We start from the raw sequence: 57,395 nt of genomic DNA, 5'->3' as shown, positions 1-57,395 counted from the left end.
CGCCCTTGCCGTCGGCGAATTTCTCGAGCGATTGCGCCAGTTCGGGGTGATCCCTGGCATAATCCGCTAAAGGGATCCCGGCGACTGCCGCCTCCCAAGCCTGGCATACGGCCCTGACGCCGGCGCCGGGTCCGCCCGGATGGCTGACGATGCCGCCGCCGCAGAGATAGAGCAGATCGGTCGTATGCCCGGTCCGTGCATAGGTCTCGGGCACCTGTCCGCCCCATTGACCCGACGCCACGACCGGCAGCGGACAATCTTCCTTGGAAAAGAGCGGCGTGCTCACGGCCTCGAAGGACTTCACGAAGCTCTCGTCAGGTTCCCAGTATTTGACGCGGATGCCGTTGATCTGGAACTGGTCGACCCCGAGGAGGCGCCAGAATTGCTGCCAGACAGAGAACTCCATTCCCAAGCCGCCATGACGCGTGAGAATGTCCCAGCCGTTGCGATGGGCGTGGAGAACGAGGCCGGAGCGCTTGCGCAGGAAAGCGACGCCGCCCATTCCGACGGAATTGATGTTGACGACCGCCGCATTGCCGCCGGCCGCGACCACCAGATCGTGGTTTCGCATCATCTCATCCGGATCGGTGTGGGATATGCCGAAGGCATACATCACCTTCTTGCCGGTCTTCTGCTCGTGGTCGAGGATTCTCGGCATGATGGCTGCAATCCGCGCGCTCAGCGGCGAATAGGCCGGGCTCATCAGCTTCTCGTCGTCCTTGATGAAATCCACCCCGGAGGAAAGCAGGTCGCCGACGAGCATCGCCGTTTCCTCGGGCCGCAAACCCAGCGCCGGCTTGACGATCGTCCCGATGATCGGACGGCCTTCGACACCGGTCAGGCGCCGGCTGCCGGCAACACCGAACTGCGGCCCCGGATGCGCCGCCGCGAACTCCGGCGGGAGCTTCATATCCACGATGCGGATGCCGGTCATTCCCTTGATGGAATAGACGCCGCCGATCGCAATGGTCATCAAGGCGGAAAGATCCGTTCCTACCGCATCGAGCGGGAAGGCAATCTCCGCATCGGCCCGGTTGAAGCGCGTGGCACCTCCCGCCTCGTCCGGCCATGAGGCTCGATCGGCGGGTTCGAGGTGGCGGATAGCCACTACGCGCGCGGCCGCCCGCGCCTTCAGCTCTTCGCTTTCGCCCGGCACCGGCACGAACGTTCCGGTCGACTGGTCGCTTGCGATCTTTCTCGCCAGGACTTCGACATCGCCCGGGGTCTCGATGCGGTAGGTGATGCGTATCACGGCAGCGCTCTTTGCATTCGATTCAGTAGCTTCTCTCGCGCAACTGGTATAATGAGTATCTGAGTTAGGCAAGAGAAATCTCGCCTGCCGGAAGAAACCTGCCTATAGAGAATGATCCGCAAGCTGCTGGAGTTCACATGGTCATGCAATCCGAGCCCATCATCCGCAGGAAACTTTCCGACGAGGTGTTTGCGCGGCTGAAGGCGTTGATCGAAACCGGCGAGCTGCAACCGGGAGATGAGATGCCCTCCGAGCGGATGCTGATGGAGCGCTTCCAGGTGGGACGCCCGGCCATTCGCGAGGCGATGCAGGCGCTTGCCAATATGGGGCTGATCGAGATTTCGCATGGCGAGCGGGCCAAGGTGCTGCAGCCGACGGCGCGGTCGCTGCTTCGGCAGGTGGATGCCGCGGCCAAGATCATGCTCGCGGCCTCCTCGGATTCGCTGGAACACCTGAAGAGCGCGCGCATCTTCTTCGAACGCGGCATGGCGCGGGAGGCGGCAAGCAGGGCCGAAGCCGGCGATATCGCGGCGCTGGAGGAAACCTTGAAGCGGCAGCAGGCGGCACTCGAGGATCCCGATGCCTTCATTGCCGCGGACATGGCGTTCCACACCCGCATTGCCCAGATTTCCGGCAATCCGATATATACCGCCGTCAGCGAGGCGATGCTCGGCTGGCTCAAAGAGTATCATACGGAAATGCTGATCTGGACCGGCCGGGAGAACGTGACCCTCACGGAACACGAGGAAATCATCGATTGTATCCGCCGCGGCAATCCGGACGAAGCCGAGCAGGCGATGATCAGACACCTCGAGCGCTCACGCACGCTCTATGCCCCGAAGGGCAGGTAGACAGAAAGCTTCTCGCCCGGCTGCAGAACCGCTGATCAGGCGGTTCGCGTGCGACCGAAAGCGCGCAACAGCAAATTCACCGAAACCGCGATCTTGTCGATATCCGGAACGTCCCGGGAATAGCGCCCGGTGTAGAGCTTGATGATCATCTTGTCCCGCTCGAATCCACGCAGGTCGTAGTGAAGATGAAGGTAGTAACGCTGCTTGTCGCCGGTGCGGGTGATGTCCCCGCGCCGCTGCGTTACCTGCTTCAGATCCGCTTCGAGCGGCGCGAAGCCTTCGATGTGCAACCTGACCTTGGTCGATTTGAACCGCGTTTCCGTCGAAACCGCCACCACCGCCTTGTCCAGCGAGAGGCTCACGAGGCGGCCCCCGACGCCATCCACATCCACCGGCTCGTCGAGCTTGAACGCCTGCAGCAGGCGCCGCGGCTTCTCGAAGCAGATAAGCGAGGCGATGATCAGCACCACGATGTTGATGCCCGACCAAAGCGCAGCAATGGCCGAGAACGAACCCTCTACCCGCGCCGTCTCCGGAACGATGTTGATCAGGAGGCCCAGCGCGGTAACCACGATGAAGCCGGCGATCCAGGTGAAAGTATAGGCGTCGAAGACGTTCTCCTCGTTGCTGCTGCCCTTCGGGGTCACCTTGAATGGCTTGCCGAAGGGCCTGACCAGACTCGAAAGGACGGTCGGCAGCATGCGGAAGGTCGAGAAGGTACCGACGGCGGTGGAAACCACCGGAAGGTAGCGCGTCGGCGTGAGCCAGAACATCAGCAGGAAATAGGCCGCGAGCAGGGGCACCTGGTTCGAGACATAATCGGCGACATCCGTGAAATAGAGCGGCAGGGCGCCGAACCACAGATAGATTATGGGAATGAGAAGCACGATGAAGCGGACCAGATATTGCACCAGCCACGACATGGGCAGGAACATGACGCGCTGAAAGAGCGAGAGACCCGGCCCGCGCAAGGGGCCGTTGTGCAGGTAGAGCGTCTGGATACCGCCTTGGCACCAGCGCTCGCGCTGGACGAAATAGCCGGTGAGATTCTCGGCCGCCAGACCCATCGAAAGGCGCTCGTTGAGATAGCGCGTCTTGAAACCCCTGTTGAGCATCGACAACGTCGTCAGCAGATCCTCCGTGATCGACTCGGTCGGAAATCCGCCGATGGCGTCTACGGCCTTGCGCCTTGCGATCGAACAGGAGCCGCAGCAGAAGCTGACGTCCCAGCCGTCCCGGCTGGGGGCGATCTCGTCGAAAAACAAGCGTTGCTCATCGGGCCATAGGTTCTCCAGTCCGAGATTGGACTGGATCGGATCGACGTTGAAGAAGTGCTGCGGTGTCTGCACGATGCCGATGGTATCGTCCATGAAGAAAGGCAAGGTGCGCCGGAGGAAACTGCGATAGGGCACGAAATCGGCATCGAAGACGGCGATGAAATCGCCTGAGCTGACGCGCAATCCGTTGTTCATGTTGCCGGCCTTGGCATGCGCGTTGTCGCTGCGCGTGACATGGATCGCCCCGCGCCCCTCGCAGAACGTCCTGAGCCAGTCGCGCCGGCCGTCATCGAGCACATAAACCTTCAGCTTGTCCTTGGGATGATCGAGCGCAAGCGCCCCGACGATCGTCCGTTCCAGTACGTCGAGCGGCTCATTATAGGTTGGTATGAAGACGTCGACCGTGGGAAGTTCCCGTTCATCCCGCTCAAAAAACTGCCGCTCCAGCCGATCCCCCTCGGCACTGCGGTCGACGTAGCGGCTCATCAGGATGAGGAAGAGCACCACCTCCGCAAAGGCGAGGAACTCGACGATGAAGACGAACCAGACCCAATAGAAATTGGCACCGTCGTTCGGATAGGGCAGAACGGTCTCGGTGAACCGCCAGATCAGGTAACGCAGCGCGAAGGCAGCGACGACCGCGCAGGTGACCGCGCGCGACCAGCTCCTGTGGCGCGGCCAGTTCAAAGGCCCGAGGAGAAAAAAGGCGATGACGAGTAAGGTCGGCGCCAACGCTAGAAGAGACTGAACCACAAGCTTTGAACCCACTGGGCCAGGTGAAGGCTGCGCTTGGAGAAACGGACCTGGGCCGTTCGCCCGACCTGACAGAAATTCGCGAAATCGGTGTTGAGTGCCGACGGAGCGAGCGTGACGCGGATGCGGGCATTTCGCTCCTCTGTCTCCGGCTCGTTGGCGGCCAGCGTGTCCTTTTCCGCGACCGCGGACGATCCCTTGACTGCCTGCACGCGGCCTTGGAAGACATCTCCGCGCCCGAAGAGCCGGACCTCCGCCTCGCGGCCGGGATAGATCTCGTCATAATCGACTTCAGGAACCAGAATGTCGACGAACAGCTCGCGGCAGTCGAGGATGCGCATCATCTCGTTGTTCAGAACGACATTGGAACCGCTGACCACGTTGCGGCTCCACACGACGCCATCGAAGGGCGACGGGATCGTCGCGGCTTCGAGACTGAGAACCCGCCTCTCCTCCTCGGCTATCTGCTGGTCCGTCTGTTTTGCCCGTGCCTCGTTCTCCGCGATCCGCGTATTGAGATCGTGGATGCGGACGATCACCTCGTCCTGGCGCTGCCTGGAATAAGGCACGTCGTTCTGGCCGTCGCCGACGATGAATATGCCCTGACGCACGGCTTTGAGGCGTTGCTGCAGCAATTCCACGGTCAAATTGCTGATCTCGAGTTCGCCGCCGGCGGCCGCACCGGCGGCTTCCGCCGCCTCCACCATCTTGCGGGTGAATATCCCCTTGGCCTCGAGGTCCTGCCGCCGGACGAGGTCGACCCTCGCCACGACGTCCTGCGCGCGCGACACTTCGACCCTCTTCTGCAGGATCTGAACCTCGCGCTCCAGACTGGCGATGGTCGCGTTCCTGAAGATGTCGAGCCGCCCGGCAAGATCATCCCGCAATCGCGCGAGTTCATCCCGCTCCCGCCGCAGCGCCGCGACGCGCTCGACGGCGGTTCGATGATCGGTGCGCAGCGACGCCAGGATCGCTCTGTTGACACGCTGGTTACGGATCGTCGCGAGCGTTTCACCCTCTGCCACCGGCGTTCCGATCCGAGGCGCCGGTTTCTCGATCTCGCCGTCGATCGGCGCATTTATCACGGCAAGGCGTGCGTTTACCGTCCCATCCAGGCTGCTGTAGCCAGTCAACCCGGGCAGCAGGACGGCAATTGCAAGCGCCAGGAGGAGGATGCCGACGGTAATACGTGTGAGCCGATGATTGAGGATCATGTCAAATTACTCACTGGGGTCAGCCGGTTCGGCTGATACGCTGCTGCAACTCTTCTCGCGACGCCGCGCCCGAACTCAAGTCCGCCTCGCCGCATCCCGTCACGATTGAATGGTATTCTTTGCTGAGCAACCCTCAAATTTGCATGTTTCCGTGGTGAACTGCGCAAAACTTCGGCGAGTGACGGAGAGTGCCCGCATTACTCTAAGGTTTAAGGATAGCGCGCCGACGTTTTTTTGCGATAGGTCGGAACGCCGCTGGGCTTCCCCTAACAAGGGACGGGTCGCCCGGATCGCCTTCTTTCACGAACGACGGAGACAGAAATGGGACAAGCCGTACGAATCCCCACGAACGAGCGTCAAAGATTGCTTGCAGTCCGTTCGCTCAATTCAATCGGCAGCGCTCCCACGCCCGAACTCGCAACCCTGGCCGAGCTTGCCAAGGGCATCTTCGACGTTTCCTACGCCGCCATAAACATCATCGACGAAGACTGGCAGCGGATCGCCGGTCAGGCGGGCTTGAGGATCGGCGAATGCTCGCGCGAGATGTCCATATGCACGCGGGTCGTCTTCGCGGACGAACTCCTCATTATCCCGGATCTGGCGGAAGACCGTGAACTGAAAACGAGACCGTATGTGGTCGGAAGCCCGCACTTCCGGTTTTACGCCGGCGCGCCCGTCTATCTCGAGAACCTGCCCGTCGGCAGCTTCTGCATCCTCGATGGCCGGCCCAGGGATCTTTCCGACGAGCAGGCGCAGAACCTGCGCCGATTTGCGGCGGTCGCCAGTGCGCTTTTGAGCCTGCAGAAGGCGAATCTCGTCACGGGCCTCGCCCATAACCAATTACAGAATGCGGCCATCACCGATCCGTTGACGGGCCTGTTCAACCGCTCGGCCCTCTCGTCGATCGTCGACGGGGCTCTCCACCACGCGATTGCGGCGGGTCAGACCTTCGGGGCTCTTTATCTCGACATGGATGGATTCAAGGCGATCAACGACGAGCTTGGCCATCACGCCGGCGACGAGGTTCTGTACGAGGCCGCCAACCGGATTCGCTCGGTCATCAGAGCAGGCGACGTCGCGATCCGCATGGGCGGCGACGAATTCGCCGTTTTCATTCCAAATCCGCCCAATGCGCCGGCGCTCGCAGCGGTTTCGCAGCGGCTGGTCGCAGCCTTTCGCGAACCCTTCCAGGTAGACGGCAAGGCGGTCCTCGCACGCATCAGCATCGGCGGCGCCCTCGCCCCGTCCAACGGGCAGCAACGAGCGGAGCTGCTGAACAGCTGCGACAGGGCTCTCTACGCGGCAAAGCGTGACGGTCGCGACCGTTTCGTCGTCCTCGACGCCTGACGGAAAGGCAACGACAATGAGAGCTGCATGGTACGAGAAGAATGGCGCCGCCCGCGATGTCCTGGAGGTTGGCAGCCTTCCCGAGCCTATCCCCGGCCCCGGAGAGGTCCGCGTCCGCATACATGCGTCCGGCGTCAATCCGTCCGATGTGAAGGCCAGGGCGGGACGGCCCCTCATTGCCGGGAGAATGATCCCGCACAGTGATGGCGCGGGCATTATCGACGCCGTGGGAACGGGCGTCGCAGGCGAGCGCATCGGCGAGCGGGTATGGAGCTGGAATGCCGCCTGGCGGCGTTCGAACGGTACGGCTGCCGAATATGTGGTCCTTCCGCAGGATCAGGCGGTTCACCTGCCCGATAACGTATCTTTCGAGGAGGGCGCCTGCCTCGGCATTCCAGCGCTGACGGCACTTCGCGCGGTGACCACGGACGGAGCCGTATTTGGAAAAACCGTCCTGGTCACCGGAGGTGCGGGCGCAGTCGGCGCTTACGCCATTCAGTTCGCCAGGCTTTATGGCGCGGCGCGCATCGTCACGACCGTCAGTTCGTCGGAAAAGGCCGAAATCTGCACGCTGCTGGGAGCCGACCACACGATCAACTACAGAACGGAAGATGTCGTCGACCGGATAGGGGACATCACCAACGGGCGCGGCGTCGACCGAGTCATAGAGGTGGACGCCGCCACGAATGTCGAGATGCTGCCAGGCATCATAGCGCGGGACGGGCTTTGCGTAATATACGGCTCCAGCAAGCCGGAAATCTCATTCGAGTTCTTTCCGATGATCCTCGCCGGCGCTGCGGCGCGGTTCTTCATCGTCTATGAGATGTCGCCGGAAGTGCGCGAGCAGACCGTCGGCGCGCTGCAAGGGCAGCTGGCATCCGGGCTTCTCAGACATCATATCGCCGAAACATTCGCGCTGGACGACATCGCCGCAGCCCACGAGGCGGTCGAGAGCGGGAAACCGGTCGGCAACGTCATCGTTTCTCTCGCTCGGTAGGCCGCGGCAAGCCCGATGAAAACCGCGGCACCGGAGGCCGGGTGGTGCGTCCGTATCGGGGCCGACGTTCGAACCGTTCGGCTCACACGTACAATCGTGGAAGTGTTCTAAAAGCCTCTCGCCTGCAATTCCTAAAATGTGGCGCATTGAGTCGCGGCCCGGCAATCGAGCACGGGCGCGACATTGGCTTCGTCGGTGGCGATGCAAGCCTGACGCTGCAAGCCGCTGAAGTCCTTCGGATTTTCTTTTCAGGAAGCGAGCGCCGACTCGGCGCGGAAAAAATCCACTTCGATCGCGCAGAACGAAGTTGACAGAGGACAAATCTATGTCCAACATATATATACGCTGTCTTCTATTAGAAGACAATAGGCTGTTTGGAATTTTTTCAAAATGTCGGTTCGACCCTTATCATCGGTGCTCAAGACCCTCGCAGCGTTCGAGTGCATCGCCGCTGCACCGGAGCCGCTGCGCCTCGTCGACATCGCGCGCCAACTTGGCGAAGCGCGGGGTGCGGCCCATCAGCGCCTCGTTACCCTCGTGGAAGCCGGATGGATCGAGCAGACGCCCGACGGCCGGTATCGCTTGACGCTTCGCATCGTCGGGCATGCGGCAATGGCGCTCGAACAATCCAACCTCGGCGCGCGCTTTGCCGGCGTTCTGGAAGAGATGGTCACCCAGAGCGGTGAGACCGCCTCGCTCGCCGTTCTCGACGGAAAATCCGCGGTCATCGTTCGGCGGGTGGAGTCGCGAGGCGTTCTTCGCGCGGACCTTCGGATCGGAACGCAGCTCCGTCTCGATCGCACCGCATTCGGCCGGGTGCTCGTATCGTTCTCCCGTCCGGAAATAGTCGACCGTCTACGGGCGCAGGGCGTCGAACTGCCGGATGACCAGATCGTCGCCGAGGTTCGCCAGTGCGGCTACGCCATTTCGGAGGTCGAAGGGCCACGGACCGTATCGGCCGTCGCCGCCCCGATCATCGATGCGCAGAACGAATGCATCGGCGCGCTCGCGCTTTCCGGCCCGTTCACAGGTTTCGACACTGACAAGTGCGCCCGGATCGTCGTCGCAGCCGCGGCGGCAAGCGCCGCGCGCCTGCGAGGAGAACAATGAAATGAGCGCCCTGAAGAAACCTGCGCCGGGGTCGGAGGCTCACCGCATCGCGCGGCTGATGCGTTCGCCGGCCGACATCATGAAGCCAGAAAGGCTCGCCGCCATCCAGCCGTCGCGCATCAGCGCATCGCGCGCGCTGATGAGCCGCGCCGTCGGTCAACGCTGGCAGATCCTGTGCAAGCGCTTCGACATCGACGCCAAGGGCAACGGCGTCGCCGAATACCGCATCGACATCGGCGGCTGGCGCTTCAGCTTTCCCGTCTATTCATTCGAGCCCTCGCCGCACGGCCGTACGGGCCGCATCATCGGCCGGGCCTGGGATATGATGGGCGCTCTGGTCGAAGGCGACATGAGCGAGCGGGATTTCGAAACGACCCGAACCGAGCTTCCGAAGCTCTATGAGGGCCGCGCCACGCCAGGAACGCTGATCTGGTGCCGCTCCAACCGCAGCGGCCGGTTCTTCGAAGGCGCGAAGGCTGCGCTCCAGGCCGGCCGCCAGCCCAACGTCGCCGAGCTCGCTCAGACCTGCTATCTGATGCGCAATACCGGCCTCGACGGCAACGGTACCTTCGGGACCAAGTCCTTCCTCGCCTATGGGGGCGATCACCCGCTCCGCTGGTCGCTCGCCGCCCAGATGCTCTGCGCCTATATGATGCGCGTCTTTGCCCAGGATCTCCTTGCCCATCTCGTCCGGCTTGAAGCCCCTGCAGCCCCGCAGATGGCGATCGAGCTCCGCCGCTTCCTCGGGGTCGGCAACGGCTCGGCGCTTGGCCTGATGCTCTTCGTCAACAACCACCCGCGCCTGATCGAGCGCTGGCTCTTCATCCGCGAGGAGGCAATCGCGCGCGCCAAGGCGCTCACGCCGGACGAAGCAGGCTCGGAGATCGCCAAGCTGCTGAGCCTTGTCGATAAAGCGATCACCTTCCGGTCCGAGGACCGCGTGCAGTACGAGAACGTCACGCGCTCCGAGGTCGTGGCGCGGGAACTCGGCGTGATCCGCGACGCCGTTGCGAATTTGCTTGCCCGCTGGCAGAGCGGCAGCCGCTTCGAAAGCGAGCCCTTTGCCGAGCTTGCTGCATCCCTCGAGTGCCGCGTCCATGCGGAAGCCATGGAAACCCTCCATTCCCTCCTCATAGAGCTCGTTGGCGAAGAGGCCGACCAGCTCGTGGAAGGTCTGGTCATCGATGAAGAGCTGACGGGCCGGCCGGAAATGCCGGTCGCCCGGCTGCGCGAGATCCTGAGAAATGACTACGCCTGGACTTTCGGACTCGATCTCGATATCGAGCCCGGAAAGCGATACGTCTGGTACAAATCGGTTTCCGCCGAGGAGCCGCGCCGCGGCCCCGCTGCGGAAGTCGGCGAGAATGTCGTCAATCTCGGCCTCGACCTGCCACGGCTCGTGGTTGCCCTCGACCGCGACCTCGCCGGCGCCGATCCGACCCTCAGCACGGCCCGCTTCCTGCTTGCGCATCCCGAACACCGGGCGATCGCCACGCGCGTGCAGGCGCTTGCCGGCACCGGCCTCCACTCGCCGCATGCCGACATCATGAGCGGGGCCTTCACCCCCGCCCATATCACCCGCCTTCTCAATGTCGGCATCCACGGCATCGACAAGACCCGCGATTTTCTCGACCGCAACCTGCGCGGCGTTCTGTTCCACGGCGCGCCCGTTCCGGAGGACATTGCTGCCGGCAGCGCCGACGACCTGTGGTTCTACCCTTCGGAGCCGTGCCTATGAGTTCCTGCCAGTCCAACCTTCCTTCGACCCTCACCGTAAGCCTTCGCGAACTGCGAATGGTCTTCGAGCGGCTGATACAGGTCACGCGGCTCGATGCGGGTCTCGTACCCTCGCTAAGGGATTGCGCCCTTTATTCCGCAGCGCTCGGCCTCGGCGGCTTCGCCCGGCTGGCTCACAACCTCGAGGCGGTGCGATCGGCAAATCCGCATGCGCTGAGCCTAACAGCGGACGCCGAGCGCCTCATTGTCGACTGCGGCGGGCAGCACACATGGATCGCCGCCGATGCGGTGCTCGATCTCGCAGCGGAGCGTCTGCGCACGCAGGGCTCGGGGGCGGTCGAGGTCCGTAACGCCACCGAGATCGGCGAACTGAGGATCGTCGAGGCTCTTGCGCAGCGTTTTGGACTGCAGGCCGAGGTCGCGATCGACGAGACCGCCGGCTCTGCCGAGATCGTCGTCTCGCCCGCCCCGAAGGCAATGGATGCCACGGTTCTCGAAAGAATCAGGCGCGACGGGCTGACCGTCGATGCGGCTCTCTGGTGGCAGCTGTTCCACCGGTCCGCCGAAGCGCTCGCGCCCGATTCCTACCTGTCGCGCCGCCACGCCGGGCCGATCATCGTCGAGGCCGATGGCAAGGTCATCGGGCGGCAGGACGAGGACGAGACGGACCTGTCCCTGCTCATCGCCGGCGCCGCGGACCACGGCACGACGGCAATCAATAACTGAGATGGAACGACCATGATCATCGATGCACTTCAATGCGGTCATTTCAACCGCGAGTCCTTCGAGGCGCTGAGGCAGGGCGGCTACAGCGCGGTGACGCCGACGCTCGGTTTCTGGGAAGGGACGATGGAGTCTCTCGACTCGCTTGCCCGCTGGCGAGACCTGGAGCGTGACAACGCCGACCTCATCCTTATCGCCAGAACGGCCGCCGATATCGAGCGCGCCGAAAGGGAGGGAAAGCTGGCGGTGGTGCTCGGCTACCAGAATTCCAACCTCTTCGAGGACCGCATCGCATTCGTCGAGTTTTTCGCCGAACTCGGCGTGCGCGTCGTGCAACTGACCTACAATAACCAGAACGAGCTCGGCGGCTCCTGCTACGAGGAAAACGACAGCGGGCTTGCCCGCTTCGGCCGCGATGTCGTGCGGGAAATGAACCGCGTCGGCATGCTGGTCGATCTTTCCCATGTCGGCGACCGGACCACCCTCGACACGATCGAGTGGTCGGAGAAGCCCGTGGCGATCACCCATGCCAATGCCGCTTCGCTCTTCGCGCATAAGCGCAATAAGTCCGACAAGGTGATCAAAGCCCTTTCCGAGCGCGGCGGCGTCATCGGCTGCGTCGCCTATCGCAACATCACGCCCGACGCTGCCTGCGCCACCGTCGACGGCTGGTGCGAGATGGTTGCCCGCACCGTCGACATCGCCGGCATCGACCATGTCGGCATCGGCACCGACATTTCGCATAACCACACCCCACGCGACTACGACTGGATGCGCAAGGGCCGCTGGACCCGCTCGGTCCAGTACGGTGCCGGCTCGCCTCAGCGGCCCGGGGCCGTGGCGAAACCGGAATGGCTGCTCAAGCCGCAGAACCTGCAGGACGTCGCCCCGGCCCTGCTGCGCGCCGGTTTCAATCAGGAGGAGGCGAACAAGATCCTCCGCGGCAACTGGCTCCGCCTCTACGCGGAGGTCTTCCGCCCGGACTGACCGGATCCAAAAACCGATTCAAAGAACAAGAAGAGCCGCCGCTTTGGGCGAGCGGCCACGGGAATAGCAGACAGACGACCATTCGACATCAAGGAGAACCACGAATGGAAATGTTCAAGAAAGCATCAGCCACGCCGCTGTCGCGACGTACCGTTCTCGGCGCCGGTCTTTTCGGGGCCGCAATGCTGGCCTCCCCCTACCTCCGGCGCGCCAGCGCGGAGGAAAACGTCCTCTACGTAAACACCTGGGGCGGCGACTGGGAGGCATCGGTCAAAAAGTTCCTGTTCGAACCCTTCACGGCGGATACGGGAATAGAGATCCGGACCGTCTCGCCGATATCCTTCGCCAAGCTCGCTGCGCAGAAGACCACGGGCGTCTACGAATTCGACGTGACCACGCTCGGCGTCGCCGATGTCGCGCGCGCCAATGGCGCTGGCCTCCTCGAGGCGCTGGAAGGTCACGTCGACACCTCCAAGCTTTGGGAGGGCGCCATCTACCAAAACGGGCTGTCGACGCATGGCTTTGCCACGCAGATGGTCTACAATGCCGCGAAATTCCCGGAAGGGTTGAAGAGCTGGTCCGACTTCTTCAATGCCGAGAAGTTTCCGGGCAACCGCAGTCTGCAGCGTCACGCCGCCCGCGTCCTGGCGATCGCGCTGCTAGCCGACGGCGTTCCGGCCGACCAGCTCTTTCCCTATGACCTCGACCGCGCTTTCGCCTCGCTCGATCGGATCAAGGACCACGTCCGCGTCTGGTGGACCGCCGGGCCACAGGCGCGGCAGATACTGACCGACGGCGAGGTGGACATGGCAGGCCTCTGGGACAGCGACGCCTTCGGCGCCAAGGAGGCATCGAAGGATCCGATCGAGATCGTCTGGGACCAGGCCGTCGTCGACAAGGCCTGCTGGATCGTCGCCAAGGACAGCCCGCGCGCCGAAAACGGCTTCAAGCTGATCAGCCATATCGGCCAGAACGCGGAGGGGCTCGCGAAGTTCTGCATCGCCGACCAGAACGGCCCGATGAACCCGAAATCCTTCGATTTCATTCCCACCGAGGTCGCGGCCAGAATGCCGACCCATCCGGAGCATCTGGCCCGGGCCGTCATGCTGGACGGGGCGAAGCTGCTGCCCCAACTCGACGAGCTGTCCACCCGCTTCGAAAGCTGGGTCGGCATCTAAGCTGCGCTTCCGGTCCCGGTAAGTGCGGCCGGAAAATGCAATGCATCGGATAGGGTGCCGGCGATGCCTGCGCCGGTACCCGCCGTCCGCGACGGAGACCCTATCCGAGGGTAAAGGAGCAATGTCATGAAACTCCGGACGTCCCCGATCCTCGTGGAAGGGCCCATGCCGCTGATGGCTCCGGCGGTGATCTTCCTTGCGCTCTTCTTTCTCGTTCCGCTTGGCTATGTGGTCTGGATGAGCGTGTCGCAGCCCGTGATCGGATTGCAGAATTTCGGCCGGCTGCTGAATTCCAGTCTGTTCGCCTCGGTCCTCTACAACACGTTCAAGACGGCGCTCCTGGTAACGCTGCTGAGCCTTCTCTTCGCCTATCCGCTCGCCTATGCCGCGGCGAACGGCTCGAAGCGCTTTGCGACTTTCCTGTTGACGGTCGTCGCCCTCTCGTTCTGGACCAGCTATCTGGTGCGCACCTATGCCTGGATGGTCATCCTCGGCAATCAGGGGCCGGTGACGGCGCTCCTCTCATGGTTCGGTTGGGACCCCGCGCCGAAGATCCTGTTCACCACCTTCAGCGCAACGCTCGCCATGACCCACGCCCTTATTCCCTTCATGACCATGTCGCTCTTCGCCGTGATGAAACGGATCGACCCGCTCTATGTCCGCGCTGCGGAAAACCTCGGCGCGCACCCGCTTCGCGCCTTCGTCTCCGTCTATCTGCCGCTGAGCGCGCCCGGCATCGTCAACGGCTGCACCCTCGTCTTCATCACCTGCCTCGGCTTCTACGTCATGCCCGTCCTGCTCGGGAGCCCACGCGACCAGATGATCGCCGGCATCATCGGAGACCAGATCGAGCAGACCCTCGACTTCGGCCTCGGCTCGGCGATTTCGATCGTGCTGTTGGCGCTGACGCTCGCGGTCTATGCGCTCTACAACCGCTTCTTCGGTCTCGACCGCCTTTGGGCAGGAGGTGACCGATGAGCCTCTGGGTCCGTTCTCTGGCAATTCTGATCGCCGCCTTCGTCGCGGCGCCGATGTTCATCGTCATTCCGATGTCCTTCAGCTCGGCGGCATCGCTCGCCTTCCCGCCGCCCGGCTATACGCTTCAGAACTACGTCAACTTCTTCTCCGACCCGAACTGGACGCAGCCGCTGACCAACAGCCTGCTGATCGGCCTCGGCACGGTCTGCGTGACGATGCTCGTCGCCGTTCCGGCCTCTTTCGCCCTGGTGCGGCACGTGTTCATGGGGCGCACGGTCTTCAACCTTCTGATCATGCTGCCGATGATCGTGCCCACCATCGTCATGGCGCTCGGCTACTACATCTATTTCGGGCAGCTCCGGCTGGTTCAGAGCTATCTCGGCGTGATCCTCGCCCATAGCTGCATCGCCCTGCCGATGTCGACGCTGATCCTGACGGCGGCGCTCAAGGGCTTCGACCGCTCGGTGGAACGCGCCGCGATGAATCTGGGGGCTTCGCCGCTCACGACCTTCCGGCTTATCACCTTTCCGATCCTGCGGCCGGCCTTCACCGTCGCCGGGCTCTTCGCCTTCATCGCATCCTTCGATGAGGCCGTCATCGCCCTCTTCATCTCCGGCCGCGACAAGGCGACCTTGCCGCGCCAGATGTTCAACGCCGTCCGCCAGGAAGCGGATCCGACAATTTCGGCCGCCTCGTCCTTCCTGTTCCTGCTCGTTCTCGCCGGCGTCTGCATCTGGCTTGCGCCGCAACTCGTGCGCCGCCGCACCCGCGTGCTGGACCAGACCGACGGCAACGGCGCCGCCGAGCCGGCCGCCGCAGCATCCTGATTTTGGAGCAAAGCCATGAATGCCCGTTCCCTCACCCTTCGCAACGTTACAAAGTCCTATGACGGCAGGCATATGGCTGCCGACGACGTTTCGCTCGACATCAAGGCCGGCGAGTTCGTCTCCTTCCTCGGCCCGTCCGGCTCCGGCAAGACGACGACGCTGATGATGATTGCCGGTTTCCAGCGTCCGACCAGCGGCGAGATCCGGCTCGGCGAGCGCGCAATCGACAACCTGCCGCCGCACAGGCGCAATATCGGCATGGTGTTCCAGAACTATGCGCTCTTCCCGCACATGACGGTCGCCGACAATGTGGGCTTCCCCCTGCGCATGCGCGGCGTCGCCAAGCAAGACAAGGAGCGCCGTTCCCGCGAGGCACTGGCCAAGGTCGGGCTTCAGGGTTTCGAAACGCGCGTGCCCTCCGAGCTTTCCGGCGGCCAACAACAGCGCGTGGCGCTTGCCCGCGCTCTTGTCTTCGAACCCGACATCATTCTGCTCGACGAGCCGCTCGGCGCGCTCGACAAGGCACTGCGCGAACATATGCAGGGGGAATTGAAGCGCATCCACAAGGACCTCGGCGTCACCATGGTCTACGTCACCCACGACCAGTCGGAGGCCATGACCATGTCAGACCGGATCGCCGTCTTCAATCAGGGCCGGATCGAACAGGTCGGCACGCCGAACGAGATTTACCGCGCGCCGAAGACCCGCTTCGTCGCATCCTTCATCGGTGACAGCAACCTCATCGAGGGCTCGTCGCTCGGCGACGGAAGATTCGACACGCCGGTCGGCATTGTCGAGGCGCGGAGCAGGCAAGCGGAGCGCAACCGGCGGGCCGATCTGCTGCTCAGACCTGAAATGATCCGGATCGCCGAAACCTCACAGGGCGGACGCCAGCCGCTGAAGATCGACAGCACGATCAACTACGGCGACAACCTGCTCGTCATCGGGAAGCTCGGCACGCAGCCAATCCGCATGCGGGTCCCCGGCGCCGATGCGCGCAGGATCGAGGGCATTTCCGAATGCCACGTGACCTGGCGCGCCGAGGATGTCCACGTCATCGCCTGATCCGAACTCCGGTTGCCGATGGAGCCGCACATGAACGACCGTCCGAATTCCCTCCACGCTCTCGACAAGCAGAGCCTCGTCCACCCCTACACGAACCTGGCCGTGCATCAGGAAACCGGGCCGCACGTGATCACCGGCGGCGACGGCATCTATGTCGTCGACGACGAAGGAAGACGCTACATCGAGGGATTGGCGGGTCTGTTCTGCGCCGGTCTAGGCTTCAGCGAGCAGCGCCTCGTGGAGGCCGCGACGCGACAGCTCAAGACGATGCCCTTCTATCACTCCTTCGCGCACAAATCGACGGAGCCGGGCATCAGGCTGGCGGAGAAGCTCCTGGCGATCGCGCCGGTACCGATGTCGAAGGTGTTCTTCGCCGGCTCCGGGTCGGAAGCGAACGACACGGCGATCAAGCTCATCTGGTACTACAACAACGCTCTCGGGCGTCCCGGGAAGAAAAAGATCATCTCGCGCCGCAAGGCCTATCACGGCGTCACCGTCGCAACCGCGAGCCTCACCGGTCTGCCGTTCAATCACCGCGATTTCGACCTGCCGATCGCCAACATCCTCCATACCGATTGCCCGCACTACTGGCGCTTCGCCGAGATCGGGGAGACGGAGGAAGACTTCGCCACGCGCATGGCCGACAACCTCGAAGCGATGATCCTCGAAGAGGGTCCGGAAACGATCGCCGCCTTCTTCGCCGAGCCCGTCATGGTCTCGGGCGGCGTCATCACCCCGCCGAAAGGCTATTTCGAAAAGGTCCAGGCGGTCCTCCGCAAATACGATATCCTGCTCGTCGCCGACGAGGTGATCTGCGGCTTTGGCCGCACGGGCAACATGTTCGGCTCGGAAACCTACGGGCTCAAGCCGGACATGATCAGCTGCGCCAAGCAGCTGTCGGCGGCCTATATGCCGATCTCCGCCCTGATGATCAACGAGACGATCGCGGACGCACTGGTGGACCAGAGCCGGAAGATCGGCACCTTCTCGCACGGTTTCACCTATGGCGGCCATCCGGTTGCAGCCGCCGTGGCGCTGGAAGCGCTGACGATTTACGAGGAGATCGACATCGTCGGCCATGTGCGCTCCGTCGCCCCCGCCTTCCAGGAACGTGTGCGTAAGCTCGGCGAGCACCCGCTGATCGGAGAAGCGCGCGGCGTCGGTCTCGTTGCCGGTCTCGAATTCGTCAAGGACAAAGCGACCAAGGAGAATTTTGCGCCCGCCCTGCAGGTGGCAAACCAGGCCGGCAAGTTCGCGACCGCCCGCGGCGTCCTGACACGCGGCCTCGGCGACATGGTGAGCCTCTGCCCGGCGATGATCATCGATGACGAGCAGATCGACGACCTGATGACGCGCATGGGGCTGGCGCTTGACGATACGCTGGCCTGGGCACGCGCCGAGGGACATGTCGCCTGAGGGAAGATCATGAATCCGGAAACCACTGCAGTCCCCTATGAGCGCCTCGGCATGCTGATCGATGGCCGCTGGATCTACGAGACGGAGCGGAGCACCGACGTGGTGGATCCCGCCACGGGCCAGACGATTGCTCAGCTGCCTTTGGCGACCGATGGCGAGATTGCCGAAGCCGTCGCCTCCTCGCAGCGCGCATTCGAGAGCTGGAAGGATCGCTCCCCGCTCGAGCGGGGCCAGATCCTGCGCCGCTTCGCAGACCTCGCCCGCAAGCATGCCGACGAGATCGCCCGCAACATGACGCGCGACCAGGGCAAGCCACTCGGCGAGGCGATCGGCGAAGTCCGTTTCGCCGCCGACCATGCCGATTGGCACGCAGAGGAAGCGCGCCGCATCTACGGACGGGTCATTCCCGCGCGCGATCCGCGCGTACAGCAGATGGTCCTTCGCGAACCGGTGGGGGTCTGTATCGCCTTCACCCCTTGGAATTTCCCCTTCAGCCAGGCGCTGCGCAAGGTGGTGGCGGCGCTTGCAAGCGGCTGCACCGTGATCCTCAAGGGACCTGGAGAATCCCCCTCCTCCACGGTCGCGATCGGCCGGCTGATGCAGGAGGCCGGACTGCCGGACGGCTGTCTCAACATTCTCTGGGGCGACCCGGCCCACCTGTCGGAGACGCTGCTGGCGGCGCCGGAAGTCAGAAAGATCTCCTTCACGGGTTCGGTCGAGGTCGGGAAGCATCTCGCGAGCCTTGCGGGCAGGTACATGAAGCGGTCCACGATGGAGCTCGGGGGTCATGCACCGGTGATCGTCTTCGACGACGCCGACATCGATGCGGCAGCCGACGCGCTTGCCGGCCAGAAGGTGCGTAACGCCGGCCAGGTCTGCATCTCTCCGACACGGTTTTACGTGCAGGCGAAAGGGCACGACCGTTTCCTGGCACGCTTTGCCGAGAAGATCGCTTCGACAAGGGTCGGCAACGGTTTCGAGGAGAGCGTACAGATGGGACCGCTCTGCCACGCCCGACGCGTCGCTGCCATGGAAGGTTTCGTTCAGGACGCGCGCGAGCAGGGTGCCGAGATCGTCACCGGCGGCGAGCGCGTTGGGAATGCGGGATTTTTCTACGCGCCAACCGTGGTCGCCGGCGGCACCGACGAACTGCGCCTGATGAAGGAGGAGCCCTTCGGACCGATCGCCGTCGTTACGCCCTTCGGCGAGTTCGACGAGGTGATCCGTCGCGCCAACAGCCTGCCCTTCGGTCTTGCGTCCTATGTGTTCACCGGCTCGAGCAGCCGCGCACGGCATGCAGCACGCGCCCTTGCAGCCGGAATGGTGAGCATCAACCATTTCGGCCTGGCGCTGCCGGAGACCCCCTTCGGAGGAATCAACGACAGCGGCTACGGCAGCGAGGGAGGCTTGGAGACTTTCGACGGCTATCTGAATGCGAAGTTCGTCACCCGTTTCGACCAAGTCCCGCAGTGAACCTATCCGACAGACGAAACGAGCGAGAAGAGCATGTTTGAAGTCATCGATACCGGCGCCGATCCGTCGGATGTTCCGGTCAGCGAAGCGGTTCGCGCCGGCGATCTTTTCTGGTCGGTGCACATCTCGGAGGACCCGGTCACCGGCGAGCCGGTCTTTGGCGACATCGAAACGCAGGCGCGCCGCACGCTGCAGAATCTGGAAATCGCGATCAAGGCCGCCGGCGGCTCCGTCGCAAATGTCGTGCAGATGCAGGTGTTCCTCACTGAAAGAGCCGACGCTCCCGGCATGAACAGGGTCTATACCGAGTTCTTCAGGGAGCCCTATCCGGTGCGCGCGACCGTGGTCGTCAAGGAGCTCATCACCCCGGGCCTGCGCATCGAGGTCCTTGCCCATGCGGTGCTCGAGGGTGCTTGATCGCAGCGCACGGCCCGAATTCAGCAAGGCGTGAGAAACACGAATGTTCGAGAAAGTCGAAACCGGAATTGCCGCATCCCGCGCTCCCTTGAGCGGTACCGTGAAGGCGGGCCGGATCGTGAGATCGGCTCACATAGCAAAGAACCCGGCGACCGGCGAACTCGTCACCGGGGACATCGAGTACCAGGCGCGACAGGTATTCTCCAACCTCCGGCAGGCGCTTGAAGCCGCCGGAAGCACGCTTGCCGCTGTCGTGCAGATACAGGTCTATCTGGTCGACCGGGCCGATGCCCCGAGCATGAACAAGATATACCGCGAATTCTTCGCGCCTCCCTTTCCCGTGCGGGCGACAGTCGTCACGGAGCTCCTTTCACCCGGCATCCGCCTGGAAATCCTCGCCACTGCGGTCTGCTCCCCGGATTGAGCAGTTCAAGCGACAGCCCAAGCCCGCTGCACGCGTTGCTGCTGCAACGGAGTCCTTCGCCGCATTTGAGATTCTTGCGACTCGCGGCCTGACCGGGCGGGCGGGCCATTCTCAACAAATTTCCGAGAATTCAAGCAGCGCGACTTGACCGGCAGGCGCATGTGGTGCTTACTGGTAATACCAGTTGGGACCATTTCCATGAACCCTGTGCTATCCGAAGGCGCCGACGAACTTGCGGGAACGGAAAAGGTGCTCTCCTTCTTCCGGGAGCAGCTGTTGTCCGGTGCGCTCAAGGTGGGCGACAGGCTGTTGGGCGAGAGGGAGCTTTGCCTCGCTCTCGGCGTATCGCGGCCGGTGCTGAGGGAGGCTTTGCGGTCGCTCGCCAATCTGGGCTTCCTCGATATCCGCCATGGCAAGGGCGCCTTCGTGCGCAAGGCCGACGTGGGCGTCTTCGGCGATTTCCTGACGTTCTGCCTCGCCCAGCAGCCCGATATGCTCGACGACATCATGCAGGCTCGTGTCGCGATCGAATGCCAGGCTATCCGTCTTGCCTGCATCCGCGCGACGGATAGCGACCTCTCACGCATCGGCGGCCTGCTGACACGGCTGATGGACACGCTTCACGACGCCGAAGACGGGGGCGCTGCGGACTTCGCCTTTCACATGGCGATCGTCGAGGCCAGCCGCAGTCCCGCGCTTGTCACGGTTTACCGCTCGATATCCGACCTTCTGAAGCGCAGCCATGTCCAGCGGCGCGCCGAGACGAGCGACGCGCCCGGCATCACCGACTATCTCGTGGAAGCCCATCGGGAGGTCTTTCTGTCCATTCTCGCGCGCGATCCGGACAAGGCCGACAGGATGCTGCGCGAACATTTCGCCATCGGCGACGAGCTTCGGCGCAAAAGCTACATAGCTGCCTTCACCAGGAAGGGCGCGCCGCAAGAAGAGGAAAAAGAAGCAGACAGCTAGTTTTATCCAGGGAGGAGGAGAGCATGCTGAATTTTCTGAAACATGGCCGGATGGCCGGCGCCGTGCTGGGAGCCGCATTGTTTGCCGGAGCCGCTTCCGCAACCGAATTGCGCTATGCGCATGTCGGCGCAGAAGGGGACATCCAGACGGTCTATGCGGCACAGGCGGCGGAGGGCATCGCGGCCGCGACCGGCGGCGAAATCACCGTCACCGTCTATCCCGCCAGCCAGCTCGGCGGGGTTGCGGAAATGGTGGATGGCGTGCGCATGGGCTCGATCTCCATGGGCCATCATGATTTCGCTTCCCTCGCACGACTGGTGCCTGAGGTCGCCGTCTTCAACGCGCCTTTCATCTACCGCGACGGCGCCCATGCGCTCGCTGCGACGGACCCGCAGTCGTCGCCCGCCCTCCAGGCGATCAACGAAAAGCTCATCGCACAGGGCGTGCGGATCATCGGGCGCATCTATCGCGGCGACCGCCACATCTCCTCCAACTTCCCGGTAAAGACGCCGGCGGACCTTGCCGGCAAGCCTTTCCGAGCGGTCCCACTCGAGCTATGGGTTTCCATGGTCAAGGGCTTCGGCGCCATTCCCACCCCGGTCGAGGTTGCCGAACTCCCGACCGCGCTGATGACGGGCGTGGTCGTCGGCCAGGAAAATCCGCTGACCATGATCGCCTCCAACAATCTCAACGAGGTGCAATCGCATCTGTCGATGACGGGTCACATGCGCGCCGTGCTCGCCGTCTTCATCAATGAGGAAGTCTGGCAGGGATTGAGCGAAGAGCAGCGGACGGCTCTGACGAAAGTCCTCGACGAGGAGGCTCAGAAATCGCTGAAGATGGCGACCGAATCCGAGGCTGATCTGGTGAAGGAGCTCAAGGGCCGCGGCATGACCGTCATCACCGAGGCCGAAGGGCTGGACGTCGCGGCATTCCGGGACAAGGTCAGCGCCCAGATCCGGCAGGACTTCCCGAACTTCGCACCGCTCATCGAGCAGATCGAAGCGGTGAAATAGACCGAGCAGCTGCAGGGGCAAGCCAATGTCCCTTGTCCCTGCAGCGCCTGTATTTTTTCAGCCAGAATGGGAGGGGAGAAGATGCGTCTGCCCGAACGTGTCCTGACGATTGTCGTGGTTGCCGTGATGGCGGGGCTGGTCATCGTTCCGACGGCCCAGGTCGTCATGCGCAGCGTCTTCGGCCTGCCTTTCATCGGTGCGGAGGAACTGACCCGCTTCCTGCTCATCTGCCTGGTGTTCCTCGCCTATCCACTCGTGGTCGGGCACGGCGAGAATATCGTCATGGGCGAGTTCAAGGCGGCAATGTCGAGGAAGGCGCGCGCGATCGTGAATGTCGCGATCTCGGCCTGTGCGATCGGCGTAACGGGGTTCATCGGCTGGGTCACGGCCATGAACATCACCCGGAACCTGACCAACGCCACGCCGACCCTCGGCATCCCTTTCTGGATATTTCTGGGCGCCACGCTCTTCGGTTTCGCGGGTGCGGCGCTCGTCCATCTTCTGCATCTGCGCAAGCCGCCGCAGGCGGATAAGAACATCGCAGTCTGAAAGGTTGGTTCATGGGTTTTCTGGTCGTTGCGGCCTTCCTCGGTCTGTTCATGCTTGGCTTCCCGGTGGTCTACGCCATCCTGCTGCCGTCAATTCTCTACGTACTTGTCGAGGGCTTGCCGTTCGGGCTGCTTGCCCAGCGGATCACCTACGCGCTGGATTCGTTTCCGCTGGTGGCCGTGCCTCTCTTCATCTTCGTCGGCAACCTCATGAACCTCTCCGGCATTACCGATCGCATCTTCCGCTTCGCCTATACGCTCGTCGGGCGGATGCCGGGTGGCCTGGCGCAGGTCAACGTCTTCGGAAGCCTGATCTTTTCCGGAATGTCCGGGGCGGCGCTGGCCGACATCGGAGGCCTGGGGCGCATCGAGATCGACGCCATGAAGAAGCGCGGCTTCGATCCATCCTTCGCCGGCGCGGTAACTGCCGCTTCCGCGACGCTCGGGCCGATTTTCCCGCCTTCCATCCCGCTCATCGTCTACGGCTCGGTCACGAGCGTCTCGATCGTCCAGCTCCTCGTAGCCGGCATCATGCCCGCCGTGCTGTGTACCGCCCTGCTGATGCTCACGGTGCTGATCGTCGCCATCCGACATGGCCATGCGCGCGCGGAGCGCTGGCCGACGGCAGGCGAGCTGGTCGGCACGCTGGTGCCGGCGCTACCGGCCATTCTTGCTCCGGCGCTCATGGTCGGCGGCATGACGGCCGGCGCCTTCACACCGACCGAGGCGGCCGCGATAACGGCCGTCTATGTCATCTTCATCAGCGGCGTCCTGTACCGTGAACTGACGCTGGCGCATCTGTGGCATTCGGCGGTTCTGACGGCCCGCAGCTCCAGCGCGATCCTCATCATCGTCGCCTCGGCCGCGCTTTTCGGCTGGATTCTGGCGGTCGAGCAGGTGCCTCAGACCTTTGCGGCGACGCTGCTCGGCTGGTCGAAGGACCCGCTGATGCTGCTGATCATCGCAAACCTGATCTTCTTCGTCGCCGGCATGTTCCTCGACTCGACGACCGCAACGCTGCTTCTCGTTCCCATCATCGCCCCGCCACTCGTGATGGCCGGTGTCGACCCCGTTCAACTCGGCATCGTGACGATCTTCAACCTGATGCTCGGACTGCTGACGCCGCCGATGGGTTTGTCGCTGTTCCTCGTGTCGGACATCGCCAAGGTGTCCATCCGGCAGCTCCTGCGAGCGCTTGTGCCCTTTTACATTCCGCTGGTTTCCACGCTTGTCATCCTCACTTTAGCGAAGGACTTCACGCTGTGGCTGCCCCGCCTGATCGCCCAGTAATCTTTTCTCCAGGAGACACCAATATGCGTATCGTCATCGGTTCCGACCATGCTGGCTTTCACCTCAAGGCCACGATCATCGACCACGTCACCTCGCTCGGCCACGAGGTGCATGACGCAGGCTCGTACGATGCGAACCCGGTAGACTTCCCCGACATCGCAAAGACGGTCACTTCCTCGATCATCGCGGGCAAGGCGGATCGCGGGCTAATGGTCTGCGGCACCGGCGTCGGCGCCTCGATCGCGGCCAACAAGGTGAAGGGCATCCGCGCCGCGGTCTGCCATGACGTGCATTCCGCCCATCAGTCGGTGGAGCATGACGACGTCAACGTCATGTGCATCGGCGCCCAGATCGTCGGCGCATGGTTGGCAAGGGATCTCGTTGCAGCCTACCTCGCCGCCGAATTCTCCACCGACGAGGATTTCCGGCGCCGGGTGCGCAAGCTCGCCGAAATGGACGAGCAGCGCTGAGCATCCGCCGGCCGGCTCCGCGCCGTTCGGCGAGACTCGCGCATCTATTCTTCCTTGCTGACCTCGCCATCCACGAGGTGGATGCGACGATCCATGCGGGCAGCCATGCCCAGGTCGTGCGTCACCGCGACGACCGTCTTGCCGCGCTCGCGGACAAGTCCGTCGAGAATTGCGAATACCTGCTCCGAACTCCTGCTGTCGAGGCTTCCGGTCGGCTCGTCGGCCAGGATCAGCGGCGGATTGTTGGCCAGCGCCCGTGCGACCGCCACGCGCTGGCGCTGGCCGCCCGAGAGCTGATCCGGCCGCTTGTCGAGATGATCGGCGAGGCCGAGCGAGGACAGCAATTCGGTCGCCCGGGCCCGCATCGCGTCGCGGCCGAGGCGGGCAAGCTTGCGCATCGGGATTTCGACGTTCTCACGCGCGGTAAATTCCGGCAGGAGGAAATGGAACTGGAAGACGAACCCCATTGTGGCGAGGCGGGTCTCCGCCCGCTCCTTCTCGCTCATGGGCTCCGTATCGCGTCCGCGGACGCGGAGCATGCCTTGCGTCGGCTGGTCGAGCAGCCCCAGCAGATAGAGCAGCGACGACTTTCCCGATCCCGAAGGGCCGGTAACGGCCACGAACTCGCCCTCGTCGATGATGAGGTCGATGTCCTTCACCAGCGTTACCGGAACCGTCTCATGCAATATACGCGTGAGGCCGCGAGCCTCGATCAGCGGGCTCATGTCGCACCCCTTATGATGTCCACCGGATTGACGCGTGCTGCCCGGCGGGCAGGCAGGTAACCGGCGACCGCTGCCGAGGACAGGGCGAAGGCTGTCGCTACGGCATAGTGAAGAATGCTCCACGCGATCGGCAGCCTGGTCATTTCCTGGCCGGTCGCGGCAATTTCGAACCGTACCCGGGAAAGGGCGTAGGTGATCGCAAAACCGAGCGCCCAGCCGAGAAGGGAACCCGCTATGCCGATCGCCAGCCCCTCGATCACGAACAGACGGCGCATGTCGGCTTGCGAAAAGCCCAGCGACTTCATGATGGCGATGTCGCGCGCCTTCTCGTGCGTGATGGTGGAAACGATGTTGAAGATGCCGAAACCCGCTACCAGCATGATCGCGGCGACGACCGTGTACATGATGACGTTGCGCACGACGAGCGCTTCGAGAATGGACTCGTTCGCCTCCTGCCACGCGACCGCCTTGTAGCCGAGTTCGGCCTCCACGCGACGCGCCACGGTGGGCGCGGCGTTCGGGTCGCCGAGCTTGATGCGGATCTCGTTGATTGCATTCGGCCTGTTGGACAGGATCTGGGCGTTCTTCAGCAGCACATAGGCTTCGCCTTCGTCACGCGCCGTGGTGCCGGTATGAAACAGGCCGGCGATCTTGAAGTTGCGGGCAAGGCCTTCCGAAGACACGGCGGTAATCGTATCGCCGAGCCCGGCACCCAGCCTCGAGGCCATGGTATCGCCTATCACGACGTTGTTGCCGCCGGCCGCAAGCGCGCCGAAGCTGCCGGACTCGAAATCCTCTACGATGGGCGAGACCTTCACCTCCTTCTCCGGCTCGATCCCGATCACCACGGCGCCGACTTCGCGGCCCGAGTAGCGGATCACGCCCTGAACGTTCAGGACCGCGGCAAGCCTGCCGGGCATCCATTCTTCCAGCCAGGAGACCGCCTTCGTCGGATTGATGATGCCGCGCCGGTCGTCCCGCGGCCTCAGCCCGGATATGGCGACGGCTTCGAAGAGGTCTTCCGCCGGCTGCCGCCGCGCCGAGCGCTGCTCATCGGTCACATCGACATGCGGCATCGTGTCGACGAGCTGGCGAACGAAATCGTCCTGCCCGCCCTGCATCAGCGCCGCCATGGCGATCGAGAAGCCGACGCCGACGGCGACACCGATGACCGCGACGAGGGTCTGGCGGCCGCGGCCGGCGACGTGCGTCAAGGCGATATCGAGGATCAGGCGCATGGCGTTCAATTCGTCGTTGTTTCAACCACATCCACCCGGGTCCCGTCGGTTAGATCGGGGGGCAAGGGCGAGATTATGCGTGCGGTTTCCTCCAGGCCGGAAAGGACCTCTACACCGTTCGCGCCGCGGATGCCGGTCTTGATCTTGCGCAGTTTCGCCGTCCCGCCTTCAACCACCGCGACTCTAGTCCCGCTGACCGCTGCCGCGGGAATGACCAGGGCGTTGCGCGACACGCGGACCACGATGTTCACGTCTGTGGACATGCCGATTCTGAGCGGCGTGTCCTCCGGCAGCCGAAGGCGAACGCGGTAAGTTTTCGTAACGGGATCGCCCTTCGGCGTGATGCTGTCGACAACCGCCTCGAGCGCGCGCTCTGGAAACGCATCCGACCGAAGGTAGGCATTCTGGCCCACTTCGACCCGCGGAATGTCCTCTTCGTTCACCTCCGCCTCCACGATCAGCGGTCGCGGCTCTCCGACCCAGAAGAGCACGGTCCCCGGCTCGGCCACCTCGCCGATCTCTCCATCCTGCCGAAGCACCCGCCCGTCGCTGGGCGCGCGCAGCACATAGGCCGCAAGGCGCGCCTCCTGCCCCGCGATCAATGCCTCCAATTGAGCGACGTCGGTGCGGGCCCTGTCCACAGTCTGCTCGCTTATCGTATTTCTTTCGGCCAAGGCGAGCTTGCGGCGGTATTCTTCCTGGGCAAGCGACAGGCGCGCCTGCAGCTCGCTCAGAATCGCCCGCGCCTCCGTATCGTCCAGGCGCGCGAGCGCGGCACCCTTTTCCACTCGTTCGCCCTCGCAATTGCACTGCTCGACGATCCGCTCGCGCACTGTCGAAGTGACCTTTGCCCAAACGCGCGGCTCCACGACGCCGCTGGCATAGACGATCTCCGCCGCATCACCGCGCTTCGGCGTCACGACCGAAACGGGCACCGCCCGGGTCGCATACCAGAAGGCAACGGCACCGACTGCGGCGGCTATCGCAATACCCGCCGCGTAGCGCCTCATCTGCCGCATAAGCCGCACGAACCACTCCTGAAACTCACCCGTATAGACTGTCAGGATAGCATTAGACCGACCGTCGGTCTATAATCGCACACAGGACTTCGCGCATCCTGGTAACACGTGTAGAACGTAGTTCTCCGGTTCAGGACAAGTCTATGCCACGAATCAAGAAATCGCCTGACGTCAGAACGAATGAGATCATCGGCTGCGCTGAACGCCTGTTCTTCGAGCAGGGATACGAAAACACGACCGTTAACGACGTGATCCGGGAAGCGAATGTTTCCAAGGGGGCGTTCTATCACTACTTCGTTTCGAAGGAGGCACTGCTGGAGGCGGTCGCCGCGCGCATGGCCCGCCAAAGCCTGAAGGAACTGCAAACGGTATTCGAGGATCCCTCCCTCGACGCGGTCGGCCAGCTGAATGCCCTTTTCGCGGGTTCGCGCCGCCTGAAAGTGGACATGGCGCCGCAATTGAAGAATACATTCAACGCACTTTTCAAGCCGGAGAACGTCGTCCTCTATCATCGCATCGACGTCGCGGTCAGCGCTGTGACACTCCCCTTTCTTACCGAAATTCTGAGGCGCGGTCACAAGGAGGGGAGCCTCGACGCACCCGATCCTGAAGCCCTCGCGCCGATGCTGTTGTATTTGCGGCTTGGCGTCGCCAAAACGATGCATCAGGCGCTGCAGCAGACCGAAGCCGGCGACCTGGACGGCGCGGCGCGGACGCTGGATGGCTGGATGCGCACCTACGGGATGGCTGTCGAACGGCTGCTGAAGATCCCCGAAGGGACGATCGAAGTAACGGAACCGGGCTTTTCGCGCGCATTTCTGGAAGCTTCCGTCTAGCTCCTCGAAGCCGCATACTTCCGGACGGAAAACCGCTGCGCACTTTTCCTGGAAGTGCGCTAATCCTTAAGTTCCGCACTTCCGGACGGAAAACCGCTGCGCACTTTTCCTGGAAGTGCTCTAATCCTTTAAGTTCCGCACTTCCGGACGGAAAACCGCTGCGCACTTTTCCTGGAAGTGCGCTGATCCTTTAAGTTCCCGCACTTCCGGACGGAAAACCGCTGCGCACTTTTCCTGGAAGTGCTCCGGATATCCCCGATATTCACCGGCGATAGCCCTGATGGGGCAGTGGAGCCGAAGCATTATGCGTGCTAGTCCTTCGTCAGCCGTCTCGGACGGGGGAAGACGGTCAGAGGCCTGGCGCATCAGCGACTGGCCTCGCCGGGGCTGGGGCACCGCACGCCGGCAATCCGGATGGGTTCGAAGCTCGACGTCCTGGCGGAATCAGGGCTTACCCGAGCGAAAGGCCCTGACCGTTATCGGCCAGGGCCCCATTCATTTCCCACCAGCTCAATAAGAGAGCACGGACACGGCAATACGGTCTCCAGCACAGCCCATTACAAGCCATAGCGATGCAAGAAGATGTGTCGGTGCAAGTGGGATACTACACAAACGAATTACTATAACCAGTAACAAATTGGGGGTATTCGCATTAAATCGGCTCGCGATACCATCTGTGCAGAGTCGAACCGGAGCTACCCTCCCCGAACGGATGAGCGCCAAATGAGGTCAGGCCGGAAGCGGACCGATTGGTCGACCGGCTCCTGCCTCTCGTTGACGAGCCAAGCAACCGCCTCCCGGGCTATCCTGTCCACGGGTTGCGCGAAAGTGGTCAGGTCATAGGAGGACCAGGCGGCCTGTTCGATGTCGTCGAAACCCGCGACACAGAGCTGATCGGGAATGGAGACACGGAACTGGTGGCGCGCGGCATCCAGGAAGCCGCAGGCAAGGAGATCCGTGGCACAGAAGACCGCATCGGGCCGCTCGCCGAGTGTCAGCAGCCGCTGCGCCAGAACGCGGCCGCTTTCGTAATTTGTCGGCCCGTGACGCTCGACCAGAACCGGGAGGCCCGCTGCTTTTGCCGCCGCCACGAAACCGTGCTCGCGCGCCATCAGGCTCGGGGTGCCGGCTTGCGAATTCGCGAAGGCAAGACGCCGGCAACCGGCGCGCACGAAAGCGGTGACGACCCGCCCCGCCGCCTCCGCGTCATCGAGATTGATACGAAGAGGGCCCTGCTGGTCGTCGTCGCGGTTGATGAGGACGAGGCGCTGGCCGTTCTTGAGGCAGAGCTGGGTAATCGACCGGTCGGGCATTCCGGACAGGATGATCGATGCATCTGCACGGTACCGGATTGCCTGCCGCAACGCGAGATCCACACTGCCGTCCGAGCGGTCCGTGTTGATCAGCATGGCGACCTTGCCGGCGTTCTGCAATTGCTGCGTCATCGCCCGGATGAGGTTGGCGCGGTAGGGCGTGCTCATCTCGGATACGATAAGGCAGACGATGCCACTCTCGTTGCGCATCAGTCCGCGCGCGAGATGGTTGACGTGATAGCCGAGCGCTTCCGCCGCCTCCACAACCCTTCGCCGGGTTTCGGGCGAGACGCTGGCGCCGGGCGTAAAGGTACGGGAGACGGCTGAGCGTGAGACGCCCGCCCGCTCTGCGACTTCCTGGGCGCTGACAAACGGCTTCGGCGGCATTCACGACCTCTCCTCGATCTCGCACGCAGAATTGCACTATTTTGCAATTGCGTGCAACGCCGTCATATTGCGCAATATCGAACAAATTTATTGACACTCCCTGTATCCTCGTGCAGCATTTGCACGCGCTTGCAAAAAGCGTCCGGCACGGAGGCGCCGGCACAATCTGGGAGGAAACCGATGGGTTTGGTTAAACTGGCCGCGGCAGCGCTCGCCGCGGGTGCGACGTTCTTTGCCTTTTCCGCGCAGGCCGACGGAAATCTCAATCTGATCTGCTCGGCCGACGTGGTGATCTGCGAGCAGATGAAGGGCGCCTTCGAAAAGAAGACCGGCATCTCCGTCAACATGGTTCGCCTGTCTTCCGGCGAAACCTACGCGAAGATCCGGGCCGAGGCGCGCAACCCCAAGACAGACATCTGGTGGGCGGGCACCGGCGACCCGCATCTGCAGGCCGCCTCGGAGGGACTGACGCTCGAATACAAGTCGCCGATGCTCGGCGAATTGCACGAATGGGCCGTCAAGCAGGCCGAGAGTGCCGGCTACCGCACGGTCGGCGTCTATGCCGGCGCACTCGGCTGGGGCTACAACACGGAGATCTTCAAGCAGAAGAACCTGAAGGAGCCGAAGTGCTGGGCGGATCTGCTCGATCCGTCCTTCAAGGGTGAAGTCCAGATTGCCAATCCCAATTCTTCCGGCACCGCCTATACCGCGCTCGCAACGCTCGTTCAGATCATGGGCGAGGACGAGGCTTTCGACTATCTGAAGAAGCTGAACGCAAACGTGTCGCAATACACGAAGTCCGGGTCCGCACCGGTGAAGGCCGCGGCGCGGGGGGAAACGGCAATCGGCATCGTGTTCATGCACGATGCGGTGGCGCAGACGGTGGAAGGCTTCCCTGTGAAGTCCGTGGCGCCCTGCGAAGGCACCGGCTACGAAATCGGCTCGATGTCGATCATCAAGGGTGCAAAGAACCTCGAGAGCGCCAAAAAGTGGTATGACTGGGCGCTCTCCGCCGACGTGCAGTCCAGTATGAAGGAGGCGAAATCGTTCCAGCTTCCTTCCAACAAGACGGCCAAGGTGCCGGAAGAGGCACCTAAGTTCGAGGACATCAAGCTGATCGATTACGACTTCAAGACCTACGGCGATCCGGCCAAACGCAAAGAGCTCCTGGAGCGCTGGGACCGGGAGATCGGCGCAGCCGCGAACTGATCGCGCAACGCGCCTTTCAAACGGAGTCGAGCCGTCGGGAAACCGTCGGCTCGACTCCGGCAATCTCGGCCAGATGAGCTGTTCCGCTCGCATCGCGTTCTTTTCTAACGGCAGCGATCTCGCTTGTATTCGGAACAACTCATCGTGACACGGCGGCACGGACAGCCCATCCATGAAAACCCACAACCGCAGACTGGATATCGCGCTGGCTCTCGGGCTTGCCGCCTTCCTCCTCCTTCCCTGGTACAGGATCGACGGCGGTTTCTTCGGCTTCGACTGGCTTTCCGCCTTTCCGGAAGAACCGGCCGCAGCGCCGGGTCTCCTTCAGATCGCTTCCTTCGGTAAATGGTGGCTGATACTTCCGGCGCTGGCCATGATGGTCGCCGCCGCTGCTCGCCTCATCGGCGATCCCGCGCGGCGAGGAAGCTTCCTTGCCTGGACTGGCGCAGGCGGCATCGCCGTTCTGGCCCTTCAGGGCCTCGCCATCGGCTTTTCCGGCTGGAACTGGACGATCAGCGAAGCGCTGTTCGGCGCGCTTGCGGACGGCCAGCCCTCGATGGGCGCGGGAGCGGTGCTCGCGGCGCTCGTCTTCGTCCTCCTTTTCGCCTTCGGGCTGGCCGAACGCGGCGTGCTGAAGGGCGACGCCTTCGTCGTCTCGGCCATCTCGATGCTTGTCTTTCTCGTCGCCGTCTTCGTCTTCTATCCTGTCGGGAGCATGCTGGTCGGCGCCTTCCAGGATTTCGACGGCTCCTTCAATCCGGAAGGCTTCACCCGCAATATCGTGGATCCGTCGATCTGGAGTCTCGACTGCGTCGTCGGCGGCGGGCGCTGCGGGATCGCGTGGCGGACTTTCTGGCTGGCGGTGATGACCGCGGGCGGCTCGACCATTCTCGGCCTTGCCTTCGCCCTGGTCGCGACCCGTACCGGCTTCCGTTACAAACGGAGCCTCCGGCTGTTGACGGTGCTGCCGATCATCACGCCGCCCTTCGTGGTCGGCCTCGCGCTCACCCTGCTCTTCGGTCGTTCCGGCGTCATCACCGAAGCCCTGTCCACGCTGATCGGCGTCGAGCCCGGCCGCTGGCTCTATGGCCTCACCGGCATCTGGATTGCGCAGGTCCTGTCCTTCACGCCCATCTCTTTCCTTGTGCTGATCGGCGTCGTCGAAGGCGTCAGCCCGTCGATGGAGGAGGCGTCGCAGACGCTGAGGGCGGACCGCTGGCGCACCTTCTGGCGCATCTCGCTGCCGCTGATGAAGCCGGGGCTCGCCAATGCATTCCTCATCGGCTTCATCGAAAGCATGGCCGATTTCGGAAATCCGCTGGTGCTGGGCGGCAGCCATGGCGTTCTTTCGACGGAAATTTTCTTCGCCGTCGTCGGCTCGCAGAACGACCCCTCCCGCGCCGCCGTGCTCGCCATCATTCTCCTGTGTTTCACGCTGACGGCCTTTTTGGCGCAGCGCTTCTGGCTTTCGGGAAAGAGCTTCGCGACGGTTACCGGAAAGGGCGACAGCGGCAGCCACGCCGCCCTGCCGCGCACGGTTTCAATCACGGTCCATGCCCTGGTCATCCCCTGGGCGCTCTTCACGCTCGTCGTTTACGGCATGATCCTCGTCGGCGGTTTCGTGAAGACCTGGGGGCTGGACAACTCGCTGACGCTCGCCCACTACGTCAAGGCATTCTCCGTCGAGTTCCGCGACGGCGGCATCGCCTGGACGGGCGTTGCCTGGAACTCCTTCTGGACGACGATGGAGATTGCCCTGATATCGGCACCGCTCACGGCGGCAGTCGGGCTCCTGACCGCCTATCTGATCGTGCGCCAGAGGTTCGCCGGCCGCGAACTCTTCGAGTTCGCCCTGATGATGAGCTTCGCCATTCCGGGGACGGTCATCGGCATCAGCTACATCATGGCCTTCAACCTGCCGCCGCTCGAAATGACCGGCAGCGCTCTGATCCTCGTTGCCTGTTTCGTCTTCCGCAACATGCCCGTCGGCGTGCGCGGCGGGGTGGCGGCGATGAGCCAGCTCGACCGAAGCCTCGACGAGGCATCTCTGACGCTCCGGGCCAATAGCTTCCGCACCATCCGCAAAGTCATTCTGCCGCTTTTGCGGCCGGCGATCACGGCCGCCCTCGTCTACTCCTTCGTCCGCGCGATCACTTCGATCAGCGCCGTCATCTTTCTGGTCAGCGCCGAGTACAACATGGCGACGGCCTATATCGTCGGGCTGGTCGAAAACGGCGAATACGGCGTGGCGATCGCCTATTCCTCCATGCTGATCGTGGTGATGATATCGGTCATCGCCGGCTTCCAGCTTGTCGTCGGCGAACGCAGGCTTCGGCGCGAAAACCGCGTCCAGGCCGTTGCCCGCGCGCCCGCACCCCTTCCCCAGGAGAAAACCGCATGACCGTCGTGGCTCCCGGTTCCGTCGTCTTCCGGAACATATGCAAGAAGTTCGGTGCCTTCACCGCCATTCCCGACCTGTCGCTGACCATCGAACCAGGCACGCTCGTCACCTTGCTCGGACCCTCCGGCTGCGGCAAGACGACGACGCTTCGAATGCTGGCCGGTCTCGAACATCCGACATCCGGCCGCATCCTGATCGGCGGCAAGGACGTGACGATGCTGCCCGCAAACGAGCGCGACGTCTCGATGGTCTTCCAGTCCTATGCTCTCTTCCCACACATGAACGCCCTCGACAACGTGGCCTACGGCCTGGAGTCGTCAGGCATGAAGCGCAAGGAAGCGCGCGAAAGAGCCGAGGAAGGACTGGCCCTGGTCGGCCTGCCCGGCATGGGCCAGCGCCTGCCGGCCGAGCTCTCCGGCGGGCAGCAGCAGCGCGTCGCGGTCGCCCGTGCACTGGTGCTGGAGCCCCAGGTTCTTCTCCTCGACGAGCCGCTGTCAAATCTCGATGCAAGGCTGAGGCGCCGCGTCCGGACCGAAATCCGCGAACTGCAGCAGCGGCTCGGTTTCACCGCGGTCTATGTCACGCACGATCAGGACGAAGCCCTTGCCGTCTCCGACCGCATCATCGTGATGAAGGACGGGAGCATAGCCCAGGAGGGCGCCCCGCGCGAACTCTACGAAACGCCGGCCTCCGCCTTCATCGCCGACTTCATGGGCGAAGCCAATGTCGTTGCCTGCGACGTGATCGACGTCGACGGTCACGAAGCCACGATCCGTGTGGAACGGCTGACGCATCGCGTGAGCGGCCGCGGAATGCGCCCCGGACCGGCGAAGCTTGCGGTGCGCCCGAACGCGATCACGCTTGAGCCGTCCGCAGCCGGCAGTTTTTCAGGCGAGATCACCCATACGGCGTATCTCGGCGATCACGTGGAGTACGAGGTCAAGACGGCCGCCGGGACGCTCTTCGTGGTCGACCCGGCGGTGGAGCGGGCACTTGCGCCCCAAACGAATGTGGCAATCGCCTTCAAGGAGCGCGGCATTGCCCTCATCAACGGTTAGCCCCGGCAATTTGCAACCAAGGATTCCGTAATGACATCTCACGTCGTCCCCGGGCTCGAAGCCCGCCTGGCACTGGCCGAAACCATCGGGCGCGAGGCCGGCGCCATGGCGCTCGATTTTTTCGCGCGCCGCGAAACGCTGATCATCGAAACGAAGCGCGACCCGCAGGATCTGGTTTCCATCGCTGACCGCGAAGTCGAAAATCTCATCCGCGATCGGATCGCGGAGGCCTACCCGGACGACGGCGTGCTCGGCGAAGAATACGGTCTCGTTCCCGGCCGCTCAGGCTTCACATGGGCGGTCGATCCGATCGACGGGACGAGCCCCTTCGTCAACGGCATGCCCAACTGGTGCGTCTCCATCGCTCTCGTTCATGCCGGCATACCGGTGGTGGGGGTCATCGCCGCACCATGTCACGGTGAACTCTACGCGGCAGCACTCGGCCTCGGCGCGCGTCTCAACGGCAAGGCGCTCGCGCTCGATGGTTCGCGCACCATTCGCAACCACGTGACCGGGCTCGGCGCCAACAACTATGTCAAGCCGGCCTTCGTCGGACAGATGGTCGAAAACCTGCTGGAGGCCGGCGGCACCTTCATGCGCAACGGTTCCGGCGCACTCATGCTTGCCTATGTCGCCGCCGGCCGTCTGGTGGGCTATTACGAGCCCTATATGCACGCATGGGATTGTCTCGCCGGCTACTGTCTCGTCCAGGAAGCGGGCGGCTGGCACCTGCCCTTCCCCACTGAGGGAGAAAGTTTGACCCGCGGCTCGATCGTCCTTGCCGCCGCGCCCGGCGCAGTCGACGACCTGAGGAAGCTTGCGGGCGTCTGACACTCGCGCCCATGGCATGCTCCTTGACCCGGGATTCGGCGTCCCCTATTTCAGCTCCATGGACATGACTGACCAGCCGCGGGCGCAATCGAAGTTGAATTCGACAAGGCTGGCGCTTCAGCGATTGGAACGCGGGCGGGACCCGTGGGCGTTGCGCTGGCAAGCGCTGCTTGCCATCATCGACCTCAGCATCCTCGCCTTTTTCATCCTCGGCCCCTATCTAAGAGCGGGTCCGTCCTATCTCATCATCGACTACATCATCGCCGCATGGATCGGTTGCGAGCTCATCGCGAGAGCGTTGGCCGCGCCTTCGATCGAGCGTTTCCTCCGGCGGCCGATGACCTGGATCGATGTGGTCATTCTCGGCACGCTTCTCTTCCCCGACCTGCTGTTCAACTTCGCCTTCCTCAGGGTGATGCGCATCTGGGCGATCGGCAAGAGTCCGCTCCTGCTCGAAGGTCTTCGCCGCGCCGGGTGGTCGCATCTGCAGGATGTCTTCCGTGCCTGCCTGAACTTCCTCGTATTCCTCTTCGTCGTCACCGGCTTCGTTTACACGACGTTCTTCTATCACCGAGAAGGCGGCGAAGGTTTCGTCGACGCACTCTATTTCACGGTGGCTACGATCACCACGACCGGCTTCGGGGACATCACCCTGCCGGGCACGCTCGGCAAGCTCACCTCGGTCATCACGATGATCGTCGGCATATCGCTGTTCGTAAGGCTCGCCCAAGCCGTTGTCAGGCCCTACAAGGTCAGTTTCCCCTGCCCTCAATGCGGCTTGCAGAGGCACGACACCGACGCCGTCCACTGCAAGGCCTGCGGTCATCTGCTCAACATACCCGATGAGGGTGACTGAGATGTACGAGGCGTGAGACTTTCAGTGTTTCGATGAAAAGGCGAAAGGCCTTTGGAAAGCCGGCGGCGATCATTGCCGCGAGGCTCGGATGAACGGGAACGGCCGACAGGACGGCGCGTACGCGTGTGCATGGCCAACGCGCCGGCTTTGCGGGACGGAGCTGCCGTCGGCGTTGCCCCGGAGAGTGTCAGCTCTGGTGTTTTCGTTGCTGTTAGGCGCTTAAATCAAACGATTTGGAAAGTTCCCGTGTCTTTGAACGACTGCCAGTGCGAGAATGTAGGATATTCGGTCGCAACAAAGCTATCTCGATCAATTTCCTCATAGCGAACAAACCTGATTTCTGATGCCTCACCTCCGTCCGGCGCGTAGTCGGAGTTTGCAACATAGCCATGAGCAAGCAGAGAGATGTTTTGCAATTGATCCCCATTGGGATAAGTGTGCTGCTCGATGTTCGGGTCTGAGGACAGGCCAAACGCAGTTACTCTTTCCAAAGAAACATTTGCTTCTTCTAAAGCTTCACGAAAGACAACATCCATCAAAGACTCCCCCAGTTCCATCGAGCCGCCCGGCAGGCCCCAATGACCGCTGTCTGTCCGCTTGATTATCAAGAACCTACCCATGCCATCTTCGATCAAGACACGCGCACCGACTGCCAAGAGCCGTCTGTTTCCAACGAGCGCCCGCAATTGCCCCAAATAACTCTCGGAAAACCGCACTGGAAGCTCCCTCTTGAAACAGAAGATATTACGAGAACACGAACAGCCCTCACGTTGTCGACCTTCGCGCACGCTGCGGTATCGGTCAAGAAGGGCTGGAGCCGACGAGACGATGGATGCGAACCGCTAGCTGAGCTAGCTTAGCCCTTCGTCTTGGCTGTCGCGACCGGCTCCGTGGTCAGATGAAAATCAACCATCTCCTTTTCAGTCAGGTAATAGAGCCGGTCCGGCGGTGTTTCGAGAGCGTTGATCCAGACGCCGGGGCCTACTCCCATCGTATCGAGATGGCTGGCGACTCTGGCCGTGGTGGATTGTGCGAAAGACATGGCTTGGGCCGGTGTCGGCCGTTCCCCGCCGCCGCTGAAAACCTGATGCACGCCGATCAGTGCGTCCTTTTCCGCCACACGCGCGACACCCCCTGCAAAAACGATCGGGCAGGAGGACGCGCAGAGCGCCTTCGATGCCACCTTGGTATCGAGCTTCTTCTCGCGGATCAGTTTCGACATCGCGAGCGCATCGTCCACCGAACCACCGGGCGAGTTGAGGGCGACGGTTCTCACATATTCGCCGCGCGCTTCGATCTCCTCGGCGAAGCGCGAACCGGCGCCGAGGTCGATCGTGCCCTCGGCGAGCAGAACGCCGCCGGATCGGAGATCGAACCTCATCGGCTGGCGCAGCACTTCGTCAGAGCTTCCCGGTTGGACTGGCGGGCCGTTGGGCGCAGCCTCGGTCAATGCCGGAGGCAGGACCGGCCGATCCTCGAGCATCGGATCGAAACCGGGGAGTCCGGCATTCATCGCGGAGATTTCGCGCAGGTCGATCAGCAGGAAGACACTCGCGGCCGCCAGCATTGCGAAGAAGGCGCCGCGCATCAGCACACCGTCGTCGATCCGGACCAGCGCCTTGATCGCTTCATCGATCCTCATGCGACCGATCCTTTGCACGCGTCCTCGGGTCGAGGCTGGTGATGTTGTTCGGCTCCTCCGCTTCCGCCTGAGCCACTATGTCGCCGAGTTGCCCGCCATTGGCCGTGACGGCGCGCTGCACTTCCAAGGCCTGCAGGAGCTCGGCCGCCGTGATGCGCTCGGCAAAGGGCAGCTTCTCCTCCTGCTTGCGGATGGCGCTGTGAACCGCGGCCAGAATGAAGACCAGCACCCCCGGCAGCAGGTCGATGGAAATGGCGCCTGCCCAGGCGGGAATGAAATCGGTCGCATAGCGCAGTACCGCCTCGGCGGATGAAAGCGGAACGAAACGCCGCTCCGCCACCGGCGCACGCGCCAGTATTTCGTCAGCCGCTTCGGAGAGGACCTTGGATTGCGCCGCCACCGAGGCTCGGACAGTCTCCATCACCCGGTCCTGGCGATTGACGAGATCGGCATCGCCGCCGTCGGCCACGGGTGCGATGAAGCCGAGCGACAGGTCGTCTGCGGCACGGCGGATCGAAGGCGCGATCGAAGTCTGTCCGAGCGACGTTATGACGCCTGTGAGCGCCACCACTTCCGAGGAGAACTGGTCGGCACGCGGTGCGACCGCACCCGGCGCGGAAACCAGCGTCCGCATCGTCTCGAGCCGCTTCTGCCCCTGGTTGAAAAGTACGGTCACCTGTTCGCGGGAGGCGTTGATACCGTTTTCCAGATCCTTCATCTGCGCCGACATTTGCGACAGAAGCTGCACCACGCTTCCGGACCCCGTCGTGCCGGTGAGCGCCCCCGATTGCCGCTCCGAAGCGGCAAGCTGGGCGAAGCGTTCGGATGCGCGCTGGATATCGGGCAGCAGGCTCTGGGCCGCAAGCGCGTTCTGATGCGCCTGGTCCAGGTCGGCGGTGTAATCCTCCACCGTTTCCGCGAGATGCTGTTCGAGCGCGGCGGAACCTGCCAGTGCCGCCGCATTGAGCCAGCTCGACATGGCGATGATCATAGCCGCACCCAGAGCCATCACGCCCAGCATGGCGGCCCGGCCCGTATGGTGGGTCACGTGCGGATAGAAGCGGGCCATATAGGACCAGAAGGCGTAGATACCGACGGAAACCGAGGCCGAGTAGATGATCGCCGCGAAGAAGACCGACGTCGGGGAGCCGTCGAGAATGCTGCGAACGCCGAGATAGGTATAGACGCCCGAGGCAAGCGCCAGCACCGCAAGTGCAAAACGCGTCATGGTTTCCACGGCCGCAACACCGTCATGCAAACGTTGGGATGCGCCGAGGGCCATGAGCACCATCTCCTCAGAGGAATGTATTCCTTAACAGAGAATGAAGAAACGGGCGGAATAAAGGCTGCCCGCAGGGCGAAGAACTGGGATGCCGGAAAGAACCTCCCCGGAAACCGGAGGCGTCATCGAACGAGGTAGCTCTCGACTGCGCCTATCCCCCGCAGCTCCAGAGCGCAACGGCGCTCGAGCGTCCATTGACTGCGCAGCGCGCGCCTCGTCGCCTCGGAGATCTGTATGCAATCGGCCACCCCCTGGGATTCGAGCCGGCTCGCTATGTTCACCGTTTCTCCCCAAACGTCGTAGACGAACCGGAGCCGCCCGATCAGTCCGGCGACGACTGGCCCCGTATGGATTCCGATCCGAACCCGAAAACGGTCGGGCCCGGCTTCCGTGTCCTGCAAGGATCGAAGCATGGACTTTCCGAGGGCCACGACCCGGTCGGCATGATCCGGCGCAGGCTCCGGGATCCCGCAGGCGGCCATATAGGCGTCTCCTATGGTCTTGATCTTCTCGACACGGTGCTGCTCCGTAAGCAGATCGAACCTCCTGAACATTCCGTCCAGGCGCCTGACCAGATCGGACGCAGTCGATCTTGCTGCAATGGGCGAAAAGCCGACGATATCGGCAAATAGAATGGACACCTCTTCGAAGCGGTCGGCGATGATCTCTTCGCCATCCTGCAGCCGCGCAACGATCTGGTCGGGCAGGATCGCGCGAATGAGGGAATCCGCCCGCAGCTTTTCCGCTTTTATCTCCTGGAGGTAGCGATGCTCCCGGTCGAGCCAGCGCTTCTTCTCGAGCGTGGAGTTGATCCGCGCGCGCAGAAGTATCGGATTGAATGGCTTCGTCAGATAATCGTCGGCGCCGGCCTCGATGCAGCGGGCTACCGCCGTGACATCACTCAAGCCCGAGATCATGATGACCGGTACGTGCTTCCATCGCTCCTCGGACTTCAATCGCGACAGCATCTCGATGCCGTTCATGTCCGGCATCAGAATGTCGAGCAGGATGAGGTCGAACTCGCCCTCGGCCAATTTCGCCAGCGCGGACAGTCCGGATTCGGCGGTGACCACGCGGTGACCTTCGCGCCGCAGCCGCCGGGACAGGAGATCACGATTGCTGGCCACGTCGTCGACGACGAGGATCCTGCCCCCCTGCTCCGGCCATGCAATCTCTTGCGCCTTGAACAGAAGTCGCTCGAGCCCTGCCGCGTCGATTTCGGCGCGTTCCCCCGGTTGAAGCATCTCGACCGTTTCCCCGCGCGAAAGACTGGCGATGGCGTCGACCTGCCTCAGGAGCTCCGCCGCCGCCGACAGTATCACATGGAGGTCTTCCTTCAGCGCATGCTCCGGCGCATCGGCTGCCTCTTCGAGGATCATTTCGGAATAGCCTATGATGGCGTTGAGCGGCGTGCGCAGGTCGTGGCGGAGCCTTGCCTCCGCCTCCGCTTCTCCTTCCTCCAGAGCGCAGGCCGTGCCCTCGAGAAGGCGATCTATAAAGCCGTTCAGTTGCCTTGCTGCAGCACCGATCCGGTCGAGATCGCTCTTAATGTGGATCAAACCGAGATCCCGCGCCTGCTCGATCAACAGTTCCTGGAAACCCAGGATTGCCCGCGCCGGGCCGGCCAATCGCTGGGCCACGTGAGCGGCGATCGCCTGGTGCTGGAAGTCGTTGCCGGTGGTCATCTTCCCACCTATACCGCGAGCAGCCGCTCGATCTTGCGAACGAGTTGGGGCAAGTCGACCGGCTTGCTGTCGTAATCGTCGCATCCGGCTTCAAGGGCCATCTCCCGGTCGCTCGCCATTGCATGCGCCGTCAGGGCGATGACCGGTATTCCGGATGTCAGCGGATTGGCCTTGATCCGTCGTGTCGCTTCCCAGCCGTCCATCACCGGCAGGCTCATATCCATGAGGATCAGGTCCGGCTTTTCGGATGCGGCAAGTTCGACGCCGGCCTTTCCGTTTTCAGCAATCAGCACGTCGAAGCCCCGGCGAGACAGCCGCCGGGAAAGCATGTCGCGGTTCATTTCATTGTCTTCCACCAGAAGGATTCTCGTCATTTGCGGCTCTCCTCCTGCCTATGTTCAGCCGTCCGCGAGGGCTTTGCCGACCGAAGCGCCCGTTCCGATCTGACGTTCGAGTGCCGCGACCAGCTGGGAGCGGCTGTTTGCGCCTTTGTTCACGACAGCGACGGCGCGGTCGCGCAACCATTTCAGCTCGTTTGCGGAGAGGTCCTTCGACGTGACCACCACCACCGGAATGTTCTGCAGCTCCGGAATCCTCTGCATTTCGCTGAGCGTCTGAAACCCATCCATTTCCGGCATCAGAAGGTCGAGCAGGACGAGACGCGGCAGAATCCGCTTCATCATTTCCAGTCCGCGGATCCCGTCGCCCGCTTCGTGTACGGTCCACTTTCTCTTGACCAGAATGCGCCTGAGAAACTCGCGGGAGGCCTGGTCGTCGTCGACGACCAGAACGTCGTGCTTGCCGCCCCCGAATGTCTCGATCGTCCGGACCAGCTTGTCGGTATCGATCGGCTTCGTCAGATATTCGACCGCGCCGAGCGAAAGACCCAGCTCGCGGTCCGCCAGGATCGTCGCCAGGATCACCGGGATCGTGCATAATTCGGGATCGTTCTTCAGAGCGCGCAGGACCGACCAGCCGTCCTGATGCGGCATGATGATATCGAGGATGATCGCGTCTGGCCGATGCTTGCGTGCGGCAGCCAATCCTTCCTGTCCGTTCGATGCCTCGATCGAAGCGAGGCCCGCTTCCGCCAGTGCCTTTGCGATAAGGCTGCGGGCAGCCGGCTCGTCGTCGATGATGAGTGCGGTGCGGCCCGACCCGACCTGCGGTACGGGTTCGGCCGGCGGTCCGTCGGCCTCTCTCTCGCACTGCGCCGGCACCTCCATGGTGAACATGGAACCCTTGCCGAATTCGCTTTCGACGGTAACGACGCCGCCGATCATGCGGCAGAAGCTGCGCGTGATGCTCAAGCCCAGGCCCGTGCCGCCGTAGTTTCGGGTGGTTGAGGCATCCGCCTGGGTGAAGGCATTGAAAAGCCGTTCCTGCTGCTCCGGTGACATGCCGATGCCGGTGTCGGAGACCTGGAACACAAGCCAGTCGCGGTCCGATCTTTGCTCCCGCCGGACCCTCAGGGTCACCCGCCCGCCATTCGTGAACTTGGCCGCATTGCTGAGCAGGTTGAAAAGGTTCTGGCGCAGCTTGGTCTGGTCGGAATGCATCTCGCCGAGATCGGCTTCGAAGTCGTGCGTGAACTCGTTTCCGTTCCTGGCCATCAACGGCGCGACCGTCGCCGCAACGTCACGGAGCAGGTCGGCAACGCTGAAGGTCTCGAGGAAAACCTCCATCTTGTTCGCCTCGATCTTCGACAGGTCGAGAATGTCGTTGATGAGCGAAAGAAGATGGCGACCCGCGGACGCTATCTTGTCGAGGTCCGGGACGAGCTCCTCATCCTCGTGGTCGCGTGCCTCCTCTATCAGCATCTCGCTGTAGCCGATGATCGCATTGAGGGGCGTGCGCAACTCGTGGCTCATGGAGGCGAGGAACTGGCTCTTGGCCTCGTTTGCCGACTCCGCGTGGCTCTTCGCGCGCTCGAGTTCGACCTGCCGCTGCTTGAGCTCGGTGATGTCGGTGTAGACGGCGACCGTTCCGCCATCCGGAATCTTTCGTTTGCTGATGCGGACCCACTTGTCGCCGAACCGCTTCTCGTCAACGAGGCCGGCAGGGTCCCGATGCAGCCTTACGCGCTCGTCGACCCACTCCTGCGGCGACTTGCCTTCGAGATCCACCTGGCCCATCTCCAGGTTCTGCTCCACGATTTCGCGGAAGCTCCTGCCGCGGAGCGTATTCGGCTTGTGGCTCGGGAAGATTTCGCAATATTTGCTGTTGGCGACCAGGATTCTGTCCTCGGAGTCATAGAGGACGAAGCCATCCGAAATCACCTCGAGGGCGGCTGCGATCGTCCGCCGCTGCCGCTCCGCTTCGTCTTCAAGTTTTTTCTTTTCGATGGCGCTTTCCCGAAAGAGCGAAAGCGTCCTTGCCATCGCTCCCAGTTCGTCGCCGCCCTCCTCGGGGATATCGACGTCGTAACGTCCCTCCGTCAGGTCGCCGATGACGCGATTGAGGCGCCGCAGCGGGCCGACGATAGAGCGCAGGACGAGGAGGGTCAGCAGCGAACCGATCAACACCACGCCGCCCACCAGGATGGCCGCGGTCGTGGCTGTCTTCTCGGTTTGCACGACGACCTCGTTGCGGGCAGCTTCCGCCTCGGCCTTTACCTGTTCCACGAGCCTGTTGAGATCCGCATCGACCTTGCCGCTGTGGGTACGCGCCTTTGCCAGCAAGGCGTTGCCGACGATGCGGTTGTCCTGGGTGTAGCTGTCGGCTGCCTGGAGAGCCGTTTCGACATAGGCGTCGACTTCCGTACGAATTGCCTCCACCGCCTCGGGCGCGTGCTTTGCAAGGCCCGCCAACTGTTCCTGCAACCGTTCGCGGGCCTCGTCGGCGTTGCGCTGGGAGTTCATCAGCAGACTGACGGAGAGATCGGTCAGCCAATATCTGAGATCGCCGAATGCCACATGGGCCGATGCGGCCGATGCCGCCCGATCGAAGAGCTCCCTGGTTTCGGCCATGCGCTCGGCACTGCGATAAAGCGCCTGCGTGAGAAACAGGGATGAAAGGACAAGGCTGATCAGGCCGGCCGCGGTGAGCGCGGCCACGCGGGCAGAGATCGGCAGATCGGTGATCCGGCTGTCGAGCCTTTTCGCGGGCCGGGCGGCCGGTGTCGACCGGAGCTCATGCCCAAGCGCACTCATTTGAACAAGACGATGCTGATGGCACCGCCCAGATCGCCGGCCTTGCCGCCTTCCTTCGGATAGCCGGTGACGTCGATTTCACCCTTCGGCGAACCATGACAGGAAAGACAGGACTCCGTGTAATATTCCGGCAGCAGCATCCGGAACGCCGGGCGGCCGTTCACCTGCGTCACTTCCGTATAGAGTTCACCCCTCGGCCTCTGCGGATCCGAGAAGACCTCGTTGATGACCCGGGCCTCCCAGGCATCGGGAAGCGACTTGCGGTTGCGCACCAGAACCTCCGGCGCCGTCACGCGGACCAGCGCCTCATTGCCGGCCTTGACGGCAAATTTCTCGTTCATCAGACGCGCGAAAATGGCCGGGACGAAACCCTTGAACCCGATCCCGGGGCGGTTTATGTCGTCCTGCTCTTCATTCACGACTTCCCGCATCGCCTCGATCTGCGCCTGGAGAAGCTTGCGGTCGCGATCGCCGAGATCATTCGAGATCAACGGATGGCCGGTGCGCTCGCCATAAAGGGCGATCGCTTCGGCCGTGAACCGCTCGCCGTCGAGTTTCTTGTCTCCGATTGCCGGGTCATTGATGAGCGACTGGTAATTCGAAAGGACGTTTCGGGCGGCTCGCAATAACTCGGCAAGCCGCGTCCCGGTCGCGACGTCATCGGCCTCCTCGGCAGCAAGCGAAGGTGCGAAGAGCGCGCAACCGCACAATAACGTGACGATGCAGTTTCGCGCCAGGGCTGCAAGAGCTTCCATTTTCTTACCCCCCAGGAGGAAGCGCAAGCCGAGAGGATACCACAGGAGGGCGCGTGGAAGGAGTCACCAGTAGTCGTCGCTCTCGCGCTTTCGCGCTCAAGCCTTCATCAGACCGACGTGAATCACTGCATATCGATGCGGGCAGCCGCATAAGCGGGCAGGTCGAGGATGTCGCTTTGGTGCGCTTTCGCCTCCAGTTCCTCCGCGCCATCGCGCAACCAGGTCTCGTCGAGGAGCGTAAGGCTACGCGCGCCGGCCTCGGGAAGCATCACCCGTTGCAGATCGGGTGTGAGATTGGCAAGCAACAAGGTACTCGTTCCATTCAACGCCGCACCAAGGCCGGCAACGCATTCGGGCGCGGATGTTTCGACCGCGATCCGCATGCCGTCCGACAGCTGCGCGAGCCAGGTCAGGACATGAGACAGCGGTCTCGTCCGACCGGCTTCGACGGGCTCCCCGGCGCTGGCGATCAGCCCGAATGGTCCCGTAAGCGTCGAAAGCGTCAATAGCTCGGGCTCCGCATCGGCAACCGTCGCGGCATAGGCAAGCGTCCAGGCAGCGCCGAAGAGCGCGTTATGTCGGGGGTCCCGCGCCGCCATGGCGATCCGCTTGCCGAACGGATTGTCCTTCGTCGCGCTGCCATAGGGGTTCTGGCGCATGGCAATCGTGGAGGGACCTATGCGATAGGGCTTCGCGCCATAGATCGCGCGGACGGACCGGGTTACGTCCCGCAACGCCTCGAAGGTCTGCATCACGCTCGTGTCGTCGGCCGCATGGACGATCGGGCTGGTGCAGTGGGTGACGTAGGAAAGTCCTTCGGCGGGCACCCGCTTACGGTTGAGCTCGGTGAAATAGCTGAACATGCCGCCGCCGAGCGGCACGCCCGGAAACGCCTTCCGAGCGGCCGCATAGATGTCTTCGAGCGGCGGGCAGTCCGGCCAGACGCTACCGGGCGGCGTCGACTGCCGGTCGACCGAGGGAGAGACGGCCAGGCTTGCGAGGTCGAGGCCGCTCTGGCGCACAAGCTGCGCGATCTCGCCGAGATCCGCATCGGGGGGTCGCTTGCATGGAACGAAACATTCGAGTGTCACCGCACAGCCCGACGCGTCGGCCACGCTTCGGAAGTGCCGAAGGTCAGTCAGACCGTGGCCGGCATCCGGGTCGAAATGGCAGACGAGGTGCCGTGCGCCGACGCGCTTCAGAAGCCCCGCATTGTCCAGCTCTTCAGCTGCAGCGTCCGGCCGCAGGCCGATGCCGATCTCGGGCAATCTTCCCGCATCGCGCCTGAGCGAAAGGCGAATTTTGCCTTGGCTGCGCTCTTCCAGCTCGGCGGTGTCCTCAGCCGCGAGAATCGAAAGCGTCACGCCCTGGTGCACCGTCTCACCCGCCTTCAGCAGATAGGGCCAGGGCAGTTCCAGCGGGCGCACGTAGGTCTTGTAGGAGCCGTCGGTCCAGTTCCGCTGGTCCTCCATCTCGAACACGTCGCCGGCGAAGCGGCACTCGGCCTTGATGCCGGGCGAAACTTCGTGGGTAATCGCCGCGATGTCCATGAACGGCTGCCAGGGCTCGATGAGGTCCGGGAAGACCGACCGTTCGACCGTGCCGTCTCTATGCTCCACCTGGACCGGCCGCCCGGCCAGACCGACGATCGGATGCAGGACGGCGAAGCCGGCGCGCGCCGTTTCGAAATCGCGATCCGGCGTGAAGCGCGCGCCGAAGACGAGGCGGTCGGGCTTCAGGTCGATAGTGGCGCTGCAATCGAGAAGAGCCCCATCCGGCGACCGGAACCTGGCGGAGTACCGAACGACTGTCCCGGCCCGGCCCTCCTCAAATGTCAGGTCGCGGATTTCCGCCTCGCAGGTGCCCCAATCCCGGTCTCGGACGAGAAAGGAGATGGCCCTGAGTACCTCCTTGCCGGCAAAGCGGATCGTGCGCAGATTGCCGCTAACGAAATCGGCGCTCAAGCGGCCCGCCTCGATCCTGCGCGCCTCCGGCTCCTTCTCGTCGGTGCCGAAGAGGACAAAGGCACGGGAGACCGTCATCCGAGAACCTCCGCGAGTGAAACGGTTCGCCCTTCCGCCGCGCTCAGATAGGAGGCCTCGACCAGGGCGAAGGTCTCGAGATTGTCGCGGCCGGACGTATCCGGCTCGCGTCCGGCCCGCAAGGCTTCGATCCAATGCTGCTGAATCAGCGCGACGCTCTCCTGAATGTTGTGCCAGGGAGGCGACGCCCAGGAAAGGACGGGCGGTTCGACATTCGTCAGCTTGGTAGCCCCCTTCGCGTGAACGGCAAGGTGATAGCCCTGCGTTAGCCGCAAGGTGCCCTTGCTCCCGTCCACCTCCACGAGGGTCTCGGGAAAGGGCTCGATCGGCAGCCTGGTCGCGTAGCTGCAGTCGACGATCGATGTGATCCCCCCGTCATGGTCCAGGAGCATCGTCGCGACGTCCTCGCCGGCAATCGCCGGATTGACCCGGCGCGTGCGCGCGGTCACCGCCGTCGCATCACCGAAGATGTAGCGCGCGACGTCGAGCGCATGAATGCCGAGATCCTCGATGATGAAGCGCTTGCCCGTGGCGAGATAGGGTTGGCCGGAGAAGACGTCATAACCCGATCGGAAGCTTATCCGCCCCCAGAACACCTCGCCGATCGCGCCGCTGTCGATCGCCGCCTTTACCGCCCGTATCGGCGACTGCCAGCGGAAATTCTCGTGAACCATGAACGCCACGCCTGATTTCGCGCAAGCCGAGACCATTGCCTTGGCGTCCGCCATGGTGGGCGCGATCGGCTTTTGACAGATCGTCGCGACCCCGTGTCGCGCGGCCATTTCCACCAACGCCCGGTGACTTCCGATGGTCGTGGCGATGTCGACGAAATCGAAGCCGCCATCGGCAAAAAGGTCCTCGGCCGAGGTGTAGCGCCGCTGAATGTCGAACGCGTCGCCGACCGCCTTCAGCCTCTCGGGATCACGATCGCAGATGGCCACGATGCGCGCCCCTTCCGCGTCACGCCAGCCGTGCATCTGGTTGACTGCGAAGAACCCGCAGCCGATCAGCGCGCCTTTGAGGTCTGTCATGCCCCGTCACCCCTTTTTCGCAAGCTGCATCAGCGTAACCTGTTGCTGCAGCCGGCGTTGCGCCTGATCCACCACGACGGCGACGATGATCACGATCCCCTTGATGACCATCTGCCAGAAGGACGAGATGCCCATCATCACGAGACCGTCCGAAAGAATGCCGATAACGAAGGCGCCGATGATGGTGCCGCCAATCGTCCCGCGGCCGCCGGACATCGACGTGCCTCCGAGAACCGCTGCGGCAATGGCATTGAGCTCGAAGGAATTGCCCGTTGCCGGGTGCGAGGCCATGAGTTCCGACGAGATAACCAGTCCGACAATCGCCGCGCAGAAGCCGGAGAACATATAGACGAACATCTTCACCCGGTCGACCCGGATGCCGGACATGCGGGCGGCACGCTCGTTGCCGCCGACGGCGAAGATATGCCGGCCGATCGGTGTGTACCTGGCCACGTACGCGGCCGCGAGCGCCACGACGATGAGTATCCAGATCGAAACCGGCAGACCGAGAAGCCGGCCGGAACCGAGGAAGGCAAAGCCCGTCGTCGCGAGTTCCGGCTTGCCGACGAGGTTGGGGAATGTCTGGCCGCCCGATGAAAGCAGGGCAAAGCCACGCGCGACGTAGAGCGTGCCGAGCGTGGCGATGAAGGGTGCGACGTTGAGCTTGGTGATCAGGAGCCCGTTGACCGCGCCGATGACGATCCCGACGGCGAGCGTGATGAGGCAAACCTCGACGACGTTGAAATAGACCGTGTAGCCGAACTGCAGATCGATGCCGTTGAGGATGAGCCCGCCGGCCACCATGCCGCAGAGCCCGACGATCGAACCGACGGAAAGATCGATGCCGCCGGTGATGATGACGAAGGTCATGCCCATGGCCAGGAAGGCGTTGAGCGCCACATGCTTCGACATCAGGATCAGATTGGCGGTCGAAAGAAAGTTCGGCGCGAAGATCGAGAAGAAGGCGATAACCGCGAAGAGGGCGATGAACGTCCTGAGCTTCATCAATGTGAGCAGCACCGAGCCGCTCGTCGCGTCGGTTGCGTTGGTGGTCGTCGTTGCCGTCGTCATCAGGCGTGTTCCCTTGTCGTTTTATGCCCCTCGGCCGAAGCCTTCACGATCATCTCTTCCGTCGCGTCGGCGCGGTCGATGACCGTGACCAGCCGTCCGTTGCTCATGACGGCGATGCGGTCGGAGAGCGCCATGACCTCTTCGAGGTCGGAGGTGGAAAAGAGGATGGCGAGCCCCTCGCCGGCAAGCCGGCGCATGGTGCGGAAGACATCCGCTTTGGCGCCGACATCTATGCCGCGGCTGGGTTCGTCCATCAGCAGCACCTTGGGTTTGGTCATCAGGGCCTTGCCGATGACCACCTTCTGCTGGTTGCCGCCGGACATCGAGGTCACCTCGAAGCCCGGGTTGGGTGCCTTGATGGAAAGATCGCGGATGGCCGCAGCGATCGAGGCCTGCTCCCGCGCGCCGACGATATGGAAGCCGAAGCGCACGAAGCGGTCGAGGCTCGCAAGCGTCAGATTGCTGGCGATGGAAAGCGCCTGGACGAGACCCTCGCGCTGGCGATCTTCCGGAATGAGCGCCAATCCTGCGCCGATTCTGCCCGACGTGTCGCTGGCGTCGACCTCCGTCCCGCCGACGAAGATCCGCCCCGAGGAATGCGGGTGCTGACCCATGACGCATTCGAAAATTTCGCTGCGGCCGGCCCCCATCAGCCCGTAGATACCCAACACCTCGCCCGCACGTACCGAGATCGAGACATGGTCGACCGCGAGCCCGCCGGTCCGGCGCGGCAGGCAGATCTCCTCGGCACGGAACGCCTCCTCCCCGAGGCGGTGGTCGACCGATTTGGCGAAGTCCTTCGCGTCCGAGCCGATCATCGACCGGACGATCCATCTGGTATCGATGTCCTTGACCATGGCGTGGCCGGTGATCTGTCCATCCCTGAGCACGGTGATGTAGTCGCCGATCCGCATCAGCTCTTCGAGCCGGTGAGAAATGTAGACGATCGCCACCCCTTGTGCCTTCAGCTCGCGGATGACCTTGAAAAGGACATCCACCTCCGCCGCCGAAAGGGCCGACGTCGGCTCGTCGAGAATAAGGATGCGGGTATCGAGCGAGATCGCCTTGGCGATCTCCACCAGCTGCTGCTGCCCGATCGGCAGGTCTTCGACGAGCGTCTCGGCATCGATCCCGGCATCGAGCCGGTCGAGGAACCCGGTGGCCCTCTCGACCTGCGCGCGATGATCGATGCCGCGAATGCCCCGGGTCAGCTCACGGGTCGCGAAGATGTTCTCGGCAACCGAGAGGTTGCCGAACAGGTTGAGTTCCTGAAAGACCATGCCGATGCCGTGGCGCTGCGCGTCGGCGGGCGAATGGAATTCCACCTCCTGGCCGTCGAGCAGGATGCGGCCGAGCGAGGGCTTCTCGACGCCGGCGATGATCCGCATCAGGGTCGACTTGCCGGCACCGTTTTCGCCGACGAGCACGTTCACGGCGCCGCGCCGGAGCGAAAGGTTCGCATGGCGCACCGCAACGATGCCCGAATAGACCTTCGTCACGTCTTCGAGGCGCAGGACGCAATTGTCGTCGTCAGTTGGGTGCATGATCATCCGCCCACCGTCAGCAGAGCCGGAACGAACAGCGGCAATTGGCCCTTGGCGGGCAGCGGATAGGCGCCGACAGCGTCGAGTTTCTTGCCGACAAGTCCGTCGCGGGACAGCTTTTCCAGCACCAGTCCGTTGACATGCGTGTTGAAGGCCTTGCCGAACTGCGCCCACTCGATCTGGTTCTTGAATTCGTTGAAGTTGACGAAGTCGAGGCTGTCGCGGATCGCCGTGCCGCGGATCGCCGGGCCGATCTGCACCCGTGCGTCCGCCTTGCCGTCGCCGTTCGCATCGACTTCCACATAGGCCGAACGCGACTTCGTCTCGGCCTTGACGATGGTGCCGGAGAGACGCGCCGCAAAAGTCCAGGGGGTACTTCCCTGTTTTTCCTTGTGGCCGTATTTGGCACCCGCCGCCTGCGGATCGCTCTCGGCGAGAGCTGTCACTTCGACGAACGGACCGGCCTTTCTGTCTAGATAGGGAAGCACTTTGGCGTCCCAGATCTCGGCGACCATGCGATTGGGATTGAAGCCGCCGGAGGCAGCCTCGGCGGCCTCTTCGGCAGTCGGCGTCTTGATGATCTTGCAGCCCGAGAGTGCCATCACGCCCGCAACCACAAGTGCGGCCGCGACCTTAAACTTCGGCATCGAAATTCACTCCATGACAGGACAGGCGCGCAGCGTATGGGCCGCGTGCCCAGCGCATCGGCCCGAAAAGCGGAGCCGGTTTTCGGTAAGCACCGTGCGCAGATTCAAAGGCTCAGCGGGTGCGGACGGTTTTCGCCCGCCCCCGCTCCGACCCCCTGGAACCGATCAATCCGCCAGCGCGAAGGTCTCGAGCTGGTCGGCGTTTTCGCTATTGATCAGCACGCAGTCCATGAGCTGCTTTTCTTCCGCCGGCGCCTTGCCGGTGGTGATGTATTCGTGAGCCTGCTGCACCGCCATCTGCGCCTGGGCGTAGGCCGGCTGCAGGACGGTGGCCTTGATGCCGCCGGACTTGATCGAGTCGCGAACGTCGTTGGAGCCGTCGAAGCCGACGACGATCACGTCCTTGCGGCCGGCCGCCTGCAACGCGGCGATCGCGCCCATTGCCATCGTGTCGTTGCCGGAGATCACCCCCTTGATGTCGGGATTGGCCTGAAGGATCGTCTCCATCTTGCTGTAGCCCTCGGTCTGGCTCCAGTTCGCCGACTGCTGCGCCACCATCTTCATCTCCGGATATTCGTCGATGACGTCGTGGTAGCCCTTCGAACGGATGCCGGCGTTGAGATCGGCTTCGCGGCCGAGCAACTCGACATAATTGCCGGACTCGCCCATCAGCTTCACGAATTCCTCGGCACCTAGCTGCGCGCCCTGATAGTTGTTGGAGACGATCTGCGAGACGGCGACCCCGGTCGCGTTGATCTCACGATCGATCAGGAAGGACGGCACGCCCGCATCCTTCGCCTTCTGGACGGCCGCGATGGACGCTTCAGAGCCGGCATTGTCGAGAATGATCGCCTTGGCGCCACGGCCGATCGCGGTGTCGATCAGCTGCGATTGCTTGTTCGCATCGTCGTCATGCACGAGGACCAGTGTTTCGTAGCCGAGTTCCTTCGCCTTGGCCTCAGCACCCACCGCTTCGGCCTTGAAGAAGGGGTTGTCGTGCGACGGCGTGATGATGGCGATGAGATCGGCCGCATAGGCCGGAATGGCGGAGCTCGCCGCCAATACCGCCGCGAAAGCGGCGATGGTCATTCTGCGTGTCAGTTTCATCTGCTTTTCCTCCCAGGTTGAAAAATCGTCGGAGCTGTCCTCACAGGCTCCGGTATTCCGTTCGCGCGATCAGGTGATGCGGCGGATGCTGTCGGCGATCTCCTGCGGCTCGAAGACGCGTTTCCAGTCCTCGCGCATGAGCATCGGCTTGCCGAATTCGATGGCCTTGTTGCAGGCGTCGGAGAAGACGCCGGGCGTCTCTTCGAAGATCACGGCGCCGAGCACGTTCATGTGGCCGAGCAGGAAGTCGCGCGCGGCCTCTTTCGGGACGCCACGCTTGACGCACTCCTCCATCGCCTCACGCATGACGACCAGCAGCGAGGCGCAGACCGTTTCGGAGAGGCCCGGCTCCAGCAACGCAATCTGTTCGACCGTCACCCGGTGCGAGCGCATCACCGGCGCCCAGATGACCTTTGCGATCTCCTCGCCGAGCGCATAGGCCTCTTCCGGCCCCTGCATCAGTGCGGAGACGATGTGCTGCTTGGCGGCGACTCCGCCGAAGAAGTCACGCTTGGCCGCCGGGTCCGTCTCGTCGTTGAAGATCGGCGGGTGGCAGGGATGGGTAACGAAATAGGTAAGATCGCCGCGCTCCGGCAGATGACCGGCATAGGGTGCCGCCGCATCGAGGACGATGACCATCGTGCCGGGCTTCAGCCTATTCACAATCGCGGAAGCAACCTTGCCGATCGCCGTATCCGGCACCGCCAGAATGACCACCTCGGCACCGTCCAGCGCCTCATCGGCAGCGACGACCTGAAGCCCGAGCTCGTCGGCCAGCCGCGCCTTGCCCGCCTCGCTCACTTCGACATGGCGCACGTCGAAACGCGAGCCTTTGAGGTTCTTGGCCAGGCGGCAGCCCATCTTCCCGCCGGCGCCGAACAGGGCAATCGATGTCATTCGCAACTCCTCAGCTATCTCGACGATCCGAATAGCCGAACTGGTATAATGAGTCAATGAGCATATCAGCAGCCGATAGCCGCGAAGTAGTCAGCGGTTGACAAGTAACGGTGTTCGGATTATCACTGACGAAATTCGAAATTCGTCACTCATCAGCAGGAGACAGGATGAGCGATCTCGCAGACAACGCCGCCGACGCAGCCCGCCAGGAAAACGTGACGCGTATTCTTGAAGCCGCGGAGCGGCTGTTCCGCCATTACGGCTATGCCAAGACAAACGTCGCCGATATCGCGCGCGAGCTCGATATGTCGCCGGCCAACATCTACCGTTTCTTCGCGTCGAAGACGGAAATTCATCAGGCGCTTTGCTCGCGCATGCTCGGGGCAAGCTACCAGCAGGCGCTGGAAATCGCGCGTCTGCCGCTCAGCGCTTCCGAGCGGCTGAGGCGCTACGGGCTGGGGCAGCACAAGCTCACCGTCGAGACAATGCTCGACGAACAGAAAGTCCATGAAATGGTCGTCGTGGCGATCGAGCGCGACTGGCACGTGATCGAGAAACATATCGGCCGTCTGGACGAGCTCCTCGCAGCTATTATCCGCGACGGGATCGAAGCCGGAGAGTTCGCCGAACAGGACCCCGCTATCGCCGCCAGATGCTTCGGCGCCAGTCTCGTCACCCTTTGCCATCCGCAGATCGTCGCCCAGTGTCTCGCCAAGGAAAACCGCGCGACACCGGAGGAGCTCATCGAGTTCGCGATCCGGGCGCTGAAAAAATAAGGCTTGCCGCTCCAAGACGGAGCGGTTTCGGGGCGAAGCCATGCACAAAAACGCCGCGCCGCCGCAGAGCGGCCAAGGAGAGTAAGAGCGATGTTTTCAGGAAGCGCCCTCAACCGACCGTTCGCCGCCCGTCTCCTCACCGCGATTCTGCTGGGTGCTGTTCTCTCCGGCTGCTCGGAGGAGAAAGTCGAGACGAAGGAGACCATACGCCCGGTCAAGGTCGTGGAGATTGCTCCGGCCGGCGAACCGCGGGAGCTTCACTATTCCGGCTCGGTCAAAGCGCGCACGGAGATGAATCTCGGTTTCCGCGTCGGCGGCAAGATCACCGAACGGCTCGTCAATATCGGCGACCGGGTCAAGCCGGGTGACATTCTCGCCCGTATCGACGCCACCGACTATCGGCTTGCGGTCACGAGCGCAGAGGCAGACCTGCTTGCCGCCGAAAAGCAGGTGCGGACGACAGCGCTTGCGAAACTCCGGGCCGAACAGCTCTTCAGCAAATCGTTTTCCTCCCAGGCTCAACTCGATCAGGCAACCCTTCTTTACGATCAGGCGGTCTCGACGCGAGACGCCGCGGCTTCGTCGCTGAGCCAGGCGAAGAACCAGGTAAACTATACGGACCTCAAAGCCGACCAGAACGGCATCGTCACGATCGTAAACGCCGATATCGGCCAGGTCGTCGGCACCGGAACGCCCGTCGTGACCGTCGCTGTCGACGGCGAGAAGGAAGTCGAAATCGCAGTGCCGGAGACGGATATTGCCGAATTCAAGCCCGGCAAACCGGTCGGGGTGCGCTTCTGGTCGAACGACATGCTTGTGCTCGACGGCCATGTGCGCGAAGTCTCCGGCAGTGCCGATCCGCGCTCGCGCACCTTTGCCGTACGCGTCAGCCTGCCGAACGACGGGCGCGTGCTTCTCGGCATGACGGCGACGGTCGAGGCGGCTGCGGAAAGCTCGGCGCCGCTCGTTTCCATCCCCCTGAGCGCGCTGTCGAAGAAGGACGGCCAGAATATCGTCTGGATCGTTGACCGTGACTTCTCGACCGTTCATGCGCGCCCGATCAAGCTCGCCGATTTCGCTGACAACGGTGTGCGGGTCGCCGAAGGCCTCGGCGCCGGCGACCTCGTCGTTGCCGCAGGCACACAGTTCATGGCCGAGGATCTGAAGGTGAGACTGCAGGCGGGCGAACAGCAATCGGCCGAGCAGCAGTCCGCCCGGGCCGAAACGCCCGAAATTCTCCGTTAGAGCTCGCAGCAAAGTAGCGCTCTGACCCTTTGAACTATGCACTTCCCACGGAAAACCGGTTTCCACTTTTCCAGGAAGTGCTTCAACCTCCACCGGTAGAACGGGACGACGGCCATGCACGCCTCCACCGAGGACAAGAAACCGTTCAATTTTTCGCGCTGGGCAATCGGGCATCCGAGCATCGCGCGCTTCCTGCTGGCGCTGATCATCATCACCGGCGGGCTTGGGCTCCTGCGCATGGGGCAACGCGAGGATCCGGAATTCACGTTCCGGGTCATGGTGGTACAAGCCGTATGGCCGGGAGCTTCCATCCAGGAAATGGAAGACCAGGTGGTCAACAAGATCGAGCGCAAGCTGCAGGAAACGCCGCATCTCGATTTCGTCCGTTCCTATACGCGCGCCGGCAGCGCCATCATCACGGTCCAGATCGAGGGCGATACCGACGCAGACGAGGTCGCCGACGCCTTCTACCAGGTGCGCAAGAAGGTGGGCGACATCGCCAACGAGCTGCCCGAGGGCGTGCTCGGCCCCTATTTCAACGATGAGTTCGGCGACACCTTTATCACCCTGCATTCGATCAGCGGCGACGGCTTCAGCTATCCCGAACTGAAGCGCTTCGCGATTGAGGGGCGCGACATGCTGCTGACGACGCCAGGCGTCGAGAAGGTCGTGATCCTCGGGGACCAGCCCGAGAAAATCTATATAGACCTCTCCTCCAAGGTTCTCGCGGAGCGCGGCCTGACGTTCAACGACCTGCGCAATGCGATCGCCGGTCAGAACAATGTCGATCATGCCGGCTCTGTCGACACCGGTACGCGCTCGGTGCGCATCTCGGTCGAAGGAGACGTCACCAAGGTCGAGGACATCCGTGAACTGCGGCTGAGGGCGGGAAACCGGACCATCCGGCTCGGCGACATCGCGACCGTGACCTCCGGGCTGGAAGATCCCTATGCACGGAAATTCCGATTCAACGGCCACGACAGCGTCCAGATCGGCGTCGTCATGGCAAAGGGCTTCAACGTCACGGACGTAGGCAAGGCAGTGGAAGCGACCTACGATCGCTTTGAGTCCGCCCTGCCCTATGGCGTGTCGGTCGATCAGGTCTCCAATCAGCCGGAAGTCGTCACCGAAGCGATATCCGAGTTCAGCCACGCGCTCATCGAAGCGCTGATCATCGTCCTCGTCGTCTCTTTCCTGTCGATCGGCTGGCGCTCCGGTCTCGTGATCGCGATTGCCATTCCGCTCGTACTCGCGGCCACCTTTGCGATCATGTACGAGCTGGGCATCGACCTCCAGCGCATCTCGCTCGGGGCGCTGATCATCGCTCTCGGCCTGCTTGTCGACGACGCGATGATCGTGGTCGAGATGATGGAGCGAAAACTCGAAGAGGGGCTGGAAAAGATCGACGCGGCGAGCTTCGCCTATTCCTCGACCGCTTTTCCCATGCTGACCGGCACTCTGATCACCACCGCCGGCTTTATCCCCGTCGGCTTCGCGGAATCGACCGCCGGCGAATATGTGCGCTCGCTCTTCTATGTCGTCGGCATCGCGCTCGTGGTCTCCTGGTTCGTGGCTGTCTATTTCACGCCCTGGCTCGGCTACATGATCCTGAAGCAGCGCCACCACGCCGGCACCCATCACGACGTCTTCGATACGCGCTTCTATCGCCGCCTGAGGGCGACCGTCGGCTGGGCAGTGCGCCATCGCGTCCTCGTGCTCCTGACGACGCTTGCCATCTTCGTGACGAGCCTTTGGGCATTTCAGTTCATTCCGAAGAATTTCTTCCCGCAGTCCTCGCGCCCGGAAATACTGGTCGATCTCTGGCTGCCGGAGGGAACGAGCATCAAGGAGGTCGAAAGGCAGGCCAAGGCGCTCGAGGAGCGGATGATGGAGGATGAGGACAAGCGCTTCATCGCCACCTATATCGGCGAAGGCGCCCCGCGCTTCTTCCTGCCGCTCGACCAGCAGCTTCGCAATCCGAACTTCGCGCAGCTCCTCGTCATGGCAAAGGACGAGGCGGCCCGCGAGCGGCTGATCGTCAAGCTGCGCACGATACTCGCCGAGGATTTCCCCTCCATCCGCACCAAGGTTGACCGGTTGTTCCTGGGACCGCCGACCGGATGGCCGGTGCAGATGCGGGTGATGGGCCCCGACCGCGAGGAAGTGCGTCGCATCGCCGACCAGGTGAAGACGAAATTTCAGGAAAACCCGCTGCTCGGCGCCATTCATGACGACTGGCTCGAACCTGTGCCGGCGATGAAGCTGGTGATCGACCAGGACCGCGCCCGCGCCCTCGGCATCACGTCGCAGCGCATCCGCCAGATGTT

The 57,395-nt window shown here is 63.0% G+C and carries 50 protein-coding genes (2 of these 50 running past the window's edge); 29 read left to right on the top strand and 21 right to left on the bottom strand.

All coding sequences use genetic code 11. The features are described from left to right. A protein-coding gene (gene oiaX / locus ACTJKL_RS19250; RefSeq protein WP_440853558.1) for a 3-oxo-isoapionate-4-phosphate decarboxylase OiaX crosses the window boundary here: on the bottom strand, positions 1 to 1,252 show its 5' portion. 5 nt of this gene lie to the left of the window's left edge; only the first 1,252 of its 1,257 coding nucleotides appear in the window; the start codon lies at positions 1,250 to 1,252; its stop codon lies beyond the left edge, outside the window. Between the two features lie 137 nt (positions 1,253 to 1,389). Between oiaX and ACTJKL_RS19245 the strand changes: the two genes are divergently transcribed. Beyond that, entirely contained in the window at positions 1,390 to 2,103 is a 714-nt protein-coding gene (locus ACTJKL_RS19245) for a transcriptional regulator NanR (protein WP_338283198.1), read from the top strand. A gap of 35 nt (positions 2,104 to 2,138) precedes the next feature. On the opposite strand, the gene ACTJKL_RS19240 is transcribed toward ACTJKL_RS19245, so the two are convergent. Continuing rightward, positions 2,139 to 4,133, bottom strand: coding sequence for a glycosyltransferase family 2 protein (locus ACTJKL_RS19240; RefSeq protein ID WP_440853557.1), 1,995 nt, complete (start codon positions 4,131 to 4,133; stop codon positions 2,139 to 2,141). After that, the gene (locus ACTJKL_RS19235; RefSeq protein WP_275598758.1) at positions 4,115 to 5,347 is read right to left on the bottom strand and encodes an HlyD family secretion protein; all 1,233 of its coding nucleotides are present in this window, start codon (positions 5,345 to 5,347) and stop codon (positions 4,115 to 4,117) included. The genes ACTJKL_RS19240 and ACTJKL_RS19235 overlap by 19 nt, the downstream gene beginning before the upstream one ends. 321 nt (positions 5,348 to 5,668) lie before the next feature. Between ACTJKL_RS19235 and ACTJKL_RS19230 the strand changes: the two genes are divergently transcribed. The 19 genes from ACTJKL_RS19230 to rpiB all read left to right on the top strand — a co-directional run bounded on the left by ACTJKL_RS19230 (position 5,669) and on the right by rpiB (position 24,319). Further along, positions 5,669 to 6,694: a diguanylate cyclase domain-containing protein gene (locus tag ACTJKL_RS19230; RefSeq protein WP_440853556.1), complete on the top strand. Its 1,026-nt coding sequence runs from the start codon at positions 5,669 to 5,671 to the stop codon at positions 6,692 to 6,694. 16 nt (positions 6,695 to 6,710) lie between these two features. Then, positions 6,711 to 7,691 (top strand): NADPH:quinone reductase, encoded by a 981-nt coding sequence (locus tag ACTJKL_RS19225; protein WP_440853555.1) that lies wholly within the window; start codon positions 6,711 to 6,713, stop codon positions 7,689 to 7,691. 390 nt (positions 7,692 to 8,081) lie between these two features. Next, positions 8,082 to 8,801, top strand: coding sequence for an IclR family transcriptional regulator (locus ACTJKL_RS19220; RefSeq protein WP_127711541.1), 720 nt, complete (start codon positions 8,082 to 8,084; stop codon positions 8,799 to 8,801). Position 8,802: 1 nt separating this feature from the next. Next, complete coding sequence (locus ACTJKL_RS19215; protein WP_440853554.1) at positions 8,803 to 10,539, top strand: hypothetical protein; 1,737 nt, start codon at positions 8,803 to 8,805, stop codon at positions 10,537 to 10,539. Beyond that, a complete protein-coding gene (locus ACTJKL_RS19210; protein ID WP_127711537.1) occupies positions 10,536 to 11,264 on the top strand; it encodes a hypothetical protein in 729 nt (242 codons plus the stop codon). Before ACTJKL_RS19215 ends, ACTJKL_RS19210 begins: the two co-directional genes overlap by 4 nt. A gap of 12 nt (positions 11,265 to 11,276) precedes the next feature. Beyond that, positions 11,277 to 12,248, top strand: a complete 972-nt coding sequence (locus ACTJKL_RS19205) for a membrane dipeptidase (protein WP_100672384.1) — start codon at positions 11,277 to 11,279, stop codon at positions 12,246 to 12,248. 104 nt (positions 12,249 to 12,352) lie between these two features. Further along, entirely contained in the window at positions 12,353 to 13,426 is a 1,074-nt protein-coding gene (locus ACTJKL_RS19200) for an extracellular solute-binding protein (protein WP_440853553.1), read from the top strand. A 126-nt stretch (positions 13,427 to 13,552) separates the two neighbouring features. After that, positions 13,553 to 14,404 carry an ABC transporter permease gene (locus ACTJKL_RS19195; RefSeq protein ID WP_275600074.1) on the top strand — a complete coding sequence of 284 codons (852 nt, stop codon included), beginning with the start codon at positions 13,553 to 13,555 and terminating at the stop codon, positions 14,402 to 14,404. Further along, positions 14,401 to 15,231, top strand: a complete 831-nt coding sequence (locus tag ACTJKL_RS19190; RefSeq protein ID WP_411922320.1) for an ABC transporter permease — start codon at positions 14,401 to 14,403, stop codon at positions 15,229 to 15,231. Before ACTJKL_RS19195 ends, ACTJKL_RS19190 begins: the two co-directional genes overlap by 4 nt. Before the next feature lie 15 nt (positions 15,232 to 15,246). Then, positions 15,247 to 16,296, top strand: coding sequence for an ABC transporter ATP-binding protein (locus ACTJKL_RS19185; protein WP_440853552.1), 1,050 nt, complete (start codon positions 15,247 to 15,249; stop codon positions 16,294 to 16,296). 30 nt (positions 16,297 to 16,326) lie between these two features. Continuing rightward, on the top strand, positions 16,327 to 17,712 hold the full coding sequence (locus tag ACTJKL_RS19180; RefSeq protein ID WP_379940236.1) for an aspartate aminotransferase family protein: 1,386 nt from the start codon (positions 16,327 to 16,329) through the stop codon (positions 17,710 to 17,712). 9 nt (positions 17,713 to 17,721) lie between these two features. Then, entirely contained in the window at positions 17,722 to 19,185 is a 1,464-nt protein-coding gene (locus tag ACTJKL_RS19175; RefSeq protein ID WP_275602721.1) for an NAD-dependent succinate-semialdehyde dehydrogenase, read from the top strand. Positions 19,186 to 19,218: 33 nt separating this feature from the next. Continuing rightward, entirely contained in the window at positions 19,219 to 19,602 is a 384-nt protein-coding gene (locus tag ACTJKL_RS19170; protein ID WP_275598748.1) for a RidA family protein, read from the top strand. A gap of 43 nt (positions 19,603 to 19,645) precedes the next feature. Beyond that, a complete protein-coding gene (locus ACTJKL_RS19165; protein ID WP_440853551.1) occupies positions 19,646 to 20,026 on the top strand; it encodes a RidA family protein in 381 nt (126 codons plus the stop codon). Between the two features lie 198 nt (positions 20,027 to 20,224). After that, positions 20,225 to 20,995: a FadR/GntR family transcriptional regulator gene (locus tag ACTJKL_RS19160; protein WP_180980814.1), complete on the top strand. Its 771-nt coding sequence runs from the start codon at positions 20,225 to 20,227 to the stop codon at positions 20,993 to 20,995. Between the two features lie 23 nt (positions 20,996 to 21,018). Beyond that, a complete protein-coding gene (locus ACTJKL_RS19155; RefSeq protein ID WP_440853550.1) occupies positions 21,019 to 22,011 on the top strand; it encodes a TRAP transporter substrate-binding protein in 993 nt (330 codons plus the stop codon). 81 nt (positions 22,012 to 22,092) lie between these two features. After that, on the top strand, positions 22,093 to 22,560 hold the full coding sequence (locus ACTJKL_RS19150) for a TRAP transporter small permease (protein WP_440853549.1): 468 nt from the start codon (positions 22,093 to 22,095) through the stop codon (positions 22,558 to 22,560). Between the two features lie 11 nt (positions 22,561 to 22,571). Then, the gene (locus tag ACTJKL_RS19145; RefSeq protein WP_379943177.1) at positions 22,572 to 23,849 is read left to right on the top strand and encodes a TRAP transporter large permease; all 1,278 of its coding nucleotides are present in this window, start codon (positions 22,572 to 22,574) and stop codon (positions 23,847 to 23,849) included. Between the two features lie 23 nt (positions 23,850 to 23,872). Further along, positions 23,873 to 24,319, top strand: a complete 447-nt coding sequence (rpiB, locus tag ACTJKL_RS19140; protein WP_324764186.1) for a ribose 5-phosphate isomerase B — start codon at positions 23,873 to 23,875, stop codon at positions 24,317 to 24,319. A 44-nt stretch (positions 24,320 to 24,363) separates the two neighbouring features. On the opposite strand, the gene ACTJKL_RS19135 is transcribed toward rpiB, so the two are convergent. Genes ACTJKL_RS19135 through ACTJKL_RS19125 form a run of 3 tightly spaced genes read right to left on the bottom strand, consistent with a single transcriptional unit; the run spans position 24,364 to position 27,310 of the window. After that, entirely contained in the window at positions 24,364 to 25,044 is a 681-nt protein-coding gene (locus ACTJKL_RS19135) for an ABC transporter ATP-binding protein (RefSeq protein ID WP_440853548.1), read from the bottom strand. Beyond that, positions 25,041 to 26,282, bottom strand: coding sequence for an ABC transporter permease (locus ACTJKL_RS19130; protein ID WP_440853547.1), 1,242 nt, complete (start codon positions 26,280 to 26,282; stop codon positions 25,041 to 25,043). Before ACTJKL_RS19130 ends, ACTJKL_RS19135 begins: the two co-directional genes overlap by 4 nt. 5 nt (positions 26,283 to 26,287) lie before the next feature. Beyond that, the gene (locus ACTJKL_RS19125; protein WP_198516737.1) at positions 26,288 to 27,310 is read right to left on the bottom strand and encodes an efflux RND transporter periplasmic adaptor subunit; all 1,023 of its coding nucleotides are present in this window, start codon (positions 27,308 to 27,310) and stop codon (positions 26,288 to 26,290) included. A gap of 134 nt (positions 27,311 to 27,444) precedes the next feature. On the opposite strand from ACTJKL_RS19125, the gene ACTJKL_RS19120 reads away from it, so the two are divergent. Beyond that, entirely contained in the window at positions 27,445 to 28,137 is a 693-nt protein-coding gene (locus ACTJKL_RS19120; protein ID WP_440853546.1) for a TetR/AcrR family transcriptional regulator, read from the top strand. Between the two features lie 695 nt (positions 28,138 to 28,832). Here the strand turns inward: ACTJKL_RS19120 and ACTJKL_RS19115 are convergent. Then, positions 28,833 to 29,837: a LacI family DNA-binding transcriptional regulator gene (locus tag ACTJKL_RS19115; protein WP_379943187.1), complete on the bottom strand. Its 1,005-nt coding sequence runs from the start codon at positions 29,835 to 29,837 to the stop codon at positions 28,833 to 28,835. A 180-nt stretch (positions 29,838 to 30,017) separates the two neighbouring features. On the opposite strand from ACTJKL_RS19115, the gene ACTJKL_RS19110 reads away from it, so the two are divergent. The 5 genes from ACTJKL_RS19110 to ACTJKL_RS19090 all read left to right on the top strand — a co-directional run bounded on the left by ACTJKL_RS19110 (position 30,018) and on the right by ACTJKL_RS19090 (position 36,192). Then, positions 30,018 to 31,046, top strand: coding sequence for an ABC transporter substrate-binding protein (locus ACTJKL_RS19110; RefSeq protein ID WP_338283181.1), 1,029 nt, complete (start codon positions 30,018 to 30,020; stop codon positions 31,044 to 31,046). A 172-nt stretch (positions 31,047 to 31,218) separates the two neighbouring features. Continuing rightward, positions 31,219 to 33,447 (top strand): ABC transporter permease, encoded by a 2,229-nt coding sequence (locus ACTJKL_RS19105; protein ID WP_440853545.1) that lies wholly within the window; start codon positions 31,219 to 31,221, stop codon positions 33,445 to 33,447. Beyond that, positions 33,444 to 34,505 carry an ABC transporter ATP-binding protein gene (locus tag ACTJKL_RS19100; protein ID WP_102762830.1) on the top strand — a complete coding sequence of 354 codons (1,062 nt, stop codon included), beginning with the start codon at positions 33,444 to 33,446 and terminating at the stop codon, positions 34,503 to 34,505. Before ACTJKL_RS19105 ends, ACTJKL_RS19100 begins: the two co-directional genes overlap by 4 nt. 30 nt (positions 34,506 to 34,535) lie before the next feature. Beyond that, positions 34,536 to 35,336: an inositol monophosphatase family protein gene (locus ACTJKL_RS19095; RefSeq protein ID WP_275600075.1), complete on the top strand. Its 801-nt coding sequence runs from the start codon at positions 34,536 to 34,538 to the stop codon at positions 35,334 to 35,336. A gap of 58 nt (positions 35,337 to 35,394) precedes the next feature. After that, positions 35,395 to 36,192 (top strand): potassium channel family protein, encoded by a 798-nt coding sequence (locus ACTJKL_RS19090; protein WP_411922438.1) that lies wholly within the window; start codon positions 35,395 to 35,397, stop codon positions 36,190 to 36,192. A gap of 224 nt (positions 36,193 to 36,416) precedes the next feature. Here ACTJKL_RS19090 and ACTJKL_RS19085 read toward each other — a convergent pair whose 3' ends face one another. From ACTJKL_RS19085 to ACTJKL_RS19020, 14 genes are all read right to left on the bottom strand, one after another. Beyond that, positions 36,417 to 36,848, bottom strand: coding sequence for an NUDIX domain-containing protein (locus tag ACTJKL_RS19085; RefSeq protein WP_440853544.1), 432 nt, complete (start codon positions 36,846 to 36,848; stop codon positions 36,417 to 36,419). 200 nt (positions 36,849 to 37,048) lie between these two features. Then, the gene (locus tag ACTJKL_RS19080; RefSeq protein ID WP_440853543.1) at positions 37,049 to 37,834 is read right to left on the bottom strand and encodes a COG3904 family protein; all 786 of its coding nucleotides are present in this window, start codon (positions 37,832 to 37,834) and stop codon (positions 37,049 to 37,051) included. Then, on the bottom strand, positions 37,821 to 39,116 hold the full coding sequence (locus ACTJKL_RS19075; RefSeq protein ID WP_026168907.1) for a hypothetical protein: 1,296 nt from the start codon (positions 39,114 to 39,116) through the stop codon (positions 37,821 to 37,823). Before ACTJKL_RS19075 ends, ACTJKL_RS19080 begins: the two co-directional genes overlap by 14 nt. Positions 39,117 to 39,238: 122 nt before the next feature. Next, on the bottom strand, positions 39,239 to 40,801 hold the full coding sequence (locus ACTJKL_RS19070; protein ID WP_440853542.1) for an adenylate/guanylate cyclase domain-containing protein: 1,563 nt from the start codon (positions 40,799 to 40,801) through the stop codon (positions 39,239 to 39,241). Positions 40,802 to 40,809: 8 nt separating this feature from the next. Next, the gene (locus tag ACTJKL_RS19065; RefSeq protein WP_100672407.1) at positions 40,810 to 41,175 is read right to left on the bottom strand and encodes a response regulator; all 366 of its coding nucleotides are present in this window, start codon (positions 41,173 to 41,175) and stop codon (positions 40,810 to 40,812) included. A 24-nt stretch (positions 41,176 to 41,199) separates the two neighbouring features. Further along, the gene (locus tag ACTJKL_RS19060) at positions 41,200 to 43,953 is read right to left on the bottom strand and encodes a response regulator (protein WP_440853541.1); all 2,754 of its coding nucleotides are present in this window, start codon (positions 43,951 to 43,953) and stop codon (positions 41,200 to 41,202) included. Then, the gene (locus tag ACTJKL_RS19055; protein WP_440853540.1) at positions 43,950 to 44,708 is read right to left on the bottom strand and encodes a Tll0287-like domain-containing protein; all 759 of its coding nucleotides are present in this window, start codon (positions 44,706 to 44,708) and stop codon (positions 43,950 to 43,952) included. Before ACTJKL_RS19055 ends, ACTJKL_RS19060 begins: the two co-directional genes overlap by 4 nt. A gap of 122 nt (positions 44,709 to 44,830) precedes the next feature. After that, positions 44,831 to 46,750: a D-apionate lactonase gene (gene apnL / locus ACTJKL_RS19050; protein WP_440853539.1), complete on the bottom strand. Its 1,920-nt coding sequence runs from the start codon at positions 46,748 to 46,750 to the stop codon at positions 44,831 to 44,833. Beyond that, positions 46,747 to 47,781, bottom strand: coding sequence for a Gfo/Idh/MocA family protein (locus ACTJKL_RS19045; protein ID WP_411922303.1), 1,035 nt, complete (start codon positions 47,779 to 47,781; stop codon positions 46,747 to 46,749). The genes apnL and ACTJKL_RS19045 overlap by 4 nt, the downstream gene beginning before the upstream one ends. 6 nt (positions 47,782 to 47,787) lie before the next feature. Next, on the bottom strand, positions 47,788 to 48,852 hold the full coding sequence (locus tag ACTJKL_RS19040; protein WP_100672412.1) for an ABC transporter permease: 1,065 nt from the start codon (positions 48,850 to 48,852) through the stop codon (positions 47,788 to 47,790). Next, positions 48,852 to 50,402: a sugar ABC transporter ATP-binding protein gene (locus ACTJKL_RS19035; RefSeq protein WP_440853538.1), complete on the bottom strand. Its 1,551-nt coding sequence runs from the start codon at positions 50,400 to 50,402 to the stop codon at positions 48,852 to 48,854. Before ACTJKL_RS19035 ends, ACTJKL_RS19040 begins: the two co-directional genes overlap by 1 nt. Next, the gene (locus ACTJKL_RS19030) at positions 50,399 to 51,043 is read right to left on the bottom strand and encodes a DUF2291 family protein (protein WP_440853537.1); all 645 of its coding nucleotides are present in this window, start codon (positions 51,041 to 51,043) and stop codon (positions 50,399 to 50,401) included. The genes ACTJKL_RS19035 and ACTJKL_RS19030 overlap by 4 nt, the downstream gene beginning before the upstream one ends. A 165-nt stretch (positions 51,044 to 51,208) precedes the next feature. Next, positions 51,209 to 52,150, bottom strand: a complete 942-nt coding sequence (locus ACTJKL_RS19025) for a D-ribose ABC transporter substrate-binding protein (RefSeq protein ID WP_014527519.1) — start codon at positions 52,148 to 52,150, stop codon at positions 51,209 to 51,211. Positions 52,151 to 52,219: 69 nt separating this feature from the next. After that, complete coding sequence (locus ACTJKL_RS19020; RefSeq protein WP_437408192.1) at positions 52,220 to 53,047, bottom strand: phosphogluconate dehydrogenase C-terminal domain-containing protein; 828 nt, start codon at positions 53,045 to 53,047, stop codon at positions 52,220 to 52,222. Positions 53,048 to 53,214: 167 nt separating this feature from the next. Between ACTJKL_RS19020 and ACTJKL_RS19015 the strand changes: the two genes are divergently transcribed. From ACTJKL_RS19015 to ACTJKL_RS19005, 3 genes are all read left to right on the top strand, one after another. Then, on the top strand, positions 53,215 to 53,823 hold the full coding sequence (locus tag ACTJKL_RS19015) for a TetR/AcrR family transcriptional regulator (protein ID WP_437408193.1): 609 nt from the start codon (positions 53,215 to 53,217) through the stop codon (positions 53,821 to 53,823). Between the two features lie 90 nt (positions 53,824 to 53,913). Next, positions 53,914 to 55,068: an efflux RND transporter periplasmic adaptor subunit gene (locus ACTJKL_RS19010; RefSeq protein ID WP_437408194.1), complete on the top strand. Its 1,155-nt coding sequence runs from the start codon at positions 53,914 to 53,916 to the stop codon at positions 55,066 to 55,068. Between the two features lie 114 nt (positions 55,069 to 55,182). Beyond that, on the top strand, positions 55,183 to 57,395 hold the 5' portion of the coding sequence (locus ACTJKL_RS19005; protein ID WP_440853536.1) for an efflux RND transporter permease subunit. 937 nt of this gene lie beyond the right edge of the window; 2,213 of the gene's 3,150 nt are visible here — the first part of the coding sequence; it begins with the start codon at positions 55,183 to 55,185; the stop codon falls past the right edge of the window.

The sequence above is a fragment of the Sinorhizobium sp. 22678 genome (genome assembly GCF_052044265.1).
GTDB classification, from domain to species: domain Bacteria; phylum Pseudomonadota; class Alphaproteobacteria; order Rhizobiales; family Rhizobiaceae; genus Sinorhizobium; species Sinorhizobium meliloti_A.
This window is presented reverse-complemented; position numbering and strand designations above follow the sequence as displayed.

Coding starts and splice junctions, on each gene's coding strand:
- ACTJKL_RS19245 (WP_338283198.1), top strand. CDS start 1,390: ATGGTCATGCAATCCGAGCCCATCATCCGCAGGAAACTTTCCGACGAG.
- ACTJKL_RS19235 (WP_275598758.1), bottom strand. CDS start 5,347: ATGATCCTCAATCATCGGCTCACACGTATTACCGTCGGCATCCTCCTC.
- ACTJKL_RS19230 (WP_440853556.1), top strand. CDS start 5,669: ATGGGACAAGCCGTACGAATCCCCACGAACGAGCGTCAAAGATTGCTT.
- ACTJKL_RS19225 (WP_440853555.1), top strand. CDS start 6,711: ATGAGAGCTGCATGGTACGAGAAGAATGGCGCCGCCCGCGATGTCCTG.
- ACTJKL_RS19220 (WP_127711541.1), top strand. CDS start 8,082: ATGTCGGTTCGACCCTTATCATCGGTGCTCAAGACCCTCGCAGCGTTC.
- ACTJKL_RS19215 (WP_440853554.1), top strand. CDS start 8,803: ATGAGCGCCCTGAAGAAACCTGCGCCGGGGTCGGAGGCTCACCGCATC.
- ACTJKL_RS19210 (WP_127711537.1), top strand. CDS start 10,536: ATGAGTTCCTGCCAGTCCAACCTTCCTTCGACCCTCACCGTAAGCCTT.
- ACTJKL_RS19205 (WP_100672384.1), top strand. CDS start 11,277: ATGATCATCGATGCACTTCAATGCGGTCATTTCAACCGCGAGTCCTTC.
- ACTJKL_RS19200 (WP_440853553.1), top strand. CDS start 12,353: ATGGAAATGTTCAAGAAAGCATCAGCCACGCCGCTGTCGCGACGTACC.
- ACTJKL_RS19195 (WP_275600074.1), top strand. CDS start 13,553: ATGAAACTCCGGACGTCCCCGATCCTCGTGGAAGGGCCCATGCCGCTG.
- ACTJKL_RS19190 (WP_411922320.1), top strand. CDS start 14,401: ATGAGCCTCTGGGTCCGTTCTCTGGCAATTCTGATCGCCGCCTTCGTC.
- ACTJKL_RS19185 (WP_440853552.1), top strand. CDS start 15,247: ATGAATGCCCGTTCCCTCACCCTTCGCAACGTTACAAAGTCCTATGAC.
- ACTJKL_RS19180 (WP_379940236.1), top strand. CDS start 16,327: ATGAACGACCGTCCGAATTCCCTCCACGCTCTCGACAAGCAGAGCCTC.
- ACTJKL_RS19175 (WP_275602721.1), top strand. CDS start 17,722: ATGAATCCGGAAACCACTGCAGTCCCCTATGAGCGCCTCGGCATGCTG.
- ACTJKL_RS19170 (WP_275598748.1), top strand. CDS start 19,219: ATGTTTGAAGTCATCGATACCGGCGCCGATCCGTCGGATGTTCCGGTC.
- ACTJKL_RS19165 (WP_440853551.1), top strand. CDS start 19,646: ATGTTCGAGAAAGTCGAAACCGGAATTGCCGCATCCCGCGCTCCCTTG.
- ACTJKL_RS19160 (WP_180980814.1), top strand. CDS start 20,225: ATGAACCCTGTGCTATCCGAAGGCGCCGACGAACTTGCGGGAACGGAA.
- ACTJKL_RS19155 (WP_440853550.1), top strand. CDS start 21,019: ATGCTGAATTTTCTGAAACATGGCCGGATGGCCGGCGCCGTGCTGGGA.
- ACTJKL_RS19150 (WP_440853549.1), top strand. CDS start 22,093: ATGCGTCTGCCCGAACGTGTCCTGACGATTGTCGTGGTTGCCGTGATG.
- ACTJKL_RS19145 (WP_379943177.1), top strand. CDS start 22,572: ATGGGTTTTCTGGTCGTTGCGGCCTTCCTCGGTCTGTTCATGCTTGGC.
- rpiB (WP_324764186.1), top strand. CDS start 23,873: ATGCGTATCGTCATCGGTTCCGACCATGCTGGCTTTCACCTCAAGGCC.
- ACTJKL_RS19135 (WP_440853548.1), bottom strand. CDS start 25,044: ATGAGCCCGCTGATCGAGGCTCGCGGCCTCACGCGTATATTGCATGAG.
- ACTJKL_RS19130 (WP_440853547.1), bottom strand. CDS start 26,282: ATGCGCCTGATCCTCGATATCGCCTTGACGCACGTCGCCGGCCGCGGC.
- ACTJKL_RS19120 (WP_440853546.1), top strand. CDS start 27,445: ATGCCACGAATCAAGAAATCGCCTGACGTCAGAACGAATGAGATCATC.
- ACTJKL_RS19115 (WP_379943187.1), bottom strand. CDS start 29,837: ATGCCGCCGAAGCCGTTTGTCAGCGCCCAGGAAGTCGCAGAGCGGGCG.
- ACTJKL_RS19110 (WP_338283181.1), top strand. CDS start 30,018: ATGGGTTTGGTTAAACTGGCCGCGGCAGCGCTCGCCGCGGGTGCGACG.
- ACTJKL_RS19105 (WP_440853545.1), top strand. CDS start 31,219: ATGAAAACCCACAACCGCAGACTGGATATCGCGCTGGCTCTCGGGCTT.
- ACTJKL_RS19100 (WP_102762830.1), top strand. CDS start 33,444: ATGACCGTCGTGGCTCCCGGTTCCGTCGTCTTCCGGAACATATGCAAG.
- ACTJKL_RS19095 (WP_275600075.1), top strand. CDS start 34,536: ATGACATCTCACGTCGTCCCCGGGCTCGAAGCCCGCCTGGCACTGGCC.
- ACTJKL_RS19090 (WP_411922438.1), top strand. CDS start 35,395: ATGGACATGACTGACCAGCCGCGGGCGCAATCGAAGTTGAATTCGACA.
- ACTJKL_RS19080 (WP_440853543.1), bottom strand. CDS start 37,834: ATGAGGATCGATGAAGCGATCAAGGCGCTGGTCCGGATCGACGACGGT.
- ACTJKL_RS19075 (WP_026168907.1), bottom strand. CDS start 39,116: ATGGCCCTCGGCGCATCCCAACGTTTGCATGACGGTGTTGCGGCCGTG.
- ACTJKL_RS19070 (WP_440853542.1), bottom strand. CDS start 40,801: ATGACCACCGGCAACGACTTCCAGCACCAGGCGATCGCCGCTCACGTG.
- ACTJKL_RS19065 (WP_100672407.1), bottom strand. CDS start 41,175: ATGACGAGAATCCTTCTGGTGGAAGACAATGAAATGAACCGCGACATG.
- ACTJKL_RS19060 (WP_440853541.1), bottom strand. CDS start 43,953: ATGAGTGCGCTTGGGCATGAGCTCCGGTCGACACCGGCCGCCCGGCCC.
- ACTJKL_RS19055 (WP_440853540.1), bottom strand. CDS start 44,708: ATGGAAGCTCTTGCAGCCCTGGCGCGAAACTGCATCGTCACGTTATTG.
- apnL (WP_440853539.1), bottom strand. CDS start 46,750: ATGACGGTCTCCCGTGCCTTTGTCCTCTTCGGCACCGACGAGAAGGAG.
- ACTJKL_RS19045 (WP_411922303.1), bottom strand. CDS start 47,781: ATGACAGACCTCAAAGGCGCGCTGATCGGCTGCGGGTTCTTCGCAGTC.
- ACTJKL_RS19040 (WP_100672412.1), bottom strand. CDS start 48,852: ATGACGACGGCAACGACGACCACCAACGCAACCGACGCGACGAGCGGC.
- ACTJKL_RS19035 (WP_440853538.1), bottom strand. CDS start 50,402: ATGATCATGCACCCAACTGACGACGACAATTGCGTCCTGCGCCTCGAA.
- ACTJKL_RS19030 (WP_440853537.1), bottom strand. CDS start 51,043: ATGCCGAAGTTTAAGGTCGCGGCCGCACTTGTGGTTGCGGGCGTGATG.
- ACTJKL_RS19025 (WP_014527519.1), bottom strand. CDS start 52,150: ATGAAACTGACACGCAGAATGACCATCGCCGCTTTCGCGGCGGTATTG.
- ACTJKL_RS19020 (WP_437408192.1), bottom strand. CDS start 53,047: ATGACATCGATTGCCCTGTTCGGCGCCGGCGGGAAGATGGGCTGCCGC.
- ACTJKL_RS19015 (WP_437408193.1), top strand. CDS start 53,215: ATGAGCGATCTCGCAGACAACGCCGCCGACGCAGCCCGCCAGGAAAAC.
- ACTJKL_RS19010 (WP_437408194.1), top strand. CDS start 53,914: ATGTTTTCAGGAAGCGCCCTCAACCGACCGTTCGCCGCCCGTCTCCTC.